Here is a 57,671-nt window from a genome sequence, read left to right on the forward strand (position 1 = left end):
AAGCCTTTAAATTCAGTACGTAGAGATGTGATTGTGGTGTGCAATGAAAGGTGGTTTTAAGCGTTGAAAGGCTGGGCGGCATCAGGGTGCGATATAATCGCGAAGGTGCGACGTTTATCGACCTCTACTTTATTGCCTGACATTTAACCTATGCACTCGTATCGCTAAAAAAGGCGCAAATTATAGCGCCTCAGTGCGTACTTGGCTAGGTAAAGCCCGAGATGAGCCTCGGGCGATATAGCTTATTTTGTACCTTCGAGCAAACCTTTAACTTTTGCTAGCTCGATTCGCGCGTATCTGTGCTCAACAAAGTCATAAATATTGGTCGCAAGGGCCAAACGGAAATAATTCGCCGCCTCTTGGTATTGCTTCTTGGCGATTTCGATTTTGGCGAGGTAGAAATAGGCTTCACATAGACGCTCAGCATATTCTTTCGGATGAGTCAGGCCTAACTTGGCATCGGCAAATACCTGCTCACGACTCTTAGCACCGAGGTAATAATCAACAATCACGGTTGACCAAGCATCGGCTTCCAGCCCCTTGCGGTGCTCTAGTAACTGACGTTTGGCTTCTTCGGCATTATCTTTCGACTGGATGAGGTATAACCACAGAGCGCGGTAACCATCTTTACTATCGCCGGCATAAAATGCCTGCATATCTTTTAAGGCGAGATCGTTCCGATCGCCATAATAAAGCGCGATACCGCGATTTAAGTAGGCATAATCATAGTTTGGTGACAGCTCTAATACACCGTCAAATGCCTCATAGGCGCTATCGTATTCACCTTCTTGGGTGTAATAAATTCCAAGGAAATTATAGGCATCGGCTAAGTCGGGTTGCAGTTTAAGTGCCTGCATAAAATCAATGCGCGCCATTAAGCGTAAACCAACACTGTCGTAAATCACGCCGCGATCGTAATGAAAACGTGCACGCTGCTCGTTGGTTAGCTCAACCGCCGATAAAATCTCATTCAGCTTGGCAAGGGTGACTTCAACTTTATAGTCTGGCATCACGGGGGCGATGACTAACTTGCCTTCAAGGTCATTTTGGTTGTCTAAGGGAGACTTAGTGGTCGCACATCCAGCCAACATCAAGCTGGCACCCGCCAGCACAGCAACAACAGCGGTTCTAATTTTAAGACTCATCCATTTCTACCTTTTTAGATTCCCAACTAACGCAGAAGAATGTTCATGATAGCAATCCCACAACTGGACTGCTATTGAGGAATAGCATTAAACACAACTTTATTAAACCCAAACAAACAAAAAGGAGATCAATTGATCTCCTTTTGGTCAGGTCATGTCGAAACTGACGCCGATAATGTCAATAAAGACGATTACTCAGCAGCAGGTTCTTTCGTCTGTGCTTCTTTGATTGACAGACGTACACGGCCTTGACGATCCACTTCCATAACTTTAACAGTCACTTCTTGGTTTAGTTCAAGGTGGTCAGAGACGTTAGCAACACGCTCATCGCTGATTTGCGAAATGTGCACTAAACCATCTTTACCTGGCAGAATGTTCACAAAGGCACCGAAGTCAACGATACGGATAACTTTACCGTTGTAGATACGACCCACTTCAACTTCTGAAGTGATTTCTTCGATACGACGAATCGCTTCACGGGTTGCATCGCCATTTGACGAAGCAATCTTCACAGTACCGTCATCTTCCAGTTCGATAGTGGTGCCAGTTTCTTCGGTCAGAGCACGAATTACCGCGCCGCCTTTACCGATAACATCACGGATCTTCTCTGGGTTGATCTTGATAGTTGTGATACGTGGAGCGTGGTCAGAGATATCATCACGGTGCGAACCAATCGCTTGGTCCATCACGTTCAGGATATGTACACGTGCGCCGTAGGCTTGTTGCAGTGCAATTTCCATGATTTCTTTGGTGATACCTTCGATCTTGATGTCCATCTGCAGTGCAGTCACACCATCACGAGTACCAGCTACTTTGAAGTCCATATCACCTAAGTGGTCTTCATCACCTAAGATGTCAGACAGAACAACGAAGTCATCGCCTTCTTTCACTAGACCCATAGCGATACCCGCTACAGAAGTCTTGATGGGCACACCCGCATCCATCAGCGCCAGAGAAGTACCACACACTGAAGCCATAGAGCTTGAACCGTTAGATTCTGTGATTTCAGAAACCACGCGAACACTGTATGGAAATTCTTCAGCCGTTGGCATAACCGCGTTGATACCGCGCCATGCTAACTTGCCGTGGCCAATTTCGCGACGCTTAGGTGAACCCACCATACCTGTTTCACCCACAGAGTAAGGAGGGAAGTTGTAGTGCAGCATAAAGCGGCTGGTGCGCTCGCCCATAATGCTATCAATCTTCTGAGCGTCACGCTCAGTACCTAAAGTACAAGTCACCAGTGCTTGAGTTTCGCCACGGGTAAACAGTGCACTACCGTGAGTACGTGGTAATACGCCAGCTAATACGCTTAATGCGCGAACCATGTCTGGCTCACGTCCGTCGATGCGCGGCTCACCACGGATGATGCGACCACGAACCACTTTCTTCTCTAAGCTACCGAGCAGACCGTCAACTTCACGTAAATCCACTTCTGGGTTTGCAGCCAGCAGCGCTTCTTTTGCCGCGGCTTTAACCACTGCAACTTGAGCATAACGCTCTTGCTTTACTTGAATTTGGTACGCTTGTGCTAAACCCGCTTCAGCTAATTCTTTAACTTGAGCAACTAAGGCTTCATTGGCAACTGGTGCAGTCCAATTCCAAGCAGGTTTACCCGCTTCTGCTTTGAATTCTGCAATCGCTTTGATAACCACTTGTTGTTGGTCATGACCATAAACCACAGAGCCTAACATCACTTCTTCTGGTAAGGCTTGAGCTTCTGACTCAACCATCAATACCGCGCTCTCAGTACCAGCAACAACCAAGTTTAATTGGCTGCTTTCTAACTGAGTCACAGTTGGGTTCAGCACGTATTCGCCATTGATGTAACCCACACGTGCCGCGCCTAATGGACCGCTGAATGGGATACCCGAAATGGCAAGCGCAGCCGAAGTACCGATCATCGAAATAATATCCGGCTCGATTTGTGGATCGACAGATACAACAGTGATGATAACTTGAACTTCGTTGGTGAAACCATTAGGGAAAAGAGGACGAATTGGACGGTCGATCAGGCGAGCGATTAATGTCTCATCTTCTGAAGGACGGCCTTCACGCTTAAAGAAACCACCAGGAATTTTACCCGCAGCGTAGCTCTTTTCTTGATAGTTAACAGTCAGAGGAAAGAAGTCACGGCCAGCTTCAGCATCTTTTTTACCAACAACAGTGACTAACACTGTCGTGTCGCCCATGCTAGCTAAAACGGCAGCGTCTGCTTGACGTGCAATGACACCTGTTTCCAGGGTGACTGTATGTTGACCATACTCAAAACTCTTTACAATTGGATTCACGTGACCCATTCCTTAATTAATGACCTTGAATTACGCGCGTAAGTATACTGCAATTAGGAACAATAGATAAAGAGCAGATAATGATGACAAAGTGTTATCTTTTCACTAAAGTGGTTAAATCAACAAAGAGTTATGCTCAATTGTGACAGGACGATTCCCTCTGGTGAAAACAACAATAAAAGGAAGAGCTGAATGACGGGTCGCTTTAAATCCCTAACTTGGAAACAAACTAACCTCGTCGTTTTTACAGCGTTATTTTTTGCTATCGCTATTTTTATTGTTGAAATCGCTCTTGTCGTAATATCCACTAAGCAACAGTTAACTACCACTCAGCAAGAATTACTGGATTCCGTTGAACAACCCGCAGCTAATGCCGTATGGGCATTGGATGATAATCTCGCAAGGCAAACCCTTGAAGGGGCAATAAAAGTTGAGCATGTTGGCTCAGCAGTGATAGAACTCGATGATGGCTCGATGTTTGTTTCAGTTAGCAATAATAAGACGAACAGTTCACAAACCTTTATCAGCCTTAGCAACAAACTTTTCGATGATTTGAAGGAAATTTCGCGCCCCCTATACCGGCCATTTTACTTTGAAGGCACTCAAAAACAGCAACTCATCGGTACTCTCACCATTTTTTATGACACACAAGAACTGACCAACACCCTCTTTAGCCAATTAAGATTCAGCTTTTTTGCTACCTTAGCCCGCGCGCTGTTACTCACCTTAGTGTTATCCGTTGTCTTCCACCGTTTTTTAACCCAACCGATAGCTCGAATAAGTGAAGCGATCGATAAAATTTCCCCCGATTCACCCGATGAAAACCTGCTGCCGATGTCAAATGCCCATAAGGATGACGAGCTTGGCTTGGTGACATCGAAGTTTAATCAAATTCTTATTCAATTCAGCCAGACACAATCCAAATTACGTAAGATGGCAACTCGCGACCCTCTCACTGGCTTGCCAAATAGAACTCTGTTACTTGAAACGATCGCAGTGACAATCCAGCGCTCGCGAGTACATAAACGTAATTTTGCATTAATGTTTATCGACCTAGATCGCTTTAAAAATATCAATGACTCCCTTGGCCACGCGTTGGGCGATCAATTTCTGGCACGCATCGCTCGCATCCTTGAACGCGTCGTCGGTGATAAAGGCACTGTATCGCGCCTTGGCGGTGATGAGTTTGTCATTTTAGCTGACTCAGTTCACTCCCCAGACCAAGCGGCGGACTTTGTCGATAAACTATTAGTACAACTCAATGTGCCTATTCAGTTAAACGAACATGCCATTCACCCTGCGGCATCGATTGGGATTTCTATCTATCCAGAAGATGGCAATAGTGCCGAAGATCTTATCCGCCATGCCGACATCGCAATGTACAGCGCAAAGGCTGCGGGGTCGAATCAATGGGCTTTCTTCAAGCAACAAATGACCGAGCGTGCGGCCGTACGACTGCGTACCGAAGCATCATTGCATGATGCGTTAAAAAATAATGAATTCTTGCTCTACTTTCAGCCAAAGCTGGATTTACAGACGGGTAAAATTACAGCCTGTGAGGCTTTGATCCGTTGGCAAAAAGAGGGTCGCTTAATTAGCCCTATGTCCTTTATCCCTGTGGCGGAAGAAACGGGTATTATTATTCCTATTGGCCGCTGGGTAATCGAGCAGAGCTGCCGCGTATTACGTGAATGGCAGAAAAAATATAACTATGCAATCCCTATTGCCATTAACGTTGCTTCGCAACAATTTGCTGATGCGAGTCTAGTGTCGGATATCAAACAAATGGCGCTGCGCTACCAAGTCCAGCCAGAATTGCTCGAAATTGAAATCACCGAAACATCGTTAATGAATGACATTGAGCTTGCGATAAACAAGTTAGAGCAGCTCAAATCAGCGGGGTTTGGTATTGCCGTCGATGACTTTGGTACCGGCTACTCTTCACTTTCTTATCTGCGCCATCTGCCGATCACTACCATGAAAATTGACCGCTGCTTTGTTTCGGACTTACCGGGAGACAGCGCGATTGCCTCGACCATTTTGATGTTAGGTAAACAATTGAATCTGACGATTGTGGCCGAAGGGATTGAAAACGAGATGCAACTCGACTGGCTTAAACAAAATCAATGTCAAATTGGTCAAGGCTTCTACTTTAGCCAACCGTTACCACAGGCAGAGTTTGAAGCGTTGTATATCGCAAGCCAAACGGCCACAATCAGCGCTATTGATGGATTACGTGGCGCTTAATATCTATATTCAAGCAGCAAATTTGAGGCAATAAAAAAGGAGGCTTAGCCTCCTTTTTTACGTCAGAAAACGCGTGATTAACGACGTAAACCTAACTTTTGGATCAGCTCATTGTAACGCGCTGCTTCAGTACGCTTCAGGTAAGCTAATAACTTACGACGAGCGCTAACCATGCGTAACAGACCACGACGAGAGTGGTGATCGTGGATGTGCTCTTTGAAGTGATCTTGCAAATGGTTGATTTGAGCAGTTAACAGCGCAACTTGAACTTCAGTTGAACCAGTGTCGTTTGCGCCACGGCCAAATTCAGCCAGGATCTTTGCTTTCGCTTCAGTACTTAGTGACATGTGTCTCTCCAAATATAAAATGTGAATCTCTAGCCGATCACTAACTCAGCCAGAGGGCGCGCTATTCTACCCATAAACCTTGGCGCGCGCAATAAATGCGATGGATTAATAACCCAAGATAATCAATTAAGATGCTTTAGCTTGGTCATGTAACACGACTAAACGCTTAGGCGCCAGTAAACCATCTTCATTCATCTCGCCGATACCGACAAAACGACGCTCACTTCCTAAGGTAATCCGCACTAGTGTATCTGCAACGAGCCCTGAGACTCGTACTGCCTGACCTTGCATAAGGTAAGCTGCGCTCGCATCAGGCACATTGACCTCGGGAAAGTCAGCAACCGCCGTATCCATAGGCAGCAACAGCGAGTCCAGCAAGCTGCTTGGGTCAAGCTGCTCCTCCTGCGCCTTAGCGACTAAGGCTTCGAGCTGCTCAAGAGTGACCATTTTGTCGTAGGGATAATGGGCAACTTGAGTACGGCGCAGCATAATCACATGGGCACCACAACCGAGCATCTCACCTAAATCATCGATAATAGTGCGAATATACGTGCCCTTAGAGCAATGAATGTCTAAGGTCAGCTCATCGCCTTCAAGACCAATGAAATTCAGCTCAAAGACTGTGATTGGACGCGCCTCGCGCGGCACTTCAATCCCCTCGCGGGCATACTTATACAAAGGCTGGCCTTGGTATTTCAGCGCCGAATACATTGAGGGCACTTGCAGGGTATCACCACGGAAATGCTCTAAGGCGGACATTAACTGCGCCTCAGTGAACTCAAGCGGGCGAGTCTGCACCACTTCGCCGTCAGAGTCGCTGGTATCAGTGCGCTGTCCTAGTTTTGCAGTGACCAGATAACGTTTATCCGAATCCAGCAAATGCTGCGAAAACTTTGTCGCTTCGCCTAAACACACTGGTAGCATACCCGTTGCCAAGGGATCGAGTGCACCCGTGTGCCCCGCTTTGTTGGCATTAAAAAAGCGCTTTACCCGCTGTAATGCAAAGTTGGAGCTCATGCCAGTGGCCTTATCCAACAACACAATACCGTCGATAAAGCGGCCCTTCGAACGTCTCGCCATTACGCTTTACCTTCGGTGTCATCGGCTTCGTCGATGTCACTGTCTGTTACATCGTCGGCGCTACCAAACTGCTGTTGTTTCGCTTTATCGCTGTTGATGACTTGGCTGACGAGGTTAGACATACGCATACCTTCAACCAATGAGCTGTCATACACAAAACGGATTTCAGGCATGACTCTCAGCTTCATACGACCCGCCACTAAAGTACGGATATAAGGAGCGGCAGCAATCAGCGCGTTCAGCTTTTCTTGCACCACATCTTTGTCTTCTTCAAAGAAGGTGACAAAAACTTTGGCGTAACTTAAATCGCGGGACACATCGACATCATTAACGGTTACAAAGCCAATACGGGGATCTTTCATGTCGCGTTGTAACACAACAGCCAGCTCTTGCTGCAACTGCTGGGCTATGCGACGTGTACGACTGAATTCTTTTGCCATAATAGAGTTACCATAGCTAATGTATTAAATTGAAAGGGCGGCTAATGCCGCCCTCTTTATCGTTACAGTGTACGTGCCACTTCGACGGTTTCGAATACTTCGATTTGGTCACCCACGCGGACATCGTTGTAGTTCTTAACACCGATACCACATTCCATGCCGTTGCGAACTTCGTTAACGTCGTCTTTAAAGCGACGTAGCGATTCGAGTTCACCTTCGAAGATCACCACGTTATCACGCAGTACGCGGATTGGTGCGCTGCGCTTGATGGTACCTTCAGTCACCATACAACCGGCAATTGCGCCCAGTTTTGGTGACTTGAACACGTCACGAACTTCAGCCAGACCGATAATCTGTTGCTTGAATTCTGGTGACAACATACCCGTCATCGCCGCTTTCACTTCATCAATCAGATTATAGATAACGCTGTAGTAACGCAGGTCAACACTTTCGCTTTCGATAGTCTTACGCGCCTGTGCATCGGCACGGACGTTAAAACCAACCATGATCGCGTTAGAAGCTGCAGCTAAGGTCGCGTCGGTTTCGGTCAGAGCACCCACACCGCGAGCGATGATGTTCACTTTCACTTCGTCGGTAGACAGACCCATTAAGGAGTCGGTAATCGCTTCGAGTGAACCTTGAACGTCTGCCTTCAGAACGATGTTCAGTTCCTTCACTTCGCCTTCGGTCATGTTCGCGAACATGTTTTCCAGCTTAGACTTCTGCTGACGTGCTAATTTCACGTCACGGAACTTACCTTGACGGTACAGTGCTACTTCACGGGCTTTACGCTCGTCGCGAACCACAGTTGCTTCATCACCGGCTGATGGCACACCTGACAGACCTAAGATCTCAACAGGGATAGATGGGCCCGCTTCAGTGATTGAACGGCCATTCTCGTCTTTCATCGCACGGATTTTACCGTACTCTAAACCACACAGAACGATGTCGCCTTGGCGCAGTGTGCCTTCTTGAACCAGAATCGTTGCCACAGGGCCACGACCTTTGTCCAGTTGTGATTCGATAACCACACCTGCCGCCATGCCGTCACGTACCGCTTTAAGCTCTAATACTTCAGCTTGCAGCAAAATGCCTTCGAGTAGGTCATCAACGCCAGCACCTGTCTTCGCAGATACGAAGGCGAACATGTTGTCACCGCCCCACTCTTCAGACATAACGCCGTGTTGCGCTAATTCGCTCTTCACACGGTCGATATCGGCTTCTGGTTTGTCCATCTTGTTGACGGCAACAATCAATGGCACGTTACCCGCTTTAGCGTGTTGAATCGCTTCGATGGTTTGTGGCATTACGCCGTCATCGGCAGCAACAACCAGTACAACGATGTCCGTCGCTTTAGCACCACGGGCACGCATTGCGGTAAACGCGGCGTGACCTGGAGTGTCTAAGAAGGTGATCATGCCGTTTTCGGTCTCAACATGGTATGCACCGATATGTTGAGTAATACCACCTGCCTCACCCGCAGCGACTTTCGCGCGGCGGATATAGTCAAGCAGAGACGTTTTACCGTGGTCAACGTGACCCATAATGGTCACAACTGGCGCACGAGGCTCAAGTTTAACGCCACCGTCTTCATCACGCTCAGACAGCACTTGTTGCTCTAATTCGTTTTCACGGATCAGTACCACTTTGTGGCCCATTTCTTCAGCTACTAACTGGGCGGTTTCTTGATCTAACACTTGGTTGATCGTCACCATTGAACCCATCTTCATCATTTGTTTGATGATTTCAGTCGCTTTAACCGCCATTAAGTGGGCAAGTTCTGCCACAGTAACGGTTTCGCCGATACGCACATCACGGGTCACGGCAGCAACAGGCTTGTTAAAGCCGTGCGCCATTGATTCTGGCGCAGTGCTGCGGTTACGCATGTGTTTTTCGCGACCGTCACGGGCATCTTTACCACCACGTTTAGTCTTGGCGGTATTTTTGTTACGTGCACGACGACCACGTTTTTCTTCATCCATATCCGATGAATCTTCAGCAGCACGGGCCACTTTAGAGGTCGTGATATGGTGATCGCTGTAACGTTCAGCCTCTTTACGTTGACGCTCTTCTTCGTCCCAACGCTTAGAGTTTTCTTCCGCTAACAGACGCGCTTTTTCAGCTGCTTTAGCCGCTTCTTCATCTTGCTTACGCTTGGCGGCCTCGGCTTGTGCGGCTTTTAAACGCTCAGCTTCTAAACGAGCTGCTTCAACTTCTGGTGAAGCGTCTTTAGTCACTTTAGCATCAGCTGCGGCTTTCGCTTTTGCCTTGGCTTCTGCTTCGGCTTTTGCCTTGGCTTCGGCTTCAACTTTCGCCTTAGCTTCGGCTTCCGCTTTTGCCTTGGCTTCGGCTTCGGCTTTCGCCTTAGCTTCTGCTTCGGCTTTTGCCTTCGCTTCTTCTTCAGCTTTTAGAACCGCTTCGCTCACGTCACGTTTTACGAAAGTACGGGTTTTACGCACTTCCACTTTGACGTCTTTAGATTGACCACCATTACCGGCCACACTCAGGGTCGATACGGTTTTACGTTGCAGTGTCATTTTAGTCGGTGCGCTTTCGCCGCCATGCTGCTTCTTCAGATAATCCAGTAACTGTTGCTTCTCAGCTTCAGACACGTTATCAGTTTGGCCTTTCTTAATTCCGGCCTGAGAGAATTGCTCAATCAGACGTTCAACACTTTTACCCACTTCCGTGGCCAATTTCTCTACGGTAGTATCTGCCATCAGTTAAATCCCCCTGTTGATCGACTTATGCTTCTTCGCCAAACCAACAGATGTTGCGGGCAGCCATGATCAGCGCACCTGCTTTTTCTTCTGTCAATTCTTCAATTTCGATCAAATCATCAATGCCTTGTTCAGCCAAGTCTTCTAGAGTCACGATACCTTTGCTTGCTAAAACATAGGCTAAGTGTCTTTCAACACCTTCAAGTGCTAATAACTCTTCACTTGGCTCCACACCATCTAGTGCTTCTTCAGAGGCGAGAGCTCGAGTTGAGATCGCCGCTTTTGCACGCTCACGTAATGCTTCAACAATATCTTCATCGAAGCCATCAATTGCTAATAATTCAGATACAGGTACGTAAGCTACTTCTTCGAGAGAAGTAAAGCCTTCGTCAGCCAGTACTTGAGCAAAATCTTCATCTACATCCAGTGCGTTCATGAATAAGCTCTTCACCTTAGCGCTCTCGGCTTGGTGCTTCTTGTTCATGTCTTCCACTGTCATCACGTTCAGTTCCCAACCAGTCAGTTGAGTCGCTAAACGGACGTTTTGACCGTTACGGCCGATGGCTTGCGCCAGACTTTCCGCTTCAACGGCGATATCCATTGAGTGGTTGTCTTCATCAACGATGATAGAAGCCACATCGGCAGGCGCCATTGCGTTGATCACATATTGTGCTGGATTATCATCCCACAACACGATATCGACACGCTCGCCACCAAGTTCATTCGATACCGCTTGGACGCGTGCGCCACGCATACCCACGCAAGCACCGATTGGGTCGATACGACGGTCGTTTGATTTCACGGCGATCTTAGCGCGTGCACCTGGGTCACGGGCGGCGCCCATCACTTCAATAAGCTCATCGGCAATTTCCGGTACTTCAACACGGAACAGCTCAATCAGCATGTCTGGCTTAGTGCGAGTTAAGAATAACTGCGCGCCGCGTGCCTCAGGACGTACTGAATACAGCAGAGCACGTACGCGGTCACCAGGACGGAAAGATTCGCGTGAAATTAAATCTTCACGGAACAATACGCCATCAGCGTTGTTACCTAAGTCAACTACCACGCTTTCACGAGTCGCTTTTTTCACCACACCAGTGATCAGCTCGCCTTCTTTATCTTGGAACTGTTCAACCACTTGTGCACGCTCTGCTTCACGCACTTTTTGTACGATCACTTGCTTAGCGGTTTGAGTAGTAATACGGTCAAAGGCAACAGATTCGATCTGATCTTCGATGTAATCCCCTGGTTGGATTTCTGGGTTTTCAAAACGCGCAGCTTCCAAGGTGATTTCGCGATATGGGTTTTCTAACGCAACACCGTTATCGTCGATAACCATCCAGCGGCGGAAAGTTTCATAGGCGCCGGTTTTACGGTCGATAGAAACACGAACGTCGATATCGCCTTCGTATTTTTTCTTGGTCGCAGTTGCCAGCGCAGTTTCTAGCGCTTCAAAAATTTTCTCGCGTGGAACGGCCTTTTCATTTGAAACCGCCTCAGCGACTAGCAGAATCTCTTTATTCATTTCGTCTTGCCTCGTTCACCTTGAAACCATCAAAACTTAGCGATGATGTTGCCTTTACGGATATTATCCAAGGCGACAACCAGCTCTTTACCATTCACATTAAGTGACAGCATTTGGCCGTCAACCTGTGTAATGGCGCCTTTTAAATTACGACTGCCCGCAACGGGCATAGTCAATTGAAGCTTGACATCCTCACCGACGTAGGCCGCATATTGTTCAGCATTAAACAGCGGTCTATCTACTCCTGGTGAAGAAACCTCTAAGGTATATTCGGTTGAAATAGGGTCTTCAACATCGAGTACAGCGCTGACTTGGCGACTTACGTTGGCACAATCTTCGATATTGATACCATTCTCACCATCAATGAACACGCGCAGGATTGAATGTTTACCCGCTTGTACATATTCAATGCCCCAAAGTTGGAAGCCTAATGCCTCCACAGGCACTTTGAGCATGTCTGCCAGTCTGGATTCTAATGTTGCCAAAATTGACCCCCGGAAAAAACAAAAAAGGGCTTAATAGCCCTAGTAAAGCGTCGTATTGGATACGACAAATTTAAAAGTCCAGATAACAAAAAACCCCGTAATAACGAGGTTTTTAGCTTTAAGAACCTGTAAACCATAACGAATTTAAATCTTATTCGTTACTAGGAGCTGGTTGCGGGGGCCGGATTTGAACCGACGACCTTCGGGTTATGAGCCCGACGAGCTACCAAGCTGCTCCACCCCGCGTCAACTGTGTGCAAGTATATTGACTATCGTCTTTGCTTGCAATAACTAAGTCAGCGCTTACTTCGTCTCACTTAGCTATATTATGGTGCCGAGAGCGGGACTTGAACCCGCACGTCCGTTAGGACACAGCCACCTCAAGGCTGCGCGTCTACCAATTTCACCACCTCGGCGACACCTTTTACTAGTCAGGAATTTTGGTTTCTGACTTTTCGGTTGCTTGATCAACTGGTTGAGTTACCTGTTCATCAGCACCTAAATTTTTCCATGCATCTTCATTTTTTGCGTGGTTTGCACTTAAGTTGCCAATCAGCAGACTTAAGGTGAAAAACGCAATGGCCAGAATCGCCGTTGTACGTGTCAGGAAGTTACCTGAACCGCTTGAACCGAATAAGGTACCTGATGCACCGGCGCCAAACGAGGCCCCCATGTCAGCTCCTTTGCCTTGCTGGATTAAGATCAGGCCAATTAAACCTAATGCAACCAACAAGTAAACAACCACTAAAACTTCATACATATTATGCGCTCATCGCTATGGTACACAGACTTAAAAACTCGGTAGAGTTTAAACTGGCACCGCCAATCAGTCCACCATCAACATCAGGTTGGGCAAATAAATCTGCCGCATTACTCGGTGTCACACTGCCACCGTACAAAATCCTGATATTTTCTCCGATAAACGGAGACACTTCAGAGAGGCGTTTGCGTATAAACGCATGTACTTCTTGTGCCTGCTCTGGTGTCGCGCTCTTACCAGTCCCTACAGCCCATAATGGCTCGTAAGCGATAATGGCGTTATCAAAAGCCATAGTGCCATTTTTCTGGATCACTATATCCAATTCTTCCGCAATCACCTCGAAGGTACGTCTTGCTTCACGTGCTGGACCCGACTCACCCACACATAAGATTGGGGTTAAACCGTGCTTTTGTGCAGCGGCGAATTTCTCCGCTACGATATTACTCGTCTCTCCGTACATACGGCGACGTTCTGAATGTCCGATAATGACATATCGACATCCGCAATCTTTAAGCATCTGGCCCGAAACTTCTCCGGTATAAGCGCCAAAGTCATGTTGACTTAAATTCTGAGCGCCCATCCTAACAAGTGAACCGTCTAACGCTTCCTTGTTTGCTTCTAGCAGTTGCCTGACGCTTTCTAGATAGATAGAAGGCGGGCATAAAACCACTTCAGCTGAATCATTTTGGAGCTTTGAGGCAAATTTCTTGAACAACTCTTGGGCTAATGCCGCACTGCCGTTCATCTTCCAATTGCCAGCTACCATAGGACGTCTGAGTGCCATCACTGTCTCCTCTGAAAGCGGCGTGAATAATAGCGAACCACTTATTAAGTTACAATAGCTAAATTCGAAATTTTTCAGATATTAGGTTGGAATGCTTACTTTTTACACGCCAAACCCTATTCTTGCTCATTAATGCAGCTAACACCTTCATTTTTAATCGGTATCAGCTGCACTCAACGAAAGATTAACTTGATTAGCTCGCTGATTTTACCGCATCTGCAATTAAATTGGCGTGCGCTAACACTGTATTGTGATCATCGCCTTCAACCATCACACGAATTAACGGTTCAGTACCGGATTTACGTAGCAATACGCGACCTCGGGCACCTAGTTGTGACTCAACCTGAGCCTGAGCGGCTTTAACTTTATCTGAGCTTAATGGGTCGTGTTCCCCCTCAAAGCGCACATTAACTAACACCTGTGGCAACATCTCCATCGGGGCAGTGAGTTGCTCTAGTGTGGCATTTTGTCGACGCATTGCCGCCAGCACTAAGATACCCGCCACGATACCATCTCCCGTTGTGCCATGGTCGAGGTTAAGGATATGGCCCGAGTTTTCACCGCCAATGCGCCAATCGAGTTCTTTCAGTAACTCCATCACATAACGGTCACCCACTTTAGAGCGGGCAAAGGGAATATCTAAGGCCTGCAAGGCTAAATCGAGACCTAAGTTAGACATTAGCGTACCGACAACGCCACCACGCAGCACGCCACGGGCTTTAGCATCACAGGCCAGAATATAGAGAATTTGGTCGCCATCGATGACCTCTCCGCGACTGTTGACCATCATGATACGGTCGCCGTCACCATCAAGCGCAATCCCTAAATCGGCGCCTTCGGTCAATACGGTTTCGCAAATTTTCGCCATGGACGTGGCGCCCACTTTGTCATTGATGTTGACGCCATTGGGCTTATCACCAATGGTAATCACCTCAGCGCCTAACTCACGAAATACCGCAGGAGCAATGTGATAGGTCGCACCGTGAGCACAGTCCACCACAATTTTTAGCCCTGTGAGGGTTTGATCCGCTGGGAAGTTGCCCTTGCAATACTCGATATAACGACCACGCGCATCTTCAATACGTGACACTTTGCCCAATAGATGTGACTCAACACACTCTAAGGGCTTTTCTAATTCGGCTTCAATTTCCAGCTCTAGGTTATCATCCAGCTTGCTGCCATCGGTTGAGAAAAACTTAATACCGTTATCGTAATAAGGATTATGGGATGCACTGATCACCACCCCCGCTTCGGCGCGGAAAGTGCGAGTGAGGTATGCCACAGCAGGTGTTGGCATTGGCCCCATCAACATCACGTTGAGGCCGGCTGCAGAAAGACCCGCCTCTAAAGCTGACTCAAACATATAACCCGAAATACGGGTATCTTTACCAATAATCACTTTTTTGGTGCCGCTGCGGGATAACACCCGCCCTGCTGCCCAACCCAACTTTAATGCCAGCTCGGGAGTCATCTGGCCTGAACCTACCTTGCCACGAATACCATCGGTTCCAAAAAATTTACGTTCGCTCATATTGCCCCACAAACTTCAATGTGTCCCTTCGGTTGGGATCATAATATTAATGAAATACTTAACAAAAATAGCCTTTATAGATATGCCTGTGTCGCTTGTAACACTTTCAGCATATCGACAGTTTCAGGGACATCATGGACACGAATGATATGTGCCCCTTTCTGGGCCGCTATCATGGCGCCAGCAAGGCTCCCCGCTAGACGCTCAGAGGTCGGTCTAGCAAGGAGGTTTCCTATCATGCTCTTACGGGATAAACCTATCAATATCGGCAGATCAAACTGCTCAAAACGCTCTAACTTCGCTAGCAGTTCATAGTTATGCTCTAAGGTTTTACCAAAGCCAAAACCTGGGTCGATTAGCAATCGCTCCCGCGGGATCCCCGCCTCGATGCAGGCTTGAATACGCTCAGTCAAAAATTGAGACACATCAGCAACAAGGTCTTGATATTCAGGCGCCGTTTGCATAGTGCGCGGCGCGCCCTGCATATGCATCAAACAGATGGGTACATTCAGTTGTGCCGCGGTCTCTAAAGCCCCAGGCTCTAATAATGCGCGGACATCGTTGATTAAATGCGCACCGGCATTCACCGCTTGTCGCATCACTTCCGGTTTACTGGTATCGACCGAAATCCACACATCATGGTGTTTCGCGACATATTCCACCAAAGGGATCACCCGTGCGAGTTCATCTTGCACCGACACATCGGCCGCGCCCGGTCTTGTCGACTCGCCACCGATGTCGATGATAAGCGCCCCTTGGGCGACCATCTCATCGGCATGTTGGCAAGCTAATTCAAAGGAAGAGAACTTTCCACCGTCGGAAAAAGAATCGGGAGTAACATTCAAAATACCCATCACGACGGGCGAAGCTAAGGATAAGCGTTTGGTTCCAGCAATTAATTCAAACACGCATTGACTCCATTTGGGACAGCTTGCTAGCGCGTTTCATCCGTTTTCTGCGCGGTTCACTCATGTGACTGATTTATATTGAATGACAGCGCAGTCAATTTTCTAGCAAGATAAAACAAGAAAACCCCTTAACGGGGTTCTCTTTCAATTAACAACCGCTACTTAACGGGTGACTCATCGGCATCTTTCAGCTCTGCCTCAACGGGAGCAGTTTTTACCACTTCGTCGACTTTAACGGCAGGTTCACCTTTGCCATTGCCTTTGTCGTTTGAACCATTGTCATCCGCTTGCCAATCGGCAGGCTGACGCACTTCACGACGGTTCATTAAATCGTCAATTTGCAGTGAATCAATGGTCTCATACTTCATCAGCGCGTCTTTCATCGAATGCAGAATATCGATGTTATCCAGCAGGATTTGCTTAGCTCGGCCATAGTTCTTATCAATAAAGGCTTTCACCTCGGCATCGATAAGCGTCGCGGTTTCATCGGACATCGCCTTGGCTTTACCCATGCTACGACCTAAGAACACTTCACCTTCTTCCTCGGCATAGAGTAATGGACCGAGTTTGTCGGAGAAGCCCCATTGGGTCACCATGTTACGGGCAATCGATGTCGCGTACTTAATGTCTTGCGAAGCGCCTGTAGACACTTTTTCGCTGCCGTAGATCAGCTCTTCGGCTAAACGACCACCGTAGGCAACCGAAATCTGGCTTTCTAACTTACGACGGCTTTGGCTAATCGCATCGGCCTCAGGTAAGAAGAAGGTCACACCTAACGCACGACCACGCGGGATAATGGTGACTTTGTGCACAGGGTCATGCTCTGGCACTAAACAGCCCACAATCGCGTGGCCCGCTTCGTGGTATGCCGTCATTTCTTTCTCGGCTTCCGACATCACCATAGAGCGGCGCTCAGCACCCATCATGATCTTGTCTTTTGCACGCTCGAATTCTTCCATACCGACAACACGGCGGTTACCACGCGCCGCAAACAGAGCCGCTTCGTTAACTAAGTTAGCTAAATCAGCACCAGAGAAACCTGGCGTACCACGGGCAATAACGCTGGCTTTGACATCTTCAGAAAGTGGCACTTTACGCATATGCACTTTAAGGATTTGCTCACGACCGCGAACGTCCGGTAGACCCACAACCACTTGACGGTCAAAACGACCTGGACGCAGCAGCGCAGAGTCCAATACGTCTGGGCGGTTGGTCGCCGCAATCACGATAATCCCTTCGTTACCTTCGAAGCCGTCCATCTCAACCAGCATTTGGTTAAGGGTTTGCTCACGCTCATCGTGACCACCACCTAAGCCTGCGCCACGTTGGCGACCTACGGCATCGATTTCGTCGATAAAGATGATACATGGCGCAGATTTTTTCGCCTGTTCAAACATGTCACGCACACGAGATGCACCGACACCGACGAACATTTCTACGAAGTCAGAACCTGAAATGGTAAAGAAAGGTACCTTTGACTCGCCCGCAATCGCTTTAGCCAGTAGAGTTTTACCAGTACCTGGTGGGCCAACCATGAGCACGCCCGTTGGAATACGGCCACCCAGTTTTTGGAATTTGGTTGGATCACGCAGATAATCGACCAGCTCTTTCACTTCTTCTTTGGCTTCATCACAGCCTGCAACGTCAGCAAAAGTGGTCTTGATTTGGTCTTCGCTCATCAGCTTGGCTTTGCTCTTGCCAAAGGACATAGCGCCTTTGCCACCGCCCCCCTGCATCTGGCGCATAAAGAAAATCCATACCCCAATCAGCAATAACATCGGGAACCAAGAAATAAAGATCTGGGTTAAGAAACCCGATTCTTCGGCTTCTTGGCCTTTCATGGTGATGCCTTTACGGTCAAGATCATTAATTAAATCTTGGTCATACAGTGGCATGATGGTCGTGAATTTTTCGCCCGTGCGCTTAGAACCTTCGATAGTACGTTGGTCACTTTTCACTTCAACACTGGCGACTTGTCCATCACGAACATTGTCTAGGAAAGTAGAATAATCCATCTTCTGCGATGACGAAGAAGAGGGGGAGTAACCCTGAAACACTGACATCAGCACGACGGCGATGACAACCCAGAGTATTAGATTTTTTGCCATGTCACTCAAATTACTAGACCTCATAAAGTCTTGCGATGATTAACGCTAGGGTACTACAACTTGTACCCTGTCGCCACAAGATAGACTTCACGGGAGCGTGCCCGCGACGAGTCCGGTTTACGTGTTTTTACTACTTTGAATGCGTCTTTTACCGCCTTCATATATTCGTCAAACCCCTCCCCCTGAAAGACTTTGACCGCAAAACTGCCGTTAGGTGCCAATACTTGATGACACATATCTAACGCCAGTTCGACTAAATACATGGCGCGCGGCTGATCGACACCATCGGAACCACTCATGTTGGGCGCCATATCAGATAATACAACGTCAACCTTATCCGCACCGACGCGAGTTAGCAATGCTTCGAGCACTTTCTCTTCACGAAAATCCCCTTGCAAGAAATCCACGCCGACGATGGGATCCATTGGCAAAATATCGCAGGCGATAACTTTACCTCTGTCTCCGACTAGCTTAACAGCTACCTGAGACCAACCACCTGGCGCTGCCCCCAAATCAACTACTGTCATTCCTGGGCGGATCAACTGGTCCTTCTCTTGGAGCTCCTCAAGCTTAAACGCAGCGCGAGAACGCAATCCCCGTTTCTGTGCTAGTTTGACATAATGATCATCAAAGTGTTCCTGCATCCAACGGGTGGAACTGGCCGTACGTTTTTTACCTGACATTTAAAATCCGCAACAATTGAGAGTTACACAAAGGCTATATAAGGGTAGAATAGCGGTTTTTCAACAGTAACTCAGCAAAAGTTGGTAGAAATGAACTTAACAACCAAACAAAAACAGCATTTAAAAGGCCTGGCGCATAATTTAAAGCCAGTGGTGCTGCTTGGTGCCAATGGATTGACTGAAGGTGTACTCGCTGAAATTGAAAGCGCACTCGCTTATCATGAACTGATTAAAGTGAAAGTAGCCTCTACCGATAGAGAGCTAAAAAATGCCATCGTTGATGCCATAGTACGTGAAACTCAATCTGCAAAAGTGCAACTTATTGGTCATATTCTGGTGATTTATCGTCAATCGCCTGAAATGAAAATTGCTCTGCCAAGAGCGAAGTAATTTTCCAGCCTTAAACAAAACGGCCACTCAAGCGAGTGGCCGTTTTGTTTTTAGCACTTAAGGCGTGTCGGTGATGACTTGTACTTTATAATGTTCAGAGTTTAATCCTAAAAACTCAGGCAATGAAGTACCAACAGAAATGGATGAGAAGGTGCCAGTCAAGATGCCGATAAACATGGCTATCGAGAATCCTTCTAACGGCCCACCACCCATAATCCATAACGCTCCGACCGTCATTAAGGTGGTTCCAGAGGTCACCATAGTTCGGGAAAAGGTTGCCACAATCGCTTGGTTATTCGTTTCTTGAATTGCAAGTTTCGGCTTAGCAATCAATAACTCCCGAATACGGTCGGCGATAATGATCGAATCGTTGAGCGAATAACCTAAAATCGCCAGCACGGCGGCGAGCACGGTTAAATTAAACTCCATTTGGGTTAGTGAGAAAAAGGCGAGTACAAAAATCACGTCGTGCACCAGTGCAAATATCGCACCTGAGGCGAGACGCCATTCGAAGCGATAACTCAAATACCCTAAAATACACAGCATGGCCACCAACAAAGCAAGACCGCCCTGCTCCGCTAACTCTTTACCCACTTGCGGGCCGACAATACTGGTGTTCAGCACTTGCACCTCACCTAGTGGCGCTAAGGTTTGCGCAATATCAACATTACTTTGTGCAGTGTCGGCATAGCGCAATACCCAACGCCCAGGCTCACTGGCCGAAATCACCGTAACCTCTTGCTGATAAGCCGCATTTAATAAGGGTTGCAGCTCACTACTGGTGATCCGTTTATCGAGCTGAACTTCGGTCACCACACCGCCCGTAAAGTCTAGGCCCCAGTTAAAGCCTTTCATCCCGATGATAGTGAGTGAGGCCAGCATTAAAAAGATAGAGATAGCGCTCGAAATATAGCGCCATTTAGTCAGATTGATATTCTTCATACTTATACCCTCACATGGCGGCGCGCATCACGCCCATAGACAAGGTTGATTAAGGCTCTTGAGGCAAAAATACCGGTAAACATACTGGTCAGCAGACCTAAACCTAAGGTCAAGGCAAAGCCTTGGATGGGGCCATTACCGATGGAATAGAGCACAACCGCGGTGATCATAGTGGTGAAGTTAGCGTCGAAAATGGTTGAAAATGCACTGTCAAAGCCAGTGTCGATAGCCATAGCGAAGCTGCGCCCCTCTTTCAACTTGTCTTTAATCCGCTCGAAGATCAGTACGTTGGTATCGACCGCCATGCCGACTGTTAACACCAGACCGGCAATGCCTGGTAAGGTCAATACCGCGCCGGGGATCAATGCCAACAAACCAAAGAGAATAACCATGTTGGCAATCAAGGCCACATTGGCCACCCAACCAAGACGGCGGTACCAGAGCGCCATAAACAGCAAGGTGATTCCCATGCCAAGGCCGAGCGCAGCAAACCCGTTTTGAATGTTTTCGGCGCCAAGAGTCGGGCCAATGGTGCGCTCTTCAACAATGGTCACGGGCGCCGTCATTGAGCCTGCGCGTAGCAGCAGCGCTAATTGCTGCGCCTCTTGATAGGTGCCAGCGCCCGTAATTCTAAAGCGATCTCCGAGCTGTGATTGAATAGTCGCGACACTAATGATCTCTTGGGTTTGCTTAGCTTTGCCCTGCTCATCCCGGCTATATTCGCTGTAGGATGTTGCCATCGGCTTACCAATATTGGCGCGGGAGAACTCCGACATTTTTTGGCCACCGATACGGTCGAGGTGAATGTTCACTTCGGCCATGCCCATTTCGCCAATATTGGCGCGGGCATCGACAATATGATCGCCGCCCAATACTGGCGTGCGTGCCACATAAACAGGATTTCCAGATTTATCCTTCAGCACCTGCGCATTCACCGAACCCGATTCTTTGACTTCAAAAAAGGCCAGACTAGCGGTCGCACCAATCACGTTTTTCGCGGCAGCCGGGTCTTGTACGCCGGGGAGTTCGATACGGATACGGTGTTCGCCCTGACGCTGTACTAGAGCCTCAGTGATGCCCAGCTCCTCAATCCGGCTACGCATAATTTGCAGGTTTTGCTGGACGGTTAAATTACGTAACTTGATTTGCTCTTCTTGAGCGAGTTTTACCACTAAGCCATTATCCGCATTGGTTAATTGCCAAGTCGGGTAGCTTTGCTGCATAAACTGGCGAATGGTTGAGCGTGTGTTATTGGTGGATTGAGCCGCGTCATTAAATGCAATTGCTATTTGCAATCCTGCGTCATCGCGCGTGCTATCAATACGCACACTGGCGCCGCGAATTTGCTGTTCACGCAAAAACTGTCGAAGGGACTCAACTAATGCATCTGCTTGGGCTTGATAGACAGGCTGCACATCCACATCCAGCAAAAATTGCACCCCACCGCGCAAATCGAGCCCGAGTTTAATCGGTTCAAAGCCCATATTTTGCAGCCAACTCGGCGCAGCACTCACCAGTGCCAGCGTGAGCTCTTTCGGCTCACTCACCATGGATGACACTAAGGTCTTTACCAAGGTTTGCTCGCTGTCATCATTGAGCACGATAAGGGTTTGCCCATCTTCTGAGTTGTTGGCACTGCCATGTTGGGCATGCTTAACTTCGATACGCTTAACCTCAACCCCCTGCGCCATTAATTTATCCCGCAGTTCAATAGGAGTTAAGTTAAGCCCCGCTTTTGCGCCCACCTGCACGGCGGCGTCTTCTCCATACCAAGTCGGTAAGGCGCTAAATAACATCACGATAATCGTGACGATAAGCACAATGTATTTCCAAGCTGAATAATGATTTAGCAGCTTTTTACTCTGAATTTTATCCATAGATATCACTCGCATGGTATTGCCCGCTCTGATAGCCATCTGTAGCGCTAATAAACATGAGCGAACAATCACTGTATGTACGGTGAAACCTGTAAACACGGATCCCACAAGGAGTGCGCTAAGCGCGTGCAAACTCAGTGGTGATAACTAGTTAAACTCGTCTAAACCGAATGGATTTAAATCCAATACGGTTTAGTCGCACCTTTGGCAATCACTCCGCAGGCTTTGACATTCGGTTATCGGGTACAGGTTTCGGATGACAAAATGCAAAGTTAATCAAGGGTATCCGTAGAAGCGTATCGTTCAGGTGAGGAACTCAAGCGGTATCTTGCTGGATGAGCCTTGCTAACTTGCGACAGAGAAGTGAGTTAAGCGGCTTGCTGACTAAAGCGATATTGCAGGTTGGAGACTTTCCAGCCGGAGATCCGCGCGGGTGAAGACTCGGCTAAGAGGGTCCAATCCGGGCGAGCATCGAGGCGGATATTTTCCCCTAATGCAGGCGCGGGCTCAGGCACAAACTCGAAAGCCAACAGGTAATTAGGTTTCACCTCACGCATATCATGCTGAACAAGATTGATAAAACGCTGGGAGTTTATCGGAGCAAAGTTAAAATCATCCGAGTGACTGACTAATTCAGACTCTGAGCAATCGGTGGCTTGTGCCTTATCTGAAGCTGTGCAGACAGCTTTGCTATCGCTCGCAGTCGATGGTGCAGTTGAGTGATGTGATGCAGTGCTCTCTTGCACTGAGAGTGACAGCGTATCTGCGGTAAGCGCCTTTGTCACTACAGTTTGAGGCACTAAATGCAGTTGCTGGGCGGTTAAGCTGCGCGGCGCATAGCCACCCGCATGGGCGATCAAAATGATCGACATGCAGAGTAACATTAATCCTTGGCGCCAGTGCTTAATCAAACTCAGTTCCTAAAAGGTACACGCAACCATTTACGTGATGAAATATTTACAGAAGAAACCACACTTTCTTGGATAGCTTTCGTAAAGAACCTGATGAATGCATAGAAAACTCCAAGCATGCAGCTTAGGTAACTACCGCTTTAGAGGCAAGTTAAACTTTATCCATCTTGCGAATTTGTGCGCTGAAGATTCTGATCTTGCAGTGTTTTAGGTATAAAAAAAGCCGCCCTAGGCGGCTTTTTATCGGTAAAACAATCGAGTCTGGCGTACTAAGACTTAGATATATTGTACCGAAATAATTTCGTAATCGGTCAAACCACCTGGGGTGGCAATCGACACTTCATCACCTTCATTCTTACCCACTAAACCACGGGCAATCGGAGAATTAACTGAAATCAGGTTTTCTTTGATGTTGGCTTCATCATCGCCCACGATACGGTAAGTGACTTCAGCATCGGTATCGAGATTTAAGATAGTGACAGTCGCGCCAAAAATAATACGACCATTGTTCACCATCTTAGTCACATCGATGATCTGCGCGTTAGAAAGTTTGCCTTCAATGTCACGGATACGCGCTTCACAGATCCCTTGCTCTTCACGGGCTGCATGATATTCCGCGTTTTCCTTTAGGTCACCTAACTCTCTCGCTGAGGCAATCGCTTCAGTGATTTTCGGGCGACGTTCAAACTTGAGCATATCTAACTCTTTACGCAGCTGTTCTGCACCGACAACTGTCATAGGAACCTTAGTCATAACTTCTTTCGTCTCCTTTAAAACAAAAGCAACCCGTGCCGACGCTAAAGGTCAACACAGTCAAATTGGGGTGGAATTGCGCTATTCTAATCGTTATGCGCTTGGGATGCATCAAGAACGATACACCAGTGCAGCTTACTGAAGCTCAGGCTCAGATGCTAGTGCCAAAGTATAATAGTGCGAACTTAAGTAGGAAATGCCCACAAATGAATTCGTGGGCATGGGGAGCGTTAAAGCATGCGCTTATTCAAGCCCTGCTTCGAAGGTCAAAAAGATTTCGCTAACTGTTTTATCGGCAAGAGATTTATCAGGACTTGGACGTTCAATAGAGGCATGCAGCAGATAACGACCAGCTGCTGGCAGCGTCATCGCCACTTTACCTTCTTTATCCGAAGTTAAACTGATTTCTTCTGGCTTGTTACGGTACAGGCTGCCATCCTTCATGATCGCCACACTCACGCCTTCGACAGGCTTACCATCGTAAACAAACTGCAGTGTTGCGGGTTCATTTTCAACAATATCAGCGGGATGGGTAATAGGCACCAATTCCAAGTATTCACCTTTCGGCGCTAATACCTTATCGGTGGGTTTGTTGCGAGTCACATAGGTTTCGACCCGCGCCACATTTAATGAGCCTTTAAGCTCATAGGCATCCTTTGGCATCACGGCCGCTGTCGCTTTTTTATCGAGTCGACTGCGTACCATGCCTTCTTTACCTTTGATTTTGTAGACAGAAAAGTATCTCGGCGTGACTTCTTTCTCGAACTTATAGGTACCATCTTGCAATAATTGCACGTCGAAAACCGATTTACGACCACCAGTGTAGCTTGAGCTTGGGGAGCTTGGCTTACCATCGGGTAAGTGCACTCGCACATCGCTTGCGGTGACCGGTTTATCAAACATAAACACTTGGTTACTGGCGGAAACGTCGGAGGTGATCCACACCGCCTCTTGGCTTTCGGCCGAGACATTATAGTGGCTAGGTAAAATCCAGCGATCATGGCTGCTCGCCAATGGGCTGATGCAGAGCGCGCTAACTAAGGCAAGTAAACGTAGTTTCATCTTCATATCCTTTCAGTAAAGTGCAAGGCTTAGCGAGTCATACCGCTTAAGCGAATATCAATCACGCCAGTTTCAGTGGTCGCTGGTAGCTGGGCGGTAAAATCCCCCGCAGTTAAATCAATATTTTGTCTCACAAGATCACGCCCACCGTGCTCGCGTACCACTTCGATAAACACTGTGTAGGAGGCTGGAGTCAGCGGTTTACCCGCATCATCCGTTAAGTCCCAATCAATTTTGTAATGGCCTGCGGGCTTAGTCGCCGAGGCGATACCGTCAACAAAGCTCATGTCTTCGCGCCCAGCCTTTCGCCACCAACGACGAATATCCTTGAGCCATTTATGCCCCTCATCCCATACCCATAGGCTTATGGTTTTAACGGTTTGACCCTTGGCATCCTCAACCCACACTGCCACATAGGGTCTGTGATACTGACCCTCAGTAATTTCAGGTAAGGTCAAATCAATGGTCATTTTCGGTGCGGCAAATACCGCTGAACTCACAAACAACGCACCGATGGCGCTGGTGCGTATAAGCTGACGCATCATTAATCGGTTCTCCCTATGGAACAAAATAGACATACACAAGTGCGCAGCCTGAACTGACAAGCACCATATACAACAAGGATTTTTTCAATCGTTTCGTTTGAGGTACTAGCAAATAGGCGCCGGTGAGCGAAAAGAGAATAATCAACAAGGCGCAGAGATCTAACACCCAAGCCCAGACAATCCCAGTATTGCGCCCCTTGTGTAGATCGTTCAGCACCGCAATAACGCCATAATCTAAGGTCTCAACATAGGCTTTACCGTCGAGCAGATCTAAGGTGACGGTGCGATAGGTGCCAGGGCCTTTATTCACTAGGCTTATCTCATCCTCATCAATATCGGCAGTACCGATATCCATATCCCATTGGCTTTTTAACCAATGCCCCGCCGCTAAACGCCACTCAGGCTCCTGTGGCGCAGCTGGTATCAAGTAGTTAGGAATATCAAACTGTTCATGTCGCGGTTCTTGATCCGCTGAAGAAAACCAATTGGGGTGGTTTAAAGTGATCCCAGTAATAGCAAAAAACAGCATTAACAGCAGCAGTGCCATAGAGACATAAACATGAATAATCCGAGCGAAGGAAAGCGATGATTTACTGACTTTTAATTTCAATGACTGACTCTCAAGAAGGGATATTAGGCGAGCGCCTAAATCGCCACCAACCGTTAGCTAATAGCCTGTATTAACGAAAATTAATTGGATAGAGATTAAATGATATTTATTATCAACAAACTCAAATTTACATTCTTTACATCTCAAGTACGGTATAACGGCAAGGTTGATGGGAAATATCACAAACTCACAGTGTAAAAAAAGAAGCTGAGAACACAGAAACAATTGTAAAAACAATACAAATTCAATTAGATAAAACTTTACCTTTCCCCCTCTAATCCCAGTAAAAATTTACTTATTCACCCCTCTCGTTTACAGAATTACAATCGGCTACAATCCGCCGCCGGCGACTTGCTGGTACTTCCAAAGGAAATATCATCTTGAGTACAACTCTGCTCAAAAAAATGCGTTGCCTTAACATTATTTGGCTCGCATTAATGCTTAATGCCTGTGTTGCTCCGCTGCTGTTAATGTCCCCCCAAGGCCAACTGATGTGGGCACTGCTAAAACCCCTTGTCGGATTAAATCCAAACGACGTGGGGCTGTTCGAACAGCCACTGATTAAAGATCGGATGAAGGTCCTGCTAGGTGACAACTACGAGACCACAGTATCGCTGCTAAAAACCGCCGATAAAATCCAACAGGAAGGTCCGCTGTTTTATATGGTATCGACCTATACGCCTGTGCCGGAAATGGCCGAAAAAGCAGGCTTTGTGTGGAACTCAGAAACCAACCAAATGGCGGTGATGTTGCTTACGGGTGGCTCGCCAAAAATTATCTCTGAGCAATTTACCGATCAGGCAGAAAAACTGGTACCAAGCTGGCCTAAAGAACTGGCTGACTACACAGATCCGCAAAAACTACAGCAAAAGGCGATAGATGCAGGCACGGAGAAACTGCAAGAACAAGTTCCAGCGGCTGCGCCCCTAAAAGCGGTTGCCACAGGCGATGTAAAAGCGACGCAGGAAGCGGTGCTTGAAAAGGCGGTAAGCGAAGTCGCAACCCCCGCAGCGGTTAAAGAAGTTAAACCCGTACAATAACCACTACTCAACGCTCGGCGAGCGTTTAAGTCGCATTTTACATTTGTCGGTATCGGCCACAGTGTTTATTCAGCACTGTGGCTTTTTTATCTCAATAAACACCAATTAAGCACATCTTAGCCATTAGCACATAGCCACAATTCAAGGCTTGCGCTAGTGATGCCATAGCACGCTAACGATATCGGCAAAGAAGATTGAAAAATAACGAAGTAATAGAGAGTAACTCGATAAGCACATACAAAAGACAAAAAGCAAAAAGCCCGTCGTAGGACGGGCTTTTTAACTATGGCTGGGGTACTAGGATTCGAACCTAGGTATGCCGGGATCAAAACCCGGTGCCTTACCGCTTGGCGATACCCCAATTAACTTGTTATCAACCTTAAAGGTTGCACTTTGATGGTACGGGAAGAGAGACTTGAACTCTCACACCTCGCGGCACCAGAACCTAAATCTGGCGTGTCTACCAATTTCACCATTCCCGCATCAAAATGTACCAGATTGGCAAACAAAGGCGTCTCTGGATTTTTACCAGATAAATCAAACTGATTTAACGTGGATTTAAATATGGTAGCAATGGCGGGACTTGAACCTGCGACCCCAGCATTATGAGTGCTGTGCTCTAACCAGCTGAGCTACATTGCCATGGCTGGGGTACTAGGATTCGAACCTAGGTATGCCGGGATCAAAACCCGGTGCCTTACCGCTTGGCGATACCCCAAAAACTGAGAAACATGAAATGATGGCTGGGGTACTAGGATTCGAACCTAGGTATGCCGGGATCAAAACCCGGTGCCTTACCGCTTGGCGATACCCCATCACTAACTTGTTTCATACATCCGCTTACGCCGATGTTTAAAAATAATGGTACGGGAAGAGAGACTTGAACTCTCACACCTTTCGGCACCAGAACCTAAATCTGGCGTGTCTACCAATTTCACCATTCCCGCACTGCTTCAAGTTGACATCCTGAATTGATGCTAGCAAACGCTAGGATAACGAAATGGTAGCAATGGCGGGACTTGAACCTGCGACCCCAGCATTATGAGTGCTGTGCTCTAACCAGCTGAGCTACATTGCCACTTCGTTATTGCGCGCCCCTCGTAGCGAGGAACGGGGCGTATTATGCTTATTCGAGGTATCGAGGTCAACAGCTTTTTTTCGCTATTTTCCTCGAGGCAAACCGTTCGGCTATTACTTCACCAAACTGAGCAACAGATGCGCTAAATCAACCTCTGTTGCCCGTATTTTGCCTTACTTTCTAAAGCTTAGCCCTTTTTATCAAAGCTGTTATACGTTAAACAGGAAGTGCATGACATCACCGTCTTGAACAATGTATGTCTTGCCTTCTACACGTAACTTACCCGCTTCTTTGGCGCCCGCTTCACCTTTATAGGTAATAAAGTCATCAAATGCCATTACTTGAGCACGAATAAAGCCACGTTCGAAGTCGGTGTGAATAACGCCCGCCGCTTGTGGTGCCGTCGCGCCTACAGAAACGGTCCAAGCACGCACTTCTTTTACACCCGCTGTGAAGTAAGTTTGCAGGTTCAGCAATTGGTATCCAGCGCGGATCACGCGGTCTAACCCTGGCTCTTCTAACCCGAGGTCAGCCATAAACTCATCACGCTCTTCGGCCTCCATTTCAGCCAGTTCTGACTCAATGGCGGCACACACAGACACGACAATGGCATTTTCTTTTTCAGCAATGGCACGTACTGCATCTAAGTGTGGGTTGTTTTCGAAACCATCTTCAGCCACGTTAGCGATGTACATGGTTGGCTTTAAGGTTAAGAAGTTTAAGTAAGCAACAGCTTCTAATTCTTCCTTAGACAGTTCCATAGAACGCAGCATATGGCCTTCATCGAGGATGGGACGCATCTTCTCGAGTACATCCACTTCAAATTTAGCGTCTTTGTCGCCACCCTTAGCGCGTTTTTGTTGGCGGATCACCGCACGCTCTAAACTATCTAAGTCGGCTAATGCCAATTCAGTGTTGATGACTTCTATATCGCGCGCAGGGTCAACACGGTTAGCCACGTGGACAATGTTGTCATCTTCAAAGCAGCGCACCACGTGACCGATAGCATCGGTTTCGCGGATGTTAGCAAGGAACTTGTTACCTAAGCCTTCACCTTTAGACGCGCCCGCTACTAGACCAGCAATATCCACGAATTCCATGGTGGTTGGCAGTACACGTTGCGGATTTACAATTGCCGCCAGCGCATCTAAGCGTGGATCCGGCACAGGTACAACGCCAGTGTTTGGCTCGATGGTACAAAACGGGAAGTTTGCCGCTTCGATGCCAGCCTTAGTTAACGCATTAAAAAGCGTTGATTTACCTACGTTAGGAAGACCAACAATGCCGCATTTAAAACCCATATTCTTACCTTTCTCTCGATGATAGGCTGGCGAGTCACACTCACCAGCAAGTTTATAGTCAGCCTGCCCTTAGGCAGTACATTGATTAATTCTATTGTCTTGTGTTCGCCGTCCTTTCGCGGGCCGCGAGCACTGGGCTTACTCTGCTTTAAAGGAGTGTAAGCGAGTCATGGCTTTCACCATGTCCTCTTTAAATAGCACTTCAGTGGAGCGTACAGCTTCATCCACGGCGGCGTTGATCAGCTCTTGTTCTTTGGCTGGCGCCTTACCCAGTACGTAACCACTGACTTTATTCTTATCGCCAGGATGGCCAATCCCAATCCGTAAACGGTAGAAGTTTTTATCATTAGCCAGTTTAGCAATAATGTCTTTTAAACCGTTATGGCCACCATGACCGCCACCGAGTTTAAACTTAGCCACACCTGGCGGCATATCCAACTCATCGTGGGCCACTAGAATTTCTTCAGGCGTAATACGGAAGAAATTCGCTAAGGCCCCCACGGCTTTGCCGCTTAAGTTCATATAGGTGGTTGGGATCAGCAAACGCACATCTTTGCCATGCAATACGGCTCTGGCGGTGAGGCCAAAATACTTGCTATCCGGCACTAAGCTGACGCCACAGATGCGGGCCAATTCTTCCACATACCAAGCTCCCGCATTATGGCGAGTCTGCGCATATTCGGCGCCCGGATTGGCAAGACCTACGATTAATTTAATTTCGCTCATGACACTCACTAATGGCACTCAATACTGCGTTAATTGGTCGATGGCAAAGCGCACATGGACGACCATCTTGAGTTAATAATGCCGCTTATGCTCGTTAAAAACGCGGCATTTTAGCACTCAATGCGTAAGTCAACAAATGCCGAGTGAGTCAGCACTCACGATGTGGCCTAATTGAGCCCCATCGCATACTTCAGCACGGTTCGCTTGATGGGAGAATTAATATTGGCCAGTTTTAACGCGCCGTTACGCAGTAATTTAAGTGGCAGAATGTCATTACTAAAGCCTGCGTAAAACACATCCATGGTCGTCATCATCAGCTGATTATCGCGATAACGTTTGGCTTGATAGGCGTTTAATACCTCGGTGGACCACCAAGGTTTATCCTCGATTAATGCAGTCTTGATTACCGTTAGTAAGGCCTCGACATCTTTAAAGCCGAGGTTAACCCCTTGGCCCGCCAACGGGTTAATGGTGTGCGCAGCATCCCCTAAAATCACCACATTCGGCTTAAAATAGGCATTCGCGTGGCGGCGCGTGAGGGCAAAACTGCCTTTGGCTTCGACAGTAAAGTCACTGTCTAAGCGAGCGGGAAAATGCTGGCGGATTTGGTCGGCAAGCTGCTTATGATTCAGCTGCATTAACTGTTTAATGCGATTGGCATCGTCATACCAGACTAACGACGCATGATTGCCAGGTAAAGGTAATAACGAGCGCGGGCCGTTAGGGGTAAATTGTTGCCAAGTGACATCTTGCTGGCCTTGGGCGGTTTGGATATTAATCAGCATCGCCGATTGGGCATAGTCCCAACCCGAAATGCCAATCCCCGCCCATTGACGCACCTGCGAGTTGGCGCCATCGGCCCCGATGAGCAGCTTTGCCTCAAGCTGAATACCGGATTGTAAGTGCACGCTCACCCCGTCTGAGAGGCGCGAAAATGTCGCCACACGCTCGGGGCAAAACAATTTAATCGCATCCCATTGCTGCATTTGCTCCCACAGGGCGAGTTGCACCAAACGGTTTTCAACAATATGCCCTAAATGGCTCGCGCCAATTTGTGAGCTATGGAATTGAGTAATGCAGCCATCAAGCTCCCAGGTTTCTAAGCCCAGATAAGGCACATTACGCATGTTAAGCAGACTCTCGAGTGCGCCTAGCTGCTCGAGTAACTGTTCAGAGGCCACGCTTATCGCCGACACGCGCACATCTAATGCCTGCTCGGGGGAATAAGCCTCGGGGGCAAATGATTCAATCACCGCCACCTGCAAGCCTTGCTTCGCCAGTCCGATAGCCGTTGCAGCGCCCACCATACCGCCACCGACAAGGATTACATCAAATTGTTGAGTATCTGTGGTTGTCTGGCTTGGTTGCTGTGTTTGGCTTATCACTTGGCTCATCTTAGTTACCACTCTTTAGAATTCTTTCCATTTATCTGATGCACTTTACTCTTAGCTAGAGCTCGAAATTAAGGCTCAAGCTTAAAGCGCATCACGCTGATCGCGGGCATTGTATCAAAAGCATGTCAATTTCAGCTCAAAGGTGAGCAAATGTTGCTAGGGGCGCATTTGCTCACAGTTGCTTACAAAGGCAAGTTTTCACGCTTAACAAAGCCACTACACTCTAAGTCAACCCCGCGGGAATCTCAGGCGGTCTGCGGGATAAGCCGATTAGCATCTCACTTAGCGAGCCCTAGCCGTTCGGGACGAGTTACCAGTGAATCCACTTAATAGAGTTAGTGAGGATGTCATGAAAACACTCATCCACTTGCAGATAGCCAGTAGTCTACTGATTTGCAGCGCAGTCCCATTTAGTCATGCTCTGGCGGCAACGCCAGTGATGGAAACCATCACAGTCAGTTATCGCGACCCACTCGATTATGCCCTATATCTACATACCACGGAAATGTTGAGCGTATTTCGACTCGAAATCCGTGAAGACATTAGCATTCAAGCCCGTAATAGCTTGTTAGAAATGGCAAATGCAGCCCAATTTAGCCAGCCATTCCTCGCACAAAACTCATCCGCTGAGATAAACCTAGCTTCTTTGTGGGTATCACAATCTCAGGGGATTGGCGAGTAAAAATGTGGACAAAGCTGGTCAGCGGCCATAACTGCGGGTAAAATGTCGCGCTATTTTTACTGGGCGGCCGGATTTGTCTCTAACAGGGCAAAGGCAGCTTGGGCACATATTTACTGGGCAGCGTAGGGCAACACAACTGATGAGCAAAAAACTCCATATTAAAACTTGGGGCTGTCAAATGAATGAGTATGACTCATCCAAGATGGCGGATCTTTTAGGCGAATACCAAGGTTACACCTTGACTGAAGAAGCAGAAGAAGCGGACATTCTACTGCTAAACACTTGTTCTATCCGCGAAAAAGCGCAGGAAAAGGTGTTCCATCAGTTAGGTCGTTGGAAAACCCTCAAAGATAAAAATCCCGACCTGATTATTGGTGTGGGTGGTTGTGTTGCATCGCAGGAAGGTAAGGCGATCAAAGACCGTGCTCAATGCGTCGACATCATTTTTGGACCACAGACACTGCACCGTCTGCCGGATATGATCGACCAAGTGCGTCGTGGCGAAAAGGCCGTGATCGACGTGAGCTTCCCTGAAATCGAAAAATTTGACCGTCTACCAGAACCGCGCGCCGAAGGCCCAACGGCGTTTGTGTCTATCATGGAAGGTTGCAGCAAATACTGCTCATTCTGCGTGGTGCCTTATACCCGCGGTGAAGAAGTCAGCCGTCCATCGGACGACATCATCCTCGAGATTGCCCAACTGGCAGAACAAGGTGTGCGTGAAGTCAACCTGCTCGGTCAAAACGTTAACGCCTACCGTGGTGCAACCCACGACGGCGGCATTTGTACCTTTGCCGAGCTATTACGCTATGTCGCCGCTATCGATGGTATCGACCGTATTCGCTTCACCACCAGTCACCCGATTGAATTTACGCAGGACATTATCGACGTTTACGAAGATACCCCTGAATTAGTCAGCTTCCTGCATTTACCTGTGCAATCCGGTTCTGACCGCATTCTGACGGCAATGAAGCGTGGCCATATGGCGATTGAGTACAAGTCAATCATCCGCCGTCTGCGCAAAGCCCGTCCTGATATCCAAATCAGCTCTGACTTTATCATTGGCTTCCCAGGCGAAACCAAAGAAGACTTCGCCGATACCATGAAGCTGATTGAAGATGTAGGCTTTGACCACAGCTTTAGCTTTATCTACAGTGCGCGCCCTGGTACTCCTGCGGCAGATTTACCCGATGACGTTGATATGGAAGAGAAAAAACAACGTCTGGCGATTCTGCAGGACCGTATCACTCAACAAGCCATGCGTTACAGCCGCCATATGATGGGCACAGTACAACGTATTCTGGTTGAAGGCCCATCGGTGAAAAACCCCATGGAGCTGCGCGGCCGTACCGAAAACAACCGTGTCGTCAACTTTGAAGGCCTACCAAAGCACATCGGTAGCTTTGTGGATGTCGAAATTGTCGACGTTTACACTAACTCACTGCGCGGTAAATTTATCCGCGGTGAAGATGAAATGGATCTGCGCCGCAACCTGCGCCCATCGGATATTCTGGCGAAACACAAACAGGATGACGATCTCGGTGTGACACAATTTAAACCTTAAGGGTTTAAAATTTAGCGAGTAGCACCTATATCAGGGCGACATGGTGAGTTAACCTCAGTGTCGCCCTTTTTGTTTTGTGGGCTTTTGCCTTCTATAGAGCAGCTATTCAAAACCCTCGGGCTTAACGATTTTCCGTTAGCAATTATCCGCTATGGCTCGTAAACTGAGGTTATCTTCTGATTAGAGACTGCGATAGCAAACAGGCATCGCACTTGGCTTTTCACTCAGCACTTTGCTTGGTATTTGACAATAGGAGTACTATTTGTCCAGTAAATTAACCACAATGAATCTGTATCTCGAACCCGCAGAAACCCGCCGTTTGGCCTCGCTGTGCGGTCCCTTCGATGACAATATCAAACAGATTGAGCGTCGCGTTGGCGTTGAGATAGTCCGTAAGAACAACCATTTTCAAATTACCGGACTGCCACGTAACTGTTTAAGTGCTAACAACTTACTTAAGCAGCTCTATATCGAGACCCAAACGGTCAAGGGCAGCACGCCGGATCTCGATCCTGAACAAGTGCACTTGGCAATCCAAGAAGCCATCGCCTTAGAGCAGGACGATAGCGGTGATGATAAAGCCTTGTTTATCAAAACTCGCCGTGGCGTTATTAAACCGCGTAACCCCAACCAAAGCACCTATGTGGCCAACATTGTGCGCCATGATATTACCTTTGGTATTGGCCCTGCGGGAACGGGTAAAACCTATTTAGCAGTGGCCGCCGCCGTTGATGCATTAGAGCGTCAAGAAGTGCGCCGTATTCTGCTTACCCGCCCCGCGGTTGAAGCAGGGGAAAAACTCGGCTTCTTACCCGGCGATTTAAGCCAGAAAGTCGACCCTTACCTGCGCCCACTTTATGATGCCTTGTTCGAAATGCTCGGCTTTGAAAAGGTGGAACGCTTAATCGAGAAAAACGTCATCGAAGTGGCGCCACTTGCCTATATGCGTGGTCGCACCCTAAACGATGCCTTTATTATTCTCGATGAGAGCCAAAACACCACGGTCGAACAGATGAAGATGTTCTTAACCCGTATTGGCTTCAACTCACGCGCGGTGATCACGGGTGACATCACCCAGACGGACTTACCCAAACATGTTAAGTCGGGTCTGCGCCACGCCATTGAAGTCCTGAGCCAAGTCGAGGAAATCAGTTTTAATTTCTTCGTGTCTCAAGACGTAGTGCGTCACCCTGTGGTAGCCCGGATTGTCGAAGCCTATGATGCTTACGATCGTAAAGAGCAGGCATTAAAGGCCGAAAAAGAGCACCGCGACTATCAACAAGCGCACCCACAAACGCAACCGGAAGTTTTAAAACATGAGTCTTGATTTAGCCTTAGATGTGCAATACGCCACGGCGAGTGACTATCTGCCCAGTGAAGAGCAGTTTGCTCTCTGGGTAAAAACCGCCATTGGTAACAGCATGGAACAGGCGGAGCTGACAATTCGCATCGTCGATGCCCGTGAAAGCCAAATGCTAAACAGCACCTACAGAGGCAAAGACAAACCGACCAATGTGTTGTCGTTTCCCTTTGAAGCACCACCAGAAATTGAACTTCCACTGCTTGGAGATCTTGTCATTTGTGCCGCAGTCGTTGAAAATGAAGCGCGTGAACAAGATAAAACCCTAGAAGCCCATTGGGCACACATGGTTGTACATGGTTGCCTGCATCTGCTAGGTTATGATCACATTGAAGACGAAGAAGCCGAAGAGATGGAGTCGCTAGAGACTCAACTCATTGAAAGCTTAGGTTTTACTGACCCATATAAGGAACAATAATTAGCTAAGATGTCATACATCAAAGTTAATGAGAAAACTATGAGTGACGATATCCCCCCGAGTACGAGCGCCCAAAAGAAAGGCTGGTTTGACAGAGTTAGTCAGTTATTTCAGGGCGAACCTCAAAATCGCGAAGACTTAGTCGATGTGATTGATGGCGCAGAGCAGCGCGAGTTAATCACCGAAGACACCCGCGAAATGATCAAAGGTGTATTAGAAGTTTCTGATATGCGTGTTCGGGATATTATGATCCCACGAGCTCAAATTGTCGCGATTCAAATCGACAATACCGTCGAAGAATTGCTCGCAACGGTTATCGGTTCAGGCCATTCTCGCTTCCCTGTAGTGAACGAAGATAAGGACCATATCGAAGGCATTTTACTGGCTAAAGATTTGATCCCTTATGGTTTCTCAAACAGTGAAGAACCCTTCTCCCTTGAGCGCGTGATCCGCCCCGCCGTCGTTGTGCCTGAGAGCAAACGCGTCGATGTGTTACTCAAAGAATTCCGCTCCCAGCGTTACCATATGGCGATTGTCGTCGACGAATACGGCGGCGTATCGGGTCTGGTAACCATTGAAGATATTCTCGAAGAAATTGTCGGTGAGATTGAAGACGAATTCGACCACGATAGCCCTGAAGACACTGAGATCCGCAAGGTCGGTAACACTGTCTACATGGTAAAAGCGTTGACGCCTATCGAGGATTTTAACGAAGAATTCAACACTCACTTCAGCGATGAAGAGTTTGATACCGTCGGTGGTTTAGTGTCCCATGCCTTTGGTCATCTGCCGGAGCGTAATGAGAGCATTATGATCGAAGGTATTGAATTTAAAGTCATCAATGCCGATACCAGACGCTTAATCCAACTCAGAGTTAAACTCCCCGATCCCAATATCGGTGAAGACGTAGAATAACGCTCAGTGTAAGAAGAATTATCCGTGCTAACTAAGATTCGGGCTTTTGCCCAACAAAAGTCCCGACTGAGCGTGTTACGGCTCGTACTGGCGTTTATTTTAGGCGCCAGTACGGCGCTTTCCTTTGCCCCTTATTCCTTGTGGATTATCTATCCCATCGCCATGGCCTTAGCCCTATGGCTAAGTGGTTCCCTAAGTTCTAAAGCCAGCTTCTTCCATTGGTTAAGCTTTGGTTTTGGCTGTTTTGCCGTTGGGATCAGTTGGGTGCATGTCAGCATGGACACCTTCGGTGGCCTCCCCTTAGCCGCGTCAGTGGGGCTAATGGCGCTGCTAGCCCTCTATCTAGCCCTCTATCCGGCCTTAACGGGTCTAGGTTTAGCGTGGTTGACTCGCGCTAATACGCCCTCGTTATGGCGCAATCTATTACTCTTCCCCGCGCTTTGGGTCTTAACCGAATGGGCCAGAGGCTGGGTGATGACAGGGTTTCCCTGGATCTGGGCCGGCTACTCCCAAACCCAAGGTCCATTAAAGGAACTCGCGAGTATTATTGGCGCTTTGGGACTCAGTTTCTTAATTGCGATGCTCGCTGGCGCCTTGGCTCTGTGTTTTAGCAAGCGCTACAAAAGCTTGTTGATTTTACTGCCCATCATCGCAGCTGCGGCATGGGCTGCGCCAAAGCTAACGCAAATAAAGCCAACGGGCGAGTCAGTTAAAGTTGCACTTGTTCAGGGAAACATTCCCCAAAGTATGAAATGGGAACCCGAAGCACTCTGGCCAACCCTATTGAAATACATGGATTTATCCCGCGAGCACTTTGATGCTGACATTATCGTCTGGCCAGAGGCCGCGATCCCGGCGCCAGAATCTATGGTGCAAGACTTTTTGGATAATGCTAACAAGGTTGCCAACCTTAACCACACTTCAATCATTACGGGGATTATTAGCCGTCAACATGACGAGTTTTATAACTCTTTGATTGTGTTAGGTAACCACAATCAGAAGCAGCAAGACACGCCGGATTATGAGAGCGATGGCAGCAACCAGTTTAAGAAACATCATCTACTGCCTATTGGTGAGTTTGTGCCCTTTGAAGCCTTACTGCGCCCGATTGCCCCTTTCTTCAATCTGCCCATGTCCTCCTTCGCGCGGGGCGATTATCAACAGCCGAATTTGAGCGCCGTAGGCCATAAAATTGCTCCGGCAATTTGTTATGAAATTGCCTTCCCAGAGCAGCTGCGTGACAGTGTTAACCTCGGTACGGATCTGCTATTAACCGTATCGAATGATGCGTGGTTTGGCACCTCAAATGGTCCGTTGCAGCATATGGAAATAGCCCAAATGCGCGCCATCGAATTGGGCCGCCCTTTGGTTCGCGCCACCAATAATGGTGTAACAGCGGTTGTCGATGAGCATGGCAATATCACAGCTGCACTGCCACAATTTGAAACGGGCGTACTGAGCGCAACGATTCCATTGGTCACAGGTCAAACTTGGTTTGCCAAAATTGGCCAAACACCACTGTTAGCCCTATGTGGAGCACTGCTGTTACTCGGTTTTATTCGTCGTCAAAAGCAGCAACAGAATTTGAAATGATTAATCACAAACGCAATCAAGGCTTTACCTTAATCGAGCTCGTGGTCGTTATTATCGTGCTGGGGATTTTAGCGGTTATCGCGGCACCGAAATTTATCGGCATGAGCAAAGAGGCGCGGGAAAAAAGCCTGCTGCAACTCCAAGCCAGCGTTAAAACCGCGAATACCTTAGCCTATTCCAAGACCCAAATGCCGAGCTTGCAGAGCCAAGCCGTTGCTGGCCGTGACGATATTATTGACGTTGATCTTGATGGTGATGGCGTGGCAGAAACCCGCCTCAAGTGGGGTTATCTGGACAATACCGATATCGAGAAATGGATTGTGAAAGACGCTAAACTCGTTATTCAATACCAAGGGATTGATATTACGTATATTGGCTACGACTTGAATGACAACACCTTAGTCGATGACGATCAGTGTTATTTCCGCTACACCCAAGCTGCCGATGCCAGCACACCACCGCTTTACGATATCAATGTCCAAGGCTGTTGATGACGCATAAAAAAACGACGCTGAGCGTCGTTTTTTATTTTTGGGAAAACTATAAGACTAAGGCGTTAACGCCTCGCGGGTAAACTCTTCATGGTCACACTCGGGACAATCTGGGATCACTCCCGGGAACTCAATACTCATTTCATGGCCACAATTAGTGCACACCATCACCCCTTGGCTAACAATATCGCCACTCTGGTAATAACCGTGATGTTTGAAGTCTTGAGCCAACTCATGCCACTCCACTTGGCTGCGGTCAGTGATTTCACTTAACCAATGCCATAGAGTATTTTCTAGGGTGATCACCGTTGGGCTGTGACTTAAGCTATCGGCGTTTTGCTCACGCAAAAAGCTGGCAATATCACGCTTTAAGAATTGCTCCACTAAGGCGAGCTCATCTTCCCCCGCTTGTTCTTTGAGGCGTAAAAACTCTTTCCCTTGAGTGACAGACTTAAATAAATTCTTTGCAGTCAGCGAGTTATCTTCCGCAAATTGCGCTTTCACTTCGTTAATTAAGGCTTGATACAGTCCTAGTAGCGCACTACTTCTATCATTCATAACCAATACTCCTTCATAGAACCTTTTTAATGCATCGCTTCTAGTTTATTCTATGCAGATCTTATTCGCGTCGATATGGCGTTAGATCAAATAAATAGGCGGCACTGCCGGAAATAGCGTGATGCAAGAGCAATATAATCCCTCAGAAATTGAAGCCTTAGTGCAAAAGCACTGGCACGACAACAAAACCTTTGAAGTTACTGAAGATCCAAACAAAGAAAAGTTTTATTGCCTTTCGATGTTCCCCTATCCTTCAGGTCGACTCCACATGGGACACGTTCGCAACTATACCATAGGCGATGTGGTTGCCCGCTTCCAGCGTCTTCAAGGCAAAAACGTGCTACAACCTATCGGTTGGGACTCTTTCGGTTTGCCAGCAGAAAACGCCGCAATCAACAACAAAACCGCTCCTGCGCCATGGACTTATCAAAATATTGAGTACATGAAGAATCAGCTAAAACTGTTAGGTTTTGGCTATGACTGGAGCCGTGAAATCGCCACTTGCACCCCAGAATACTACCGCTGGGAACAATGGTTCTTCACTAAACTGTACGAAAAAGGCTTAGTTTACAAGAAGACGGCTTCTGTTAACTGGTGCCCTAACGATGAAACCGTACTGGCTAACGAGCAGGTACAAGACGGTTGCTGCTGGCGCTGTGATACCCCTGTAGAACAAAAAGAAATTCCACAGTGGTTTATTAAGATCACCGCCTACGCCGAAGAACTGTTAAACGACATCGACACCTTAGACGGCTGGCCTGAGCAAGTTAAGACCATGCAGCGCAACTGGATTGGTCGCAGCGAAGGCGTGGAAATGACCTTTGGTGTTGCTGGTAGCGACAAGTCATTCGACATCTACACTACCCGTCCAGATACCCTGATGGGCGTAACCTATGTGGCGATTGCTGCGGGTCACCCATTAGCCGAATTAGCAGCGCAAACTAACCCTGAGCTTGCTGCCTTTATCGATGAGTGCAAAAACAGCACAACGTCTGAAGCCGATTTAGCCACCATGGAAAAGCGTGGTGTCGCGACTGGTCTATACGCCATTCACCCCATCACTGGCAAACAAGTGCCCATTTGGGCGGCTAACTTCGTACTGATGAACTACGGCACCGGCGCTGTGATGTCTGTTCCTGGTCACGACCAACGCGATTACGAATTTGCTAAAAAGTACAATCTGCCCATCGAAGCGGTTATCAAACCTGTTGACGGCGAGTTAGACATCAGCGAAGCGGCTTACACCGAAAAAGGCGTGCTGTTTAACTCTGGCGAATTCGACGGTTTAGATTTTGACGGTGCCTTCAATGCCATCGCCGACAAGTTAGTGGCTGAAGGTAAAGGCAAACGCCAAGTGAACTACCGTCTGCGCGACTGGGGTGTATCACGTCAGCGTTACTGGGGCGCGCCAATTCCTATGGTGACCTTAGCCGATGGTACTGTGATCCCAACGCCAGAAGATCAACTGCCAGTCATTCTGCCAGAAGATGTGGTGATGGATGGTATCCAAAGCCCAATCAAGGCCGATAAAGAATGGGCGAAAACCCAAGTTAACGGCCAAGACGCGCTGCGCGAAACCGATACCTTCGATACCTTTATGGAATCTTCTTGGTATTACGCCCGTTACTGCAGCCCACAGGCTGACCAAATGTTAGACCCAACCAAGGCTAACTACTGGTTACCCGTAGATCAGTACATTGGTGGTATCGAACACGCCTGTATGCACTTGTTGTACTTCCGTTTCTTCCACAAGTTGCTGCGTGACGCAGGTCTAGTAAACACTAACGAGCCAGCAAAACAACTGCTGACTCAGGGTATGGTTCTGGCCGATGCCTTCTACTACACCAACGACAAAGGTGCCCGTGTATGGGTGTCGCCACTGGATGTAGTGACTACAGAAAAAGACGACAAGGGCCGTATTACTAAGGCTATCGACAAAGACGGCAACGAACTGGTTTATACCGGTATGAGCAAGATGTCTAAGTCGAAAAACAACGGTATCGATCCTCAGGTGATGGTAGAGAAATACGGCGCCGACACAGTTCGTCTGTTTATGATGTTCGCCTCTCCACCAGAATTAACGCTGGAATGGCAAGAGTCTGGCGTTGAAGGTGCGCACCGCTTTATCAAACGTCTGTGGAAACTGGCCAGCGATTATGTGGCGCAGGACAACAGCGAAGCGTTAGACGTGAGCAAATTAACTAGCGAGCAAAAAGCGCTGCGCCGTGAAGTGCACAAGACTATCGCTAAGGTGACCGATGATATCGGCCGTCGTCAGATGTTCAACACCGCGGTTGCCGCCGTGATGGAACTGATGAACCACCTGCAAAAAGCGCCACAAACCACAGGTCAAGACCGAGCCATCATTGGCGAAGCTTTAACTGCGGTAGTGCGTTTACTGTACCCAATCATCCCACACGTAAGCTTTACCCTGTGGAACGAACTGGGCAACACCAACAGCATCGAAGACAGCCAATGGCCTGTTGTCGATGAATCTGCACTGGTAGAAGACAGCAAACTCATCGTGGTACAAGTGAACGGTAAAGTGCGCGCTAAGATCACTGTCGCAGCCGATGCTGACCAAGCATCTGTTGAAGCGCTGGGTATGGCGGACGAGCAAGTCATCAAGTACTTAGATGGTGTTACGGTTCGTAAAGTTATCTATGTACCCGGTAAACTGCTCAGCATCGTTGCCAACTAACATCGTTGCTGTGATAAACGGATGCTGTCCACAAGACAAACAGGAAACCGCGAAAACTTATGCTAATTAAACGCTTAGCTTTCGCAATCATGGCGCTGGTCATTATGACCAGCGCAGGTTGCGGTTTTAAGCTTCAACGTAGCTATCAAATCCCCGAGCAGCTCAATCAACTCAGTTTGAGCAGCTCGGACGAATACAGCGAACTCACCCGTTTGGTGCGTGAGCGGTTACGTTTGAACAACGTCAAGATTGTCGATGCCGCCAATGATGTGCCAGTGTTAAGGCTCATCACCGACTCCTTAGAGCGTTCGACCCTGTCACTTTACCCAACGGGCAATGTGGCCGAGTATGAGCTTATCTATTTCGTCGAATTTGCCGTGGCCTTGCCAGGCAAAGAGGCGCAGCCTTTCAAGATTGAAATTCGCCGCGATTACTTAGACGACCCTCGCACCGCACTGGCTAAAAGCCGTGAGATGGAACTGTTAGTCAAAGAAATGCGTATCCAAGCGGCCGACCGGATCCTGCAATCCATGGCCAGCGCTGAGGTGAATTAATGCAGGGTCCCAATTAATGTGGCACTGCAACAAAATGTGGAGAGTGATTTAAATGCGTGTTTATCCTGATCAACTCTCCCGCCATCTCAATCCGCTTCACGCTTGCTACCTGATTTTTGGTGATGATCCTTGGTTGCTCGAAACCTCCAAGGATCAGATCCGCCAAGCGGCCAAACGCCAAGGGTTTGAAGAGCGCGTTCAGTTAATTCAAGAAACGGGTTTTAACTGGGGTGACTTGACCCAAGAATGGCAATCCATGAGCCTGTTTTCCAGCCGGCGCATTATTGAGCTAACACTGCCCAACGCAAAACCTGGTGCTGATGGTTCGGCGGCACTACAAGCGTTACTGCAAACGCCTAATCCCGATGTGCTGCTGATCCTCGAAGGTCCAAAACTCGCCAGCGAGCAAACCAATAGCAAGTGGTTCAAAACCTTAGATAGCTTAGGGATTTATTTGCCCTGCACCACGCCAGAAGGCGACCAATTCAGACGTTGGCTCGACTCACGTATCGCGCACTTTAAGCTGAATTTACAACCCGATGCGCGCGCTATGCTCTACACCCTGTACGAAGGGAATTTACTCGCCGCCGATCAGGCCATGCAGTTGCTACAACTGTTAAGCCCAAGCCAACCTATTGGTGCTGACGAATTAAGCCATTACTTTGAAGATCAATCCCGCTTTACCGTGTTTCAGCTCACCGATGCACTGCTGAATAATCGTCAAGACAGTGCTCAACATATGCTGGCCCAACTCAACGGTGAAGGCACGGCCATGCCGATTTTACTCTGGGCCTTGTTTAAAGAGCTGCAGCTACTGCTTAGCCTCAAGAGTGAACAAGCCCAAGGCGCGCCCTTAAATAGTCTCTTTGGTAAACATCGAATTTGGGATAAACGCAAACCCTTGTACCAAACCGCGTTGCAGCGCTTAAGCCTCACCCAAATCGAACATATGCTTGCCTTTGCGTCCAAGCTAGAATTGAACTTAAAGCAATTAGGCCATGAAGATTGGACAGGGCTCAGCCACCTGTGCTTATTATTCGATCCCAAGGCCCACGGCCATCTGGCCCATATCAGCTTAGATTAAGGCGGAGTGTTGATGCGTATCGGTATTTTAGGCGGCACCTTCGACCCCATACATTACGGCCATATTCGCCCCGCGATGGAAGTCAAAGCCAGTCTCAAGCTGGATAAAATCCTGCTGATGCCCAACCATATTCCGCCCCATAAAAACTCCACCCACTCGAGCACGGCGCAGCGGCTCGAAATGGTCGCACAGGTTTGTGAAGCATTAACGGGCTTTGAGCTGTGTGATATCGAAGCTAAACGCGACAGCCCATCCTATACCGTTGTCACCCTTAAGCAGTTAAGTCGGCTTTATCCCAATGACGAACTGTTTTTTATCATGGGGATGGATTCGTTTATTCATCTGCAAAGCTGGCACCAATGGCAGCAATTGTTTGAATTATCCAATATCGTAGTATGTCAGCGCCCGGGCTGGCATTTAGCCGAAGGGCACCCGATGCTGCATGAGTTAAACGTACGTCACGCAACGCTTGATGCGTTAAGTCACTCAAGCGCGCCGCAACATGGACGCATCTTTACCGTCGATATAAGCCCACAGGATATTTCGTCCACCCAAATTCGCTCACAACTGGCGATGGGGGAAATTCCACAGGATGCCCTCCTGCCCGTCACTTTAAATTACATTCAAAAACAACGGCTTTATTTTTCCTAGGCCCAAAATCCCGCGCCAATAATACAAACTCGGCCGCTAAGATAATGTATTCCACAGCGCAAGACTGATATACTAGCGCGCTATTTAAAATAAATGAGGTACATCAGCGTGCAGAGCGCCGAATTAAAGCAGTTTGTTGTCGACAAAATCGACGATTTAAAAGCCCGTGACGTCGTGGTTATCGATGTCAGCAACCAATCTAACATCACCGATTACATGGTGATTTGTTCAGGTACATCTAAAACTCACGTGAAAGCGATCGCCGAAAACCTTGTGCTCGAAGCGAAAGCGGCCGGCATTCCACCAATTGGTATCGAAGGCCGCGACAGCAGCGAATGGGTATTGGTGGATATGGGCAACGTGATCCTGCATGTTATGCAAGACCAAACCCGCGATTTCTACCAGCTTGAAAAGCTCTGGTCAGAAAAGCAAGCCTAATGAAGTTGCAACTCATCGCAGTAGGGACACGGATGCCCGATTGGGTCACCCGCGGCTTTGAAGAGTACCAACGCCGCTTCCCCCGAGATATGGCGCTGGAACTGATTGAAATCCCTGCCGGCAAGCGCGGAAAAAACGCTGATATCGTTCGTATCCTGCAAAAGGAAGGCGAGCAAATGTTAGCGGCTATCCCTAAGGGCAATCACATTGTCACCTTAGATCTTCCCGGCAAAAACTGGACTACGCCAGAATTGGCGACAGCCATGAACAAATGGCAACTCGATGGTCGTGATGTGAGCTTACTGGTTGGCGGCCCCGAAGGCTTAGCGCCCGCCTGTAAGGAAGCCGCCCATCAGAGTTGGTGCCTGTCGGCATTAACCCTGCCCCATCCTTTGGTGCGGATTGTGGTTGCCGAAAGCTTATACCGCGCGTGGAGCGTGAACACCAATCACCCTTATCACAGAGAATAGCGGGATCTTGATGTTAACGAGTGTCAACCACCCGGATGGGATCAGCTGGAGATAGCCTAAGTGTCGCCAAAAAAGCGGATAACCATGCACGACCACGCCGCCGAGGCGTCACTGTTTAAGCGCCGTGCGCTGTTCACTTTTTTTTGTGTTGTCGCCCTCTTGAGCGTGTTGGTGACCAATCTTTATCACCTTCAAGTTGAATCCTATAAAGATTACGCAACACGTTCTAATGACAACCGTATTCGCGTCGTGCCCATCGCCCCAAGCCGTGGCCTGATTTACGACAGAAACGGCGTACTCCTCGCCGAAAACCAACCCTTTTATTCCCTCGATCTGGTGCCAGAGAAAATTGCCAATATGTCCGAAACCTTGGACGAACTGGGCAAGTTAATCGAGATCACCCCAGATGAGCGCGAAACCTTTACCGACGCCTTAAAGTTTCACCGCCGCTTTAAGCCGCTTACCCTTAAAAATCAGCTGACTGAAGAGCAAGTGGCGATTTTTAGCGTGAACCAGCATCGCTTTCCTGGGATTTCCGTCGAGGCGGGTTTAAAGCGTAACTACCCCTATGCGAGCCAGCTCACCCATGTGCTGGGCTATGTGGGCAAAATCAACACCCGTGATCGCGCCCAATTGGAGCGTAACGATCAATGGAAGAACTATGCCGCCACCAAGGATATTGGTAAGCAAGGCATTGAAAAATTTTATGAATCTCTGCTGCACGGCACGCCTGGTCACCTCGAAGAAGAAGTGAACAACCGCGGCCGAACTATCCGCACCCTTAAAATCGTGCCGCCGGAGCCGGGGCAAGATATTTACTTGACCCTCGATTTGCAATTGCAGCAAAAGGCCGTGGAATTACTCCAAGGTCACCGTGGCTCGATTGTCGCTATTGATCCGAGAGACGGTGGTATCTTGGCCCTAGTCTCGAGCCCAAGTTACGACCCTAACCAGTTCGTCCAAGGGATTAACAGCAAAGATTACAGCGATTTATTGAACGATAAATCCCGCCCGCTGATTAACCGCGCCACCCAAGGCCAATATGCACCAGCCTCGACGGTCAAACCCATTATCGCCCTGCTGGGATTGGATGAAAAAGCCGTCACCGAGCACACCCGTATTTGGGACCCTGGCTTTTGGCAAATCCCCGGCGTTGAGCGTAAATACCGCGACTGGAAACGTTGGGGCCACGGCTGGGTGAACGTTTACAGCGCCATCGTCGAATCCTGCGATACCTACTTCTATGAATTGGCTTATAAAATCGGTGTCGACCCTATCGCCCGCTTTATGGAACAATTCGGCTTTGGCCAAAATACTGGTGTCGATATTTTCGAAGAGTCGGCAGGCAATATGCCCTCAAAAGAATGGAAGCGCTTAAAATACAATCAGGCTTGGTATATTGGCGACACGATTTCTGTCGGTATCGGTCAAGGTTACTGGACTGCAACACCATTGCAATTAGCCAGCGCCACCGCCATTCTCGCCAATGATGGCCGCCGCTTCCCGCCACATTTGTTAAAGTCGATTAAAGATAATACGGCCAAAATTGACTCGCCAATTAACGAGTTACCACCGATTGAGCTTAAAAATCCGCGCAACTGGAAAATCATCAACGAAGCCATGCGCCAGACTGCTCATAAGTCACGTTTTACCGACGCCAGTTACACGGCGGCGATGAAAACCGGTACGGCGCAGGTCATTGGCGTAGCCGAAAACACTAAGTACGATGCCAACAAGATTGCCGAGCATTTCCGCGATAACGCCCTCGTCGTCGCCTACGCGCCCTTTGAAGATCCGAAAATCGTCCTCGCAGTGGTGATGGAAAACGCCGGCTGGGGTGGCGCAAACGCAGGCCCTGTCGCCCGCGCTATGCTCGATGAATACATGCTAAGAGACACTTGGAAACCAACGCCATGAGTGCCCAACCACGTCAAAATATCTGGCAACGAATGCATATCGACTTGCCCTTACTGCTCGGCCTATTTGCCGTCATGGGCTTTGGCCTGTTTGTTATCTACTCCGCCAGCGGTGAAGATCTTGGCATGATGGAGCGCCAGCTGTTTAGGATGTTTTTATCCCTAGGCATTATGTTTACCATGGCACAGATCAATCCCGAGGCACTCAAACGCTGGGCCCTGCCAATTTATCTTGCGGGGATTGTGCTACTGCTTGGGGTACATTTTTTTGGGGAAATCAATAAAGGTGCGCAGCGCTGGCTGAACTTAGGCTTTATGGAGTTCCAGCCATCGGAACTGATTAAGCTCGCCTTCCCCATCACTATGGCATGGTATATCAGTAAGTTCCCTCTGCCGCCAAAGAAACGCTATCTAGCAGGGGCAGGGGTTATCCTGCTAATACCAACCCTATTAATCGCTAAACAACCTGACTTAGGCACCTCGATTTTGGTTGCCGCATCGGGCATTTTCGTGCTGTTTTTATCGGGCATGAGCTGGGCGATTGTGGGCGGTTTTATTGCCGCAGTGTTAGCCTTCTTACCCATTCTTTGGTATTTCTTGATGCACGATTACCAAAGAACCCGCGTATTGACCCTGCTCGATCCTGAACAGGATCCGCTAGGCGCCGGTTACCATATTATCCAATCGAAAATCGCCATTGGCTCCGGCGGCCTCTGGGGCAAAGGTTGGCTCGATGGCACCCAATCCCAATTAGAATTTATCCCCGAACGTCACACCGACTTCATCTTTGCGGTGATCGGTGAAGAGTTTGGCCTGATAGGCAGTATTATCCTGCTCCTGATGTACCTGTACATCATCGGACGCGGCTTAGTCATCGCCTCTCGCGCACAAACCAGCTTCGCCCGGCTCCTTGCCGGCAGTATCACATTGACTTTCTTCGTTTATGTTTTTGTGAATATTGGTATGGTTTCAGGTATCCTGCCTGTGGTGGGTGTGCCTTTACCCCTTGTCAGCTATGGCGGTACTTCCATGCTGACATTGATGACAGGGTTTGGCATTCTTATGAGCATTCATACCCATAGACGTTTTGTCGATAGATAATTTTTAGGGACTTTTTAATGCCTATTTTTCGAGCTTGTTTGGCTCCACTGGCAGTACTTTGCCTCAGTTCATATCTCCTTGGTTGCTCGACGGCAAACGAGCCTGCTGCACCCACACCCCCGCCAAGTGCAGCAGTAACGACACAGGCTCTCAGCCCCGTATTAACTGAGGCACCAGTATTACCTGAATCCTTAAAGGCTGAATTTATTAAAACCCAAATGGCACAAGGCTTTACCCAAGCCGAAGTTGAAAGTTTCTTAGCTAAAGCTAACTACAACCAAGCCGTTATCGATGCCATTTCTCGCCCTTGGGAAGCCAAGCCTTGGCATCAGTACTATCCGATTTTCTTAACAGAAAAGCGCCTCAATGCAGGTCTAGCCTTCTGGAAAAAACACGAGGCGACGATTGCCAAGGCCGCGACAAAGTACCAAGTCGAACCACAAATTATTGTGGCTATTATTGGTATCGAAACTTTCTATGGCCAGTACACAGGTAATTATCCGGTAATTGATGCGCTCTATACCTTAGGGTTTTATTACGAGCCAAGAGCCACCTTCTTTCGCAAGGAATTTGGTGAGTTGATGAAGCTGGTAAAAGAAGAACACTTAGATATCAATAGCCTTAAGGGGTCCTACGCTGGCGCCATGGGCTTTGGTCAGTTTATTCCTTCAAGCTATCGCCACTATGCCGTGGATTTTGATGGCAGCGGCAACCGTGATTTGCTCCAAAGTCCAGAGGATGCCATTGGCAGTGTGGCCAATTATTTCCATGAACACGGCTGGCAGTTGCATGCCCCCGTTGCGCTCCCTTTAGTGAATAGCAGTGCCAATGCGCCTAAAGCCAAAGTGTGGGCCGGCGAGAAGTTACACTACAAGGTTTCTGATATTCTCAGCCCAAGTTTATCGCTAGCCACCGCCCGCGATTTAGATGCCTCGCAAAAGGCCATGCTCATCGAGCTGGAACAAGTGGATAGTAAGGACTACTGGTTAGGACTCAATAACTTTTATGTGATCACCCGTTATAACCGTAGCCCTTTGTATTCCATGGCCGTTTATCAATTTAGCCAACAACTGAAGCAACAACATGACGCTAAAAAATAACCTTTTACCGCTCTTGATGCTCGGCTGCTGTTTTGCACTCGCGGCCTGCTCGAGTTCTAATTCTGGCTCTGCCAGCGAGAAGAACAAGAACATGGATCCCAACAAGGGCCGCTACGCGCTAAAAAACGATAAGATGCCCATCAATCCACCCAATGTGGACCATGTGCCAAACGCGACGCCTAAATACGAGCCCTACAGCCGCCGCGGTAATAAACCTTACACGGTTTATGGTGAGTCCTATACAGTATTAGACTCGGGTGAGGGATTCTCCGAAACAGGCCGTGCATCATGGTATGGTGAAAAATTCCACGGCTATGAAACATCAAACGGTGAGCCCTACGATATGTATGGCATGTCAGGAGCTCACAAGACCTTGCCTCTGCCAAGCTATGCCCGCGTCACTAACTTAGATAACAATAAGCAGGTGATTATTCGGATTAACGATCGCGGCCCTTTCCACTCCGACCGGATTTTAGACTTATCCTATGCCGCCGCTTATAAGCTGGGCATGTTAGGTACAGGTACCGCGCGCATTAAGCTGGATGTGATTTATGTGGGCAATAAGGCTGCGACTCAGTCAGCCATCGCCAGCATCCAATCTTCAGGTAATCACTACATACAATTGGTCGCCTCGAAAGATCAGCATAAGCTAAACAAAATGGCGAAGGATCTGGAGAAGAAATATCAGGTCAAGACCCGTGTACAACCGGCAAACAATATGTTTAGACTACAGCTCGGTCCAATCGGCCAAGCAGAGCTTGCTGACCGATTACTCAATAAAGTGAAACAAGACGGTTATCCCGAAGGCTATATGGTTTTAGAGTAGTGACCGCTCACTATAAGATGTCGATTTAGCTTAAAAATACCCCAGATGAAGGAACCTTCACTGAAAAACTTTGTCGAAGGGTGGTATACTCGCGAAACTATTTTGCCTTTTCTTTCAATACAACCAAAAAGACGTGCTAAGTTAATGATGAATTTTGTAAAAAGTCCCATTAAAACATTGCTGCTAATTTCGAGTGTTTCTCTTCCTGTTTATGCTGCGCAGCCGATTGTTACCCCTGATGCACCTACAGTTGCCGCCAAGGCTTACGTCTTGATGGATTATTACTCGGGCCAAATCATTGCCGAAGAAAATGCCTACGAAAGCTTAAACCCAGCCAGCTTAACGAAGATGATGACCAGTTATGTGATTGGTCAAGAAATCAAAGCGGGTAACGTATCCCCAGATGATGATGTGACCATCAGTAAAAATGCGTGGTCGAAGAACTTCTCTGACTCATCAAAAATGTTCATCGAAGTGGGTAAAACCGTTAAGGTTTCCGACTTAAACCGCGGCATCATCATCCAGTCGGGTAACGATGCCTGTGTAGCCATGGCCGAACACATTGCCGGCACTGAAGGCGCCTTCGTCGACATGATGAACTCATGGGCGAAGCAGCTTGGCATGCGTGACAGCTACTTCGAAAACTCCCACGGTTTAGACTCAGAAAACCACAAATCCACTGCCTACGACATGGCGTTATTAGGTGCTGCGCTTATCCGTGACGTGCCTGAAGAATACCGTGTCTACAGCGAAAAATACTATACCTTCAACGGTATCAAGCAATACAACCGCAACGGCTTGCTGTGGGATAACAGCATGAATGTAGACGGTATCAAAACCGGCCACACCTCTGGCGCAGGTTATAACTTAGTCGCGTCAGCCACAAAAGACGGCATGCGTTTAATTTCGGTTGTTATGGGTACTCAAAGTGAAGCAGCCCGTAAAGCAGAAAGTAAAAAACTGCTCACCTATGGTTTCCGCTTCTTCGAAACCGTCACCCCTTACAAGGCGGGCGACAGCTTCGTGACCCAACAAATTTGGTACGGCGATAAGAGCACTGTCGATTTAGGTGTTGCGACTGATACCCCAATCACCATCAGCCGTGGCCGCGCGAAAGACTTAAAAGCCAACTTCGAACTGACTAAGCCACTGGACGCACCACTGAAAAAAGGTGAAACTGTTGGCCGCTTGTACTTCCAGTTAGATGGCAAAGATATTGCGCAATTCCCACTGGTTACCCTGCAAGAAGTCAACGAAGGCAGCTGGTTCAGCAAATTAGTTGATTACTTTAAGCAACTGTTTTCTGGTTGGTTTAGCTAATCCGAATCACAAAAACTAAGCCACCTTCGGGTGGCTTAGTTGTTTTTGAGGGAGTATCGCCCTTGAATCGGGTATAATCGTCACCATATAGTTCCCATTAAAATGGTTATAGAGCACGACTATGTTAAACACGAAATTTGATGAACTCATGGAGTTCCCCTGCGCCTTCCCCTTCAAAGTGGTTGGCGATGCCCACGAAGCCCTGACCGACAGAGTCGTTGCCGTAGTGCAAAGACATGCACCGGGAGACTATTCACCCACGGTTAAGGCCTCGAGCAAAGGTAGCTACTATTCGGTCACTATCCGCGTGACAGTGACCAGCAAAGATCATATTGAGACACTGTACACTGAGCTTGCCAATATCGAAGGCGTACGCCGCGTACTATAAGTATTCCTCAAGGCCAGAAAATGTGATCTATCTTACATTTATGGCGAAGAGGCGTATAATAGCGCCACTCAATTCTAGGGGGAGAGGTTGCCCTTGCAAGACACCACTTTGCATATTCGGCATCTGGGACAACAGGATTATGAGTCTGTGTGGCATGCGATGCAGCATTACACCGACACACGTAACAGCGACAGCCCAGACGAACTGTGGATCGTTGAACATCCACCCGTATTTACCCAAGGCCAAGCAGGTAAAAGCGAACATATTTTGAATCCGGGGGATATTCCCGTGATCCAAGTGGATCGTGGTGGCCAAGTGACTTACCATGGGCCGGGACAATTAGTTGTCTACCCTCTCCTCGATATCAAACGCAGCAAGATTGGCGTCCGTCAGCTCGTGACCCATATCGAGCAAAGCATTATCGATATGCTCGCCAAATACGCTATCAATGCCTACGCCAAGGCCGATGCGCCTGGCGTGTATGTGGATGAGCGCAAAGTCGCCTCTTTAGGGCTTCGCATTCGTAAGGGCTGCTCCTTCCACGGCTTAGCACTGAATGTCGATATGGATCTGGCGCCGTTTCGCCGCATTAACCCCTGCGGTTATGCTGGGCTTGAAATGGTGCAATGCAAGGAACTAGGCGGCCCACAAACCGTGATAGAAGCAGGCGAACAACTCATTATTACCCTTAGCCAACTATTGGGCTACCAACAACTAGTTCATCATCAAGGATTAGCAGCGTCATGAATAGGCCTGAACGTTTACAACCCGGAGTCAAATTAAGAGATGCCGATAAAGTCTCGCGCATTCCGGTTAAAATCGTGCCCTCTGAGCGCGAAACCATGTTACGCAAACCCGATTGGTTAAGGGTTAAATTGCCCGCGTCAAACCAACGCATTCTCGATATTAAGCAAGCGTTACGCGCTAACGGCCTGCACTCAGTCTGTGAAGAAGCATCTTGCCCTAACTTGGCAGAATGTTTTAACCACGGCACCGCGACCTTTATGATTTTAGGCGCAATTTGTACTCGCCGCTGCCCATTCTGCGACGTGGCCCACGGTCGTCCACTCAAGCCCGATGCGGAAGAGCCAGTCAAACTGGCACAAACCATTCGCGATATGAAGCTGAAATACGTGGTTATCACCTCGGTTGACCGCGATGACCTGCGTGATGGCGGTGCCCAGCACTTTGCCGACTGTATCCGTGAGATCCGTAAGCTCAATCCCGAGATTAAGATTGAGATCTTAGTGCCCGATTTCCGTGGTCGTATCGATGCCGCCCTCGACATTCTGTCGACCGAGCCGCCTGATGTGTTCAACCACAACCTTGAAACTGCGCCTATGCATTACCGTAAAGCGCGTCCGGGTGCGAACTATCAATGGTCACTCGACCTACTAAAGCGCTTTAAAGAGCGTCACCCCAACGTGCCGACAAAATCGGGGCTGATGATGGGTCTAGGTGAAACCAACGAAGAAATCGCTCAAGTGCTGCGCGACTTACGTGAACACAAGGTTGAAATGTTAACCTTAGGGCAATATCTGCAACCGTCTAAGTTCCACCTGCCGGTTGAGCGTTACGTGTCACCAGCCGAGTTTGATGAGCTTAAAGCCCTTGCCGATGAGCTTGGCTTTACCCATGCAGCCTGTGGTCCATTAGTGCGTTCAAGCTACCATGCCGATCTGCAAGCTCAAGGTAAAGAAGTGAAGTAACATTCGCTTTATTAACCCCATAAAAAAACAGCGCTAATGCGCTGTTTTTTTTATATCAACTTCGAAAATCTTAAGCCGTTTCACTTAAGGCTAAATCCATCAAAATCGCATTTTCTTTGCCATCAGCCAAAGGATAATAGCCTTTGCGACGTCCGGTTTCGACAAAACCCCGCTTCTGATAGAGCGCGCGCGCGGCAAGATTTGATTCGCGAACCTCTAGCATCAGCACCACGGCCTTGGCAGCCTTAGCGCCGTCGATAACCGCCGTGAGTAGCAGATGCCCATAACCTCGTCCTTGTTGTTCTGGCAGCAAACAAATATCTAGCAGCGTTGCCTCATCAACAATCTGCTGCACAATCGCAAAGCCGAGTAACTCGCCATCGTTTTGCATTAACCCAAGGACGCGGTACAAGTGGCCAAAACAATCGGCAAGATTATTCTCACTCATAGGATGGGAATGGGCACTCGCTTCAATGCGCGCCATTTGGCTTACATCCGTTGGCGTCAGGAGCACAATTTGCAATGATTCACTCAGGGTTTTAAGGACTTGATGACTCACGGGAAAATCCAAATTAAAAGGTAACTCACGATAATGTATACGGGGCAGGACCAATAGAGGCTTAGGCCGTTAATTGCTGCTCACGCCACTGGCAAATCTGTTCCCACAAGGCACGCTTTGCCTCACTGCGAGTTAGTAACTCAGCTAAGGGATCCGACACTAACCAAGCCACTCTCGGTCTAACCCTATGACGGCGTAAATCCCAAACTATGGTTTTGCCCTTATGTGGCTCAGTGTTGAACTCACAGTCATCCTTACTGATCCCAATTAAGCCAAGGACCGTATCAATCAGTGGCTCAGCGGCAGACGACATATCATCAACGTCCCAAACCACTTGATAAGGTCGCACTTTTGTATCGCAAAGCTGCCAAGGAGTTATCTCCATCGCGGCTAAATAGGCTGATTTATTCATCGGTTATTGGGGTTTCATTAGGCATAGACACAGCCACAAGAATACCAGCTAAATGGGCCGAATGTTATTGCCAAGATATGGTTCATTACTCAAGCCAAATGTTTGCTTACGTTTTAATCTACAAAATCGATTTATAGAATCTATTTTAACCGCTTTAGATGTTTTACTCATTTGATAAGCTATCCCCATTGAGTAGGACAATAGGAGGAATTTCCATGATTAACATCGGCATCAACCAGAGTCACAGAGAAGAAATCGCCGCTGGGTTAAATCAGTTATTGGCCGACAGCTATAGCCTTTATCTTAAAACCCACAGCTTCCACTGGAACGTCACAGGCCCCATGTTCACTAGCTTGCACTTATTGTTTGAACAGCAATATACCGAGCTTGCCTTAGCGGTCGATTTAATCGCCGAGCGAGTTCGTGCATTGGGCGCAAGGGCCTTAGGCTCCTATTCGGCCTATGCCAAGTTGACCGAAATCCGTGAAGACCAAGGTGTCACTAAAGCTGAAACCATGATCCGTGAACTGTTAAGCGACCAAGAAGTAGTGATTAGAAACGCACGTGCGCTCTATCCCTTGGTTAGCCAAGCCAACGATGAAGCAACGGCCGATTTACTCACCCAGCGCATTCAACTCCATGAGAAAAATGCGTGGATGTTACGTAGCTTATTAAGCGAATAACCCTTTCATCATCCCCAAGCCAAATGGCCGAGCAGTCACGCGCTCGGCCATTTTATTAGGCATTTATCGATGCTAAAGCCAAGTTAGAGATACTTAAGCCAAGCCTGCTGACTCTGTCCTTTGTAACGACTAAACCAACGCACGGGATAATAGAGTAATGGGATCAAGACTAAGCTTATTAGCCATACCCATCCCATATGTGCTACGCCAAAAAGCTCACCATGATTTGCGCCAAATACCCATTTAGCCAGAGAATACAGCAACAACAGCACATATAAGTGCAAGATATAGAAGAACATAGGCACTGAGCCAAACACTGCTAACCTCTGCCCCATCCAACCTAATACACTGCCTGTCGCAAAATAGCGCTCAAACACCACTAAGCAATAGAACATTCCGCCCAAGGTCACCAACAAAAAACTGAGGGATGGCGGATACTTAGTTAAGTTAAATACCGACATTAAGGTTTGACCTAGGGTATCGCCAAACTGCCAAGGTAGCGTCTCGCCGTAGAGATTGAATCCGCGCAGCAAGCCAAACAGCAGGGCGCAGCCAAGCCCTAGCAATATTAATTTTTGCTGACGCAGCCCCGCATCACTCCCTCGGCCAAATAAGGGGCCAGCCACATAGCCCAATAAAATCACGCCTATCCAAGGTAGCGCTGGGTAACTTATCTTCAGCTTAAGCTCGCCCTGGGCAATCAAATAACCTCGGTCATGCAGTATCGTCCACAGGCTATAGCCCCACTCGTCTGGCGTAAAATGAATAGGCGACAATAGGTTATGGCCAAAGATAATCAATAGCCCGAGTAATGCCACCCACAACCTTGGTAGGTTGATTAATGCCGCAAGAGCCAACATGCTCAGTCCTATCACCCAAATCACCTGCAACCACAGGGTGTTATAATTGCCCATCCATGAGAAATTAATCACCAGCACTTCGAGAGCGATTAAGAATAATCCGCGCTTGATTAAAAACTCGCGCGCAGAGCGCGGCTCGCCATGATCGCGATTAGCGTAAAGCCAAGCCGAAACCCCAGTTAAAAAGACGAAGACTGGCGCACAAAAGTGCGCCGCAAAACGGCTGACAAACAGCGCCCAGTTTGTTGTGCTTAAATCCATAGGATCGCTCACCTGCATATGCAGGAAAAACCGCTCCCGCACATGGTCGAGCAACATAATCAGCATCACTAAGCCGCGCATCATGTCGATGCTATTGATCCGCTGACGCCCTTGCAGCTTAGGCGTCTCAGACAATGCAGCGGGTGTCACAGTGACATTAGAATTCATAGCTGACACTCACTTTAACATTACGTGGCTCACCCGGTACGGCCCACAGCGCCGAGTAACTGCTGGCAATATAGTGCTCATCCAGCAGGTTATCGACATTGAGGGCGAGACTTAAGTTGTCAGCAAGCTCAGTCGTGAAGAACATTCCAAGTAACTGATAACTCGGTAATTGAAAACTTGGGTCGGCCGAATCGCCCAAGCGTGAGTCCACGTAACGCCAACTCAACCCTAAATGACCGTCGATAGAAAGATCATTTAAGTCCTGTTTGAGAATGATACTGCCCGTGTGTTTTGGCACATTGACCAGCGGACTTCCCGCCGGAATTAACACGCCCCAATCCAGATTCAGGCTGTCGTTCGCCGTGCGGGTATTCAGGTAGGCATAGGACAAGGTCGCTTGTAAGCTCTCAGTCAACTCGGCTGCAATATCCAATTCAATCCCCGTGCTCTTGGCTTCACCAAGGGTCGCCGAAAAGCCGACATTGACGGGATCTGAGGTCAAGATATTGCTCTTTTGCGCATCAAACCAAGCCACACTGCCATTGACGGGTAACTCAAACCAAGTGCTGTTGAACTTAACCCCCAACTCGACGGATTTGCTTTCCTCGGGCTCGAAGGGATTACCCGCATAATCAGTGCCTGAAAGCGGTAAAAAACCTTCCGAATAGGAGCCGTAAACACTTAACGCCTCAGACCATTGATACACTAATCCGACTTTCGGGCTGACTCTGTGATCGTTTTGTTTCGACAGACTTGCGTTCACCTGCTCTGTGATTTCTTGGGAATAGCGGTCAAACCTTAACCCTAAATGCAGTTTCCAGTGTTCTGTTAACTCCAATTGATCCTGTAAATAGGCGCCCCAGGCATCTTGAGTCTCTCGGTTTTCATACAGCAGACTGACCTCGGGCTGAGCCGCGCCATATTGAGGTGCCAAAATATCGATAGCATAGGCGCCCTTCTGACCTCGATAACGGTAGAGTCCCGTTTTTAGTCGATAATGATAGGCATCCGTTCCGAGCAGCAGATTGTGTCTTATGCTGCCAGTATCAAACTGACCGCTGAGTTCGGCCCGCACAGAATGGTCTTCAGAAGCGTAATCTCGATAGCGATGCTGCCGCGTCAGAGTACGTCCATCGTCATATAAGGATTGACGCCCCTTAGCTAATTCAGCATCCGATGAGTAGCCATTTAAACTCGAATCGCGAT

At 48.2% G+C, this 57,671-nt stretch carries 54 protein-coding genes and 9 tRNA genes (1 of these 63 running past the window's edge); 25 read left to right on the top strand and 38 right to left on the bottom strand.

What is annotated here, in order from left to right:
• Positions 1-242: 242 nt before the first annotated feature.
• Positions 243-1,145 carry a lipoprotein NlpI gene (gene nlpI, locus SHD_RS17010; RefSeq protein ID WP_023268269.1) on the bottom strand — a complete coding sequence of 301 codons (903 nt, stop codon included), beginning with the start codon at positions 1,143-1,145 and terminating at the stop codon, positions 243-245.
• A gap of 191 nt (positions 1,146-1,336) precedes the next feature.
• On the bottom strand, positions 1,337-3,436 hold the full coding sequence (gene pnp / locus SHD_RS17015) for a polyribonucleotide nucleotidyltransferase (RefSeq protein ID WP_039978621.1): 2,100 nt from the start codon (positions 3,434-3,436) through the stop codon (positions 1,337-1,339).
• A 192-nt stretch (positions 3,437-3,628) separates the two neighbouring features.
• Between pnp and SHD_RS17020 the strand changes: the two genes are divergently transcribed.
• Positions 3,629-5,683 (top strand): putative bifunctional diguanylate cyclase/phosphodiesterase, encoded by a 2,055-nt coding sequence (locus tag SHD_RS17020; RefSeq protein WP_023268271.1) that lies wholly within the window; start codon positions 3,629-3,631, stop codon positions 5,681-5,683.
• Positions 5,684-5,760: 77 nt separating this feature from the next.
• On the opposite strand, the gene rpsO is transcribed toward SHD_RS17020, so the two are convergent.
• The 14 genes from rpsO to rlmE all read right to left on the bottom strand — a co-directional run bounded on the left by rpsO (position 5,761) and on the right by rlmE (position 19,054).
• Complete coding sequence (gene rpsO / locus SHD_RS17025) at positions 5,761-6,030, bottom strand: 30S ribosomal protein S15 (protein WP_011621820.1); 270 nt, start codon at positions 6,028-6,030, stop codon at positions 5,761-5,763.
• 126 nt (positions 6,031-6,156) lie between these two features.
• Positions 6,157-7,110 (bottom strand): tRNA pseudouridine(55) synthase TruB, encoded by a 954-nt coding sequence (truB, locus tag SHD_RS17030; RefSeq protein ID WP_023268272.1) that lies wholly within the window; start codon positions 7,108-7,110, stop codon positions 6,157-6,159.
• Positions 7,110-7,550, bottom strand: coding sequence for a 30S ribosome-binding factor RbfA (gene rbfA, locus SHD_RS17035; RefSeq protein ID WP_023268273.1), 441 nt, complete (start codon positions 7,548-7,550; stop codon positions 7,110-7,112). The genes truB and rbfA overlap by 1 nt, the downstream gene beginning before the upstream one ends.
• A gap of 62 nt (positions 7,551-7,612) precedes the next feature.
• On the bottom strand, positions 7,613-10,270 hold the full coding sequence (infB, locus tag SHD_RS17040) for a translation initiation factor IF-2 (protein WP_023268274.1): 2,658 nt from the start codon (positions 10,268-10,270) through the stop codon (positions 7,613-7,615).
• A gap of 25 nt (positions 10,271-10,295) precedes the next feature.
• Complete coding sequence (nusA, locus tag SHD_RS17045) at positions 10,296-11,795, bottom strand: transcription termination factor NusA (protein WP_023268275.1); 1,500 nt, start codon at positions 11,793-11,795, stop codon at positions 10,296-10,298.
• Positions 11,796-11,824: 29 nt separating this feature from the next.
• Positions 11,825-12,280: a ribosome maturation factor RimP gene (gene rimP / locus SHD_RS17050; protein WP_039978622.1), complete on the bottom strand. Its 456-nt coding sequence runs from the start codon at positions 12,278-12,280 to the stop codon at positions 11,825-11,827.
• Positions 12,281-12,449: 169 nt separating this feature from the next.
• Positions 12,450-12,526 (bottom strand) — tRNA-Met (locus SHD_RS17055).
• 83 nt (positions 12,527-12,609) lie between these two features.
• A tRNA-Leu gene (locus SHD_RS17060) sits at positions 12,610-12,696 on the bottom strand.
• An 11-nt stretch (positions 12,697-12,707) separates the two neighbouring features.
• On the bottom strand, positions 12,708-13,040 hold the full coding sequence (gene secG / locus SHD_RS17065) for a preprotein translocase subunit SecG (protein ID WP_011716140.1): 333 nt from the start codon (positions 13,038-13,040) through the stop codon (positions 12,708-12,710).
• A 1-nt stretch (position 13,041) separates the two neighbouring features.
• Positions 13,042-13,824: a triose-phosphate isomerase gene (tpiA, locus tag SHD_RS17070; RefSeq protein ID WP_011071430.1), complete on the bottom strand. Its 783-nt coding sequence runs from the start codon at positions 13,822-13,824 to the stop codon at positions 13,042-13,044.
• A gap of 193 nt (positions 13,825-14,017) precedes the next feature.
• Positions 14,018-15,355, bottom strand: coding sequence for a phosphoglucosamine mutase (gene glmM, locus SHD_RS17075; RefSeq protein ID WP_023268278.1), 1,338 nt, complete (start codon positions 15,353-15,355; stop codon positions 14,018-14,020).
• A gap of 74 nt (positions 15,356-15,429) precedes the next feature.
• The gene (folP, locus tag SHD_RS17080) at positions 15,430-16,263 is read right to left on the bottom strand and encodes a dihydropteroate synthase (RefSeq protein ID WP_023268279.1); all 834 of its coding nucleotides are present in this window, start codon (positions 16,261-16,263) and stop codon (positions 15,430-15,432) included.
• Positions 16,264-16,421: 158 nt separating this feature from the next.
• Positions 16,422-18,395: an ATP-dependent zinc metalloprotease FtsH gene (gene ftsH, locus SHD_RS17085; RefSeq protein ID WP_039978623.1), complete on the bottom strand. Its 1,974-nt coding sequence runs from the start codon at positions 18,393-18,395 to the stop codon at positions 16,422-16,424.
• Between the two features lie 29 nt (positions 18,396-18,424).
• The gene (gene rlmE, locus SHD_RS17090; protein ID WP_023268281.1) at positions 18,425-19,054 is read right to left on the bottom strand and encodes a 23S rRNA (uridine(2552)-2'-O)-methyltransferase RlmE; all 630 of its coding nucleotides are present in this window, start codon (positions 19,052-19,054) and stop codon (positions 18,425-18,427) included.
• Positions 19,055-19,144: 90 nt separating this feature from the next.
• Between rlmE and yhbY the strand changes: the two genes are divergently transcribed.
• Positions 19,145-19,444 (top strand): ribosome assembly RNA-binding protein YhbY, encoded by a 300-nt coding sequence (gene yhbY / locus SHD_RS17095; protein ID WP_011716136.1) that lies wholly within the window; start codon positions 19,145-19,147, stop codon positions 19,442-19,444.
• Between the two features lie 57 nt (positions 19,445-19,501).
• On the opposite strand, the gene secF is transcribed toward yhbY, so the two are convergent.
• From secF to SHD_RS17130, 7 genes are all read right to left on the bottom strand, one after another.
• A complete protein-coding gene (gene secF, locus SHD_RS17100; RefSeq protein ID WP_023268282.1) occupies positions 19,502-20,386 on the bottom strand; it encodes a protein translocase subunit SecF in 885 nt (294 codons plus the stop codon).
• A 2-nt stretch (positions 20,387-20,388) separates the two neighbouring features.
• Positions 20,389-22,263, bottom strand: coding sequence for a protein translocase subunit SecD (secD, locus tag SHD_RS17105; protein ID WP_023268283.1), 1,875 nt, complete (start codon positions 22,261-22,263; stop codon positions 20,389-20,391).
• A gap of 368 nt (positions 22,264-22,631) precedes the next feature.
• On the bottom strand, positions 22,632-23,147 hold the full coding sequence (locus tag SHD_RS17110) for a hypothetical protein (protein ID WP_039978913.1): 516 nt from the start codon (positions 23,145-23,147) through the stop codon (positions 22,632-22,634).
• 303 nt (positions 23,148-23,450) lie between these two features.
• Positions 23,451-23,927 carry a transcription elongation factor GreA gene (gene greA, locus SHD_RS17115; protein WP_039978624.1) on the bottom strand — a complete coding sequence of 159 codons (477 nt, stop codon included), beginning with the start codon at positions 23,925-23,927 and terminating at the stop codon, positions 23,451-23,453.
• 243 nt (positions 23,928-24,170) lie between these two features.
• The gene (locus tag SHD_RS17120) at positions 24,171-24,989 is read right to left on the bottom strand and encodes a DUF4198 domain-containing protein (protein WP_039978625.1); all 819 of its coding nucleotides are present in this window, start codon (positions 24,987-24,989) and stop codon (positions 24,171-24,173) included.
• Positions 24,990-25,018: 29 nt separating this feature from the next.
• Positions 25,019-25,531 carry a DUF2271 domain-containing protein gene (locus SHD_RS17125; protein WP_039978915.1) on the bottom strand — a complete coding sequence of 171 codons (513 nt, stop codon included), beginning with the start codon at positions 25,529-25,531 and terminating at the stop codon, positions 25,019-25,021.
• Between the two features lie 16 nt (positions 25,532-25,547).
• On the bottom strand, positions 25,548-26,144 hold the full coding sequence (locus SHD_RS17130) for a PepSY-associated TM helix domain-containing protein (protein ID WP_023268288.1): 597 nt from the start codon (positions 26,142-26,144) through the stop codon (positions 25,548-25,550).
• 404 nt (positions 26,145-26,548) lie between these two features.
• On the opposite strand from SHD_RS17130, the gene SHD_RS17135 reads away from it, so the two are divergent.
• A complete protein-coding gene (locus SHD_RS17135; protein WP_039978626.1) occupies positions 26,549-27,184 on the top strand; it encodes a hypothetical protein in 636 nt (211 codons plus the stop codon).
• A gap of 286 nt (positions 27,185-27,470) precedes the next feature.
• Here the strand turns inward: SHD_RS17135 and SHD_RS17140 are convergent.
• The 10 genes from SHD_RS17140 to SHD_RS17185 all read right to left on the bottom strand — a co-directional run bounded on the left by SHD_RS17140 (position 27,471) and on the right by SHD_RS17185 (position 31,683).
• Positions 27,471-27,545, bottom strand: a tRNA-Gln gene (locus SHD_RS17140).
• A gap of 36 nt (positions 27,546-27,581) precedes the next feature.
• A tRNA-Leu gene (locus SHD_RS17145) sits at positions 27,582-27,666 on the bottom strand.
• Between the two features lie 83 nt (positions 27,667-27,749).
• Positions 27,750-27,826, bottom strand: a tRNA-Met gene (locus SHD_RS17150).
• A 1-nt stretch (position 27,827) separates the two neighbouring features.
• Positions 27,828-27,902, bottom strand: a tRNA-Gln gene (locus SHD_RS17155).
• A 22-nt stretch (positions 27,903-27,924) separates the two neighbouring features.
• Positions 27,925-27,999, bottom strand: a tRNA-Gln gene (locus tag SHD_RS17160).
• A gap of 47 nt (positions 28,000-28,046) precedes the next feature.
• Positions 28,047-28,131 (bottom strand) — tRNA-Leu (locus SHD_RS17165).
• Between the two features lie 54 nt (positions 28,132-28,185).
• Positions 28,186-28,262, bottom strand: a tRNA-Met gene (locus tag SHD_RS17170).
• 209 nt (positions 28,263-28,471) lie between these two features.
• The gene (gene ychF / locus SHD_RS17175) at positions 28,472-29,563 is read right to left on the bottom strand and encodes a redox-regulated ATPase YchF (protein ID WP_023268290.1); all 1,092 of its coding nucleotides are present in this window, start codon (positions 29,561-29,563) and stop codon (positions 28,472-28,474) included.
• A 138-nt stretch (positions 29,564-29,701) separates the two neighbouring features.
• Positions 29,702-30,289, bottom strand: coding sequence for an aminoacyl-tRNA hydrolase (gene pth / locus SHD_RS17180; protein WP_011621799.1), 588 nt, complete (start codon positions 30,287-30,289; stop codon positions 29,702-29,704).
• Positions 30,290-30,456: 167 nt separating this feature from the next.
• Positions 30,457-31,683 carry an FAD-dependent monooxygenase gene (locus SHD_RS17185; protein WP_023268291.1) on the bottom strand — a complete coding sequence of 409 codons (1,227 nt, stop codon included), beginning with the start codon at positions 31,681-31,683 and terminating at the stop codon, positions 30,457-30,459.
• Between the two features lie 349 nt (positions 31,684-32,032).
• On the opposite strand from SHD_RS17185, the gene SHD_RS17190 reads away from it, so the two are divergent.
• The 7 genes from SHD_RS17190 (at position 32,033) to SHD_RS17220 (ending at position 38,706) form a co-directional block, all read left to right on the top strand.
• A complete protein-coding gene (locus SHD_RS17190; protein ID WP_023268292.1) occupies positions 32,033-32,365 on the top strand; it encodes a hypothetical protein in 333 nt (110 codons plus the stop codon).
• A 139-nt stretch (positions 32,366-32,504) separates the two neighbouring features.
• Positions 32,505-33,929: a tRNA (N6-isopentenyl adenosine(37)-C2)-methylthiotransferase MiaB gene (gene miaB / locus SHD_RS17195; protein WP_023268293.1), complete on the top strand. Its 1,425-nt coding sequence runs from the start codon at positions 32,505-32,507 to the stop codon at positions 33,927-33,929.
• A gap of 262 nt (positions 33,930-34,191) precedes the next feature.
• Positions 34,192-35,256, top strand: a complete 1,065-nt coding sequence (locus SHD_RS17200) for a PhoH family protein (RefSeq protein WP_039978627.1) — start codon at positions 34,192-34,194, stop codon at positions 35,254-35,256.
• Entirely contained in the window at positions 35,246-35,707 is a 462-nt protein-coding gene (ybeY, locus tag SHD_RS17205) for an rRNA maturation RNase YbeY (RefSeq protein WP_023268295.1), read from the top strand. Before SHD_RS17200 ends, ybeY begins: the two co-directional genes overlap by 11 nt.
• Positions 35,708-35,746: 39 nt before the next feature.
• Positions 35,747-36,622, top strand: a complete 876-nt coding sequence (corC, locus tag SHD_RS17210) for a CNNM family magnesium/cobalt transport protein CorC (RefSeq protein ID WP_039978917.1) — start codon at positions 35,747-35,749, stop codon at positions 36,620-36,622.
• A 24-nt stretch (positions 36,623-36,646) separates the two neighbouring features.
• On the top strand, positions 36,647-38,215 hold the full coding sequence (lnt, locus tag SHD_RS17215) for an apolipoprotein N-acyltransferase (RefSeq protein ID WP_023268297.1): 1,569 nt from the start codon (positions 36,647-36,649) through the stop codon (positions 38,213-38,215).
• The gene (locus tag SHD_RS17220; RefSeq protein WP_023268298.1) at positions 38,212-38,706 is read left to right on the top strand and encodes a type II secretion system protein; all 495 of its coding nucleotides are present in this window, start codon (positions 38,212-38,214) and stop codon (positions 38,704-38,706) included. Before lnt ends, SHD_RS17220 begins: the two co-directional genes overlap by 4 nt.
• Positions 38,707-38,763: 57 nt before the next feature.
• Here SHD_RS17220 and SHD_RS17225 read toward each other — a convergent pair whose 3' ends face one another.
• Complete coding sequence (locus tag SHD_RS17225; RefSeq protein ID WP_023268299.1) at positions 38,764-39,264, bottom strand: zinc ribbon-containing protein; 501 nt, start codon at positions 39,262-39,264, stop codon at positions 38,764-38,766.
• A 121-nt stretch (positions 39,265-39,385) separates the two neighbouring features.
• Between SHD_RS17225 and leuS the strand changes: the two genes are divergently transcribed.
• From leuS to lipA, 14 genes are all read left to right on the top strand, one after another.
• Complete coding sequence (gene leuS / locus SHD_RS17230) at positions 39,386-41,965, top strand: leucine--tRNA ligase (protein ID WP_023268300.1); 2,580 nt, start codon at positions 39,386-39,388, stop codon at positions 41,963-41,965.
• Between the two features lie 59 nt (positions 41,966-42,024).
• Positions 42,025-42,519, top strand: coding sequence for an LPS-assembly lipoprotein LptE (locus tag SHD_RS17235; protein WP_023268301.1), 495 nt, complete (start codon positions 42,025-42,027; stop codon positions 42,517-42,519).
• Between the two features lie 52 nt (positions 42,520-42,571).
• Positions 42,572-43,603: a DNA polymerase III subunit delta gene (holA, locus tag SHD_RS17240; RefSeq protein WP_023268302.1), complete on the top strand. Its 1,032-nt coding sequence runs from the start codon at positions 42,572-42,574 to the stop codon at positions 43,601-43,603.
• Between the two features lie 12 nt (positions 43,604-43,615).
• The gene (gene nadD, locus SHD_RS17245) at positions 43,616-44,254 is read left to right on the top strand and encodes a nicotinate-nucleotide adenylyltransferase (protein WP_023268303.1); all 639 of its coding nucleotides are present in this window, start codon (positions 43,616-43,618) and stop codon (positions 44,252-44,254) included.
• A gap of 108 nt (positions 44,255-44,362) precedes the next feature.
• A complete protein-coding gene (gene rsfS, locus SHD_RS17250) occupies positions 44,363-44,692 on the top strand; it encodes a ribosome silencing factor (RefSeq protein ID WP_037430791.1) in 330 nt (109 codons plus the stop codon).
• Positions 44,692-45,162, top strand: a complete 471-nt coding sequence (gene rlmH, locus SHD_RS17255; RefSeq protein WP_011621784.1) for a 23S rRNA (pseudouridine(1915)-N(3))-methyltransferase RlmH — start codon at positions 44,692-44,694, stop codon at positions 45,160-45,162. The genes rsfS and rlmH overlap by 1 nt, the downstream gene beginning before the upstream one ends.
• 60 nt (positions 45,163-45,222) lie before the next feature.
• Positions 45,223-47,079 (top strand): penicillin-binding protein 2, encoded by a 1,857-nt coding sequence (gene mrdA / locus SHD_RS17260; protein WP_011716117.1) that lies wholly within the window; start codon positions 45,223-45,225, stop codon positions 47,077-47,079.
• Positions 47,076-48,179, top strand: coding sequence for a rod shape-determining protein RodA (rodA, locus tag SHD_RS17265; protein WP_023268305.1), 1,104 nt, complete (start codon positions 47,076-47,078; stop codon positions 48,177-48,179). Before mrdA ends, rodA begins: the two co-directional genes overlap by 4 nt.
• Before the next feature lie 17 nt (positions 48,180-48,196).
• On the top strand, positions 48,197-49,279 hold the full coding sequence (mltB, locus tag SHD_RS17270) for a lytic murein transglycosylase B (protein ID WP_023268306.1): 1,083 nt from the start codon (positions 48,197-48,199) through the stop codon (positions 49,277-49,279).
• Positions 49,263-50,105, top strand: coding sequence for a septal ring lytic transglycosylase RlpA family protein (locus tag SHD_RS17275; RefSeq protein ID WP_023268307.1), 843 nt, complete (start codon positions 49,263-49,265; stop codon positions 50,103-50,105). Before mltB ends, SHD_RS17275 begins: the two co-directional genes overlap by 17 nt.
• Before the next feature lie 144 nt (positions 50,106-50,249).
• Positions 50,250-51,425 carry a serine hydrolase gene (locus SHD_RS17280; protein WP_011621779.1) on the top strand — a complete coding sequence of 392 codons (1,176 nt, stop codon included), beginning with the start codon at positions 50,250-50,252 and terminating at the stop codon, positions 51,423-51,425.
• 121 nt (positions 51,426-51,546) lie between these two features.
• A complete protein-coding gene (gene ybeD / locus SHD_RS17285; RefSeq protein WP_023268309.1) occupies positions 51,547-51,813 on the top strand; it encodes a DUF493 family protein YbeD in 267 nt (88 codons plus the stop codon).
• 93 nt (positions 51,814-51,906) lie between these two features.
• Positions 51,907-52,560, top strand: a complete 654-nt coding sequence (gene lipB, locus SHD_RS17290) for a lipoyl(octanoyl) transferase LipB (RefSeq protein ID WP_023268310.1) — start codon at positions 51,907-51,909, stop codon at positions 52,558-52,560.
• A complete protein-coding gene (gene lipA / locus SHD_RS17295; protein ID WP_023268311.1) occupies positions 52,557-53,522 on the top strand; it encodes a lipoyl synthase in 966 nt (321 codons plus the stop codon). The genes lipB and lipA overlap by 4 nt, the downstream gene beginning before the upstream one ends.
• Positions 53,523-53,592: 70 nt before the next feature.
• Here lipA and rimI read toward each other — a convergent pair whose 3' ends face one another.
• Both rimI and SHD_RS17305 read right to left on the bottom strand, forming a co-directional pair.
• Positions 53,593-54,045, bottom strand: a complete 453-nt coding sequence (gene rimI, locus SHD_RS17300; protein WP_161629223.1) for a ribosomal protein S18-alanine N-acetyltransferase — start codon at positions 54,043-54,045, stop codon at positions 53,593-53,595.
• A gap of 97 nt (positions 54,046-54,142) precedes the next feature.
• On the bottom strand, positions 54,143-54,493 hold the full coding sequence (locus tag SHD_RS17305) for a DNA polymerase III subunit psi (RefSeq protein ID WP_023268313.1): 351 nt from the start codon (positions 54,491-54,493) through the stop codon (positions 54,143-54,145).
• 215 nt (positions 54,494-54,708) lie between these two features.
• Here SHD_RS17305 and dpsA point away from each other — a divergent pair, with 215 nt between their 5' ends.
• Positions 54,709-55,176, top strand: a complete 468-nt coding sequence (gene dpsA, locus SHD_RS17310; protein WP_011621773.1) for a DNA starvation/stationary phase protection protein DpsA — start codon at positions 54,709-54,711, stop codon at positions 55,174-55,176.
• 83 nt (positions 55,177-55,259) lie between these two features.
• Here the strand turns inward: dpsA and SHD_RS17315 are convergent, their stop codons facing one another.
• Both SHD_RS17315 and SHD_RS17320 read right to left on the bottom strand, forming a co-directional pair.
• Entirely contained in the window at positions 55,260-56,465 is a 1,206-nt protein-coding gene (locus SHD_RS17315; RefSeq protein ID WP_023268314.1) for a DUF1624 domain-containing protein, read from the bottom strand.
• A protein-coding gene (locus tag SHD_RS17320; RefSeq protein WP_023268315.1) for a TonB-dependent siderophore receptor crosses the window boundary here: on the bottom strand, positions 56,455-57,671 show its 3' portion. Its footprint extends 931 nt past the window's final position; 1,217 of the gene's 2,148 nt are visible here — the last part of the coding sequence; its start codon lies off the right edge, out of view — the gene reads right to left on this strand; it ends in the stop codon at positions 56,455-56,457. Before SHD_RS17320 ends, SHD_RS17315 begins: the two co-directional genes overlap by 11 nt.

Source organism: Shewanella decolorationis S12 (assembly GCF_000485795.1).
GTDB classification, from domain to species: Bacteria; Pseudomonadota; Gammaproteobacteria; order Enterobacterales; family Shewanellaceae; genus Shewanella; species Shewanella decolorationis.

What these genes read in the sequence shown, in the direction of transcription:
- nlpI (WP_023268269.1), bottom strand. Translation starts at nt 1,145, where the DNA reads ATGAGTCTTAAAATTAGAACCGCTGTTGTTGCTGTGCTGGCGGGTGCC.
- SHD_RS17020 (WP_023268271.1), top strand. Translation starts at nt 3,629, where the DNA reads ATGACGGGTCGCTTTAAATCCCTAACTTGGAAACAAACTAACCTCGTC.
- rpsO (WP_011621820.1), bottom strand. Translation starts at nt 6,030, where the DNA reads ATGTCACTAAGTACTGAAGCGAAAGCAAAGATCCTGGCTGAATTTGGC.
- truB (WP_023268272.1), bottom strand. Translation starts at nt 7,110, where the DNA reads ATGGCGAGACGTTCGAAGGGCCGCTTTATCGACGGTATTGTGTTGTTG.
- rbfA (WP_023268273.1), bottom strand. Translation starts at nt 7,550, where the DNA reads ATGGCAAAAGAATTCAGTCGTACACGTCGCATAGCCCAGCAGTTGCAG.
- infB (WP_023268274.1), bottom strand. Translation starts at nt 10,270, where the DNA reads ATGGCAGATACTACCGTAGAGAAATTGGCCACGGAAGTGGGTAAAAGT.
- nusA (WP_023268275.1), bottom strand. Translation starts at nt 11,795, where the DNA reads ATGAATAAAGAGATTCTGCTAGTCGCTGAGGCGGTTTCAAATGAAAAG.
- secG (WP_011716140.1), bottom strand. Translation starts at nt 13,040, where the DNA reads ATGTATGAAGTTTTAGTGGTTGTTTACTTGTTGGTTGCATTAGGTTTA.
- tpiA (WP_011071430.1), bottom strand. Translation starts at nt 13,824, where the DNA reads ATGGCACTCAGACGTCCTATGGTAGCTGGCAATTGGAAGATGAACGGC.
- glmM (WP_023268278.1), bottom strand. Translation starts at nt 15,355, where the DNA reads ATGAGCGAACGTAAATTTTTTGGAACCGATGGTATTCGTGGCAAGGTA.
- ftsH (WP_039978623.1), bottom strand. Translation starts at nt 18,395, where the DNA reads ATGAGGTCTAGTAATTTGAGTGACATGGCAAAAAATCTAATACTCTGG.
- rlmE (WP_023268281.1), bottom strand. Translation starts at nt 19,054, where the DNA reads ATGTCAGGTAAAAAACGTACGGCCAGTTCCACCCGTTGGATGCAGGAA.
- yhbY (WP_011716136.1), top strand. Translation starts at nt 19,145, where the DNA reads ATGAACTTAACAACCAAACAAAAACAGCATTTAAAAGGCCTGGCGCAT.
- secF (WP_023268282.1), bottom strand. Translation starts at nt 20,386, where the DNA reads ATGAAGAATATCAATCTGACTAAATGGCGCTATATTTCGAGCGCTATC.
- secD (WP_023268283.1), bottom strand. Translation starts at nt 22,263, where the DNA reads ATGGATAAAATTCAGAGTAAAAAGCTGCTAAATCATTATTCAGCTTGG.
- SHD_RS17110 (WP_039978913.1), bottom strand. Translation starts at nt 23,147, where the DNA reads ATGTTACTCTGCATGTCGATCATTTTGATCGCCCATGCGGGTGGCTAT.
- greA (WP_039978624.1), bottom strand. Translation starts at nt 23,927, where the DNA reads ATGACTAAGGTTCCTATGACAGTTGTCGGTGCAGAACAGCTGCGTAAA.
- SHD_RS17120 (WP_039978625.1), bottom strand. Translation starts at nt 24,989, where the DNA reads ATGAAACTACGTTTACTTGCCTTAGTTAGCGCGCTCTGCATCAGCCCA.
- SHD_RS17125 (WP_039978915.1), bottom strand. Translation starts at nt 25,531, where the DNA reads ATGCGTCAGCTTATACGCACCAGCGCCATCGGTGCGTTGTTTGTGAGT.
- SHD_RS17135 (WP_039978626.1), top strand. Translation starts at nt 26,549, where the DNA reads ATGCGTTGCCTTAACATTATTTGGCTCGCATTAATGCTTAATGCCTGT.
- ychF (WP_023268290.1), bottom strand. Translation starts at nt 29,563, where the DNA reads ATGGGTTTTAAATGCGGCATTGTTGGTCTTCCTAACGTAGGTAAATCA.
- pth (WP_011621799.1), bottom strand. Translation starts at nt 30,289, where the DNA reads ATGAGCGAAATTAAATTAATCGTAGGTCTTGCCAATCCGGGCGCCGAA.
- SHD_RS17185 (WP_023268291.1), bottom strand. Translation starts at nt 31,683, where the DNA reads ATGAGCCAAGTGATAAGCCAAACACAGCAACCAAGCCAGACAACCACA.
- SHD_RS17190 (WP_023268292.1), top strand. Translation starts at nt 32,033, where the DNA reads ATGAAAACACTCATCCACTTGCAGATAGCCAGTAGTCTACTGATTTGC.
- miaB (WP_023268293.1), top strand. Translation starts at nt 32,505, where the DNA reads ATGAGCAAAAAACTCCATATTAAAACTTGGGGCTGTCAAATGAATGAG.
- ybeY (WP_023268295.1), top strand. Translation starts at nt 35,246, where the DNA reads ATGAGTCTTGATTTAGCCTTAGATGTGCAATACGCCACGGCGAGTGAC.
- corC (WP_039978917.1), top strand. Translation starts at nt 35,747, where the DNA reads ATGAGTGACGATATCCCCCCGAGTACGAGCGCCCAAAAGAAAGGCTGG.
- SHD_RS17220 (WP_023268298.1), top strand. Translation starts at nt 38,212, where the DNA reads ATGATTAATCACAAACGCAATCAAGGCTTTACCTTAATCGAGCTCGTG.
- SHD_RS17225 (WP_023268299.1), bottom strand. Translation starts at nt 39,264, where the DNA reads ATGAATGATAGAAGTAGTGCGCTACTAGGACTGTATCAAGCCTTAATT.
- leuS (WP_023268300.1), top strand. Translation starts at nt 39,386, where the DNA reads ATGCAAGAGCAATATAATCCCTCAGAAATTGAAGCCTTAGTGCAAAAG.
- SHD_RS17235 (WP_023268301.1), top strand. Translation starts at nt 42,025, where the DNA reads ATGCTAATTAAACGCTTAGCTTTCGCAATCATGGCGCTGGTCATTATG.
- holA (WP_023268302.1), top strand. Translation starts at nt 42,572, where the DNA reads ATGCGTGTTTATCCTGATCAACTCTCCCGCCATCTCAATCCGCTTCAC.
- nadD (WP_023268303.1), top strand. Translation starts at nt 43,616, where the DNA reads ATGCGTATCGGTATTTTAGGCGGCACCTTCGACCCCATACATTACGGC.
- rlmH (WP_011621784.1), top strand. Translation starts at nt 44,692, where the DNA reads ATGAAGTTGCAACTCATCGCAGTAGGGACACGGATGCCCGATTGGGTC.
- rodA (WP_023268305.1), top strand. Translation starts at nt 47,076, where the DNA reads ATGAGTGCCCAACCACGTCAAAATATCTGGCAACGAATGCATATCGAC.
- mltB (WP_023268306.1), top strand. Translation starts at nt 48,197, where the DNA reads ATGCCTATTTTTCGAGCTTGTTTGGCTCCACTGGCAGTACTTTGCCTC.
- SHD_RS17275 (WP_023268307.1), top strand. Translation starts at nt 49,263, where the DNA reads ATGACGCTAAAAAATAACCTTTTACCGCTCTTGATGCTCGGCTGCTGT.
- SHD_RS17280 (WP_011621779.1), top strand. Translation starts at nt 50,250, where the DNA reads ATGATGAATTTTGTAAAAAGTCCCATTAAAACATTGCTGCTAATTTCG.
- ybeD (WP_023268309.1), top strand. Translation starts at nt 51,547, where the DNA reads ATGTTAAACACGAAATTTGATGAACTCATGGAGTTCCCCTGCGCCTTC.
- lipA (WP_023268311.1), top strand. Translation starts at nt 52,557, where the DNA reads ATGAATAGGCCTGAACGTTTACAACCCGGAGTCAAATTAAGAGATGCC.
- SHD_RS17305 (WP_023268313.1), bottom strand. Translation starts at nt 54,493, where the DNA reads ATGAATAAATCAGCCTATTTAGCCGCGATGGAGATAACTCCTTGGCAG.
- dpsA (WP_011621773.1), top strand. Translation starts at nt 54,709, where the DNA reads ATGATTAACATCGGCATCAACCAGAGTCACAGAGAAGAAATCGCCGCT.
- SHD_RS17315 (WP_023268314.1), bottom strand. Translation starts at nt 56,465, where the DNA reads ATGAATTCTAATGTCACTGTGACACCCGCTGCATTGTCTGAGACGCCT.